Origin of the sequence: Serratia sp. 506_PEND (genome assembly GCF_001076875.1) — a bacterium.
Lineage (GTDB): Bacteria > Pseudomonadota > Gammaproteobacteria > Enterobacterales > Enterobacteriaceae > Serratia > Serratia marcescens.
The window spans coordinates 1-41,860 of record NZ_JVEL01000035.1 but is presented as its reverse complement, the minus strand read 5'-3'; the positions used below and the strand labels follow the sequence as shown (position 1 = coordinate 41,860).

General features: G+C 61.7%; 35 protein-coding genes, 1 other RNA gene and 1 pseudogene. 11 read left to right on the top strand and 26 right to left on the bottom strand.

The window, feature by feature from the left end:
* Nucleotides 1-147: 147 nt before the first annotated feature.
* The 3 genes from ADK28_RS00940 to gltB form a co-directional block, all read right to left on the bottom strand.
* Nucleotides 148-627, bottom strand: a complete 480-nt coding sequence (locus ADK28_RS00940) for a hypothetical protein (RefSeq protein WP_048794651.1) — start codon at nucleotides 625-627, stop codon at nucleotides 148-150.
* A 165-nt stretch (nucleotides 628-792) separates the two neighbouring features.
* Nucleotides 793-2,211: a glutamate synthase small subunit gene (locus tag ADK28_RS00935; RefSeq protein ID WP_016930196.1), complete on the bottom strand. Its 1,419-nt coding sequence runs from the start codon at nucleotides 2,209-2,211 to the stop codon at nucleotides 793-795.
* A gap of 14 nt (nucleotides 2,212-2,225) precedes the next feature.
* Complete coding sequence (gene gltB, locus ADK28_RS00930; protein WP_048794650.1) at nucleotides 2,226-6,686, bottom strand: glutamate synthase large subunit; 4,461 nt, start codon at nucleotides 6,684-6,686, stop codon at nucleotides 2,226-2,228.
* A gap of 691 nt (nucleotides 6,687-7,377) precedes the next feature.
* Between gltB and ADK28_RS00925 the strand changes: the two are divergent.
* The 4 genes and pseudogenes from ADK28_RS00925 to mtgA all read left to right on the top strand — a co-directional run bounded on the left by ADK28_RS00925 (nucleotide 7,378) and on the right by mtgA (nucleotide 12,367).
* Nucleotides 7,378-8,316 (top strand): annotated as a pseudogene (locus tag ADK28_RS00925) (TIGR01212 family radical SAM protein).
* 92 nt (nucleotides 8,317-8,408) lie between these two features.
* Nucleotides 8,409-10,748, top strand: coding sequence for an aerobic respiration two-component sensor histidine kinase ArcB (arcB, locus tag ADK28_RS00920; RefSeq protein ID WP_016930193.1), 2,340 nt, complete (start codon nucleotides 8,409-8,411; stop codon nucleotides 10,746-10,748).
* Nucleotides 10,749-10,985: 237 nt separating this feature from the next.
* Nucleotides 10,986-11,639 (top strand): isoprenoid biosynthesis glyoxalase ElbB, encoded by a 654-nt coding sequence (elbB, locus tag ADK28_RS00915; protein WP_048794649.1) that lies wholly within the window; start codon nucleotides 10,986-10,988, stop codon nucleotides 11,637-11,639.
* Nucleotides 11,636-12,367 (top strand): monofunctional biosynthetic peptidoglycan transglycosylase, encoded by a 732-nt coding sequence (gene mtgA, locus ADK28_RS00910; RefSeq protein WP_004937100.1) that lies wholly within the window; start codon nucleotides 11,636-11,638, stop codon nucleotides 12,365-12,367. Before elbB ends, mtgA begins: the two co-directional genes overlap by 4 nt.
* A gap of 39 nt (nucleotides 12,368-12,406) precedes the next feature.
* On the opposite strand, the gene dolP is transcribed toward mtgA, so the two are convergent.
* From dolP to ADK28_RS00890, 4 genes are read right to left on the bottom strand one after another with little or no spacing between them, the layout of a single operon-like run.
* Nucleotides 12,407-12,982 (bottom strand): division/outer membrane stress-associated lipid-binding lipoprotein, encoded by a 576-nt coding sequence (gene dolP, locus ADK28_RS00905; protein ID WP_004937101.1) that lies wholly within the window; start codon nucleotides 12,980-12,982, stop codon nucleotides 12,407-12,409.
* Nucleotides 12,983-12,991: 9 nt separating this feature from the next.
* Complete coding sequence (gene diaA / locus ADK28_RS00900) at nucleotides 12,992-13,582, bottom strand: DnaA initiator-associating protein DiaA (protein WP_004937103.1); 591 nt, start codon at nucleotides 13,580-13,582, stop codon at nucleotides 12,992-12,994.
* A 51-nt stretch (nucleotides 13,583-13,633) separates the two neighbouring features.
* Nucleotides 13,634-13,987 carry a YraN family protein gene (locus ADK28_RS00895; RefSeq protein WP_015379164.1) on the bottom strand — a complete coding sequence of 118 codons (354 nt, stop codon included), beginning with the start codon at nucleotides 13,985-13,987 and terminating at the stop codon, nucleotides 13,634-13,636.
* The gene (locus tag ADK28_RS00890; protein WP_048794648.1) at nucleotides 13,984-16,023 is read right to left on the bottom strand and encodes a penicillin-binding protein activator; all 2,040 of its coding nucleotides are present in this window, start codon (nucleotides 16,021-16,023) and stop codon (nucleotides 13,984-13,986) included. The genes ADK28_RS00895 and ADK28_RS00890 overlap by 4 nt, the downstream gene beginning before the upstream one ends.
* A 62-nt stretch (nucleotides 16,024-16,085) precedes the next feature.
* On the opposite strand from ADK28_RS00890, the gene rsmI reads away from it, so the two are divergent.
* Both rsmI and rnpB read left to right on the top strand, forming a co-directional pair.
* Complete coding sequence (rsmI, locus tag ADK28_RS00885) at nucleotides 16,086-16,949, top strand: 16S rRNA (cytidine(1402)-2'-O)-methyltransferase (protein ID WP_048794647.1); 864 nt, start codon at nucleotides 16,086-16,088, stop codon at nucleotides 16,947-16,949.
* Between the two features lie 41 nt (nucleotides 16,950-16,990).
* Nucleotides 16,991-17,368: RNase P RNA component class A (rnpB, locus tag ADK28_RS29215), an RNA gene on the top strand.
* Between the two features lie 57 nt (nucleotides 17,369-17,425).
* Here rnpB and ADK28_RS00880 read toward each other — a convergent pair.
* Nucleotides 17,426-18,127 (bottom strand): pirin family protein, encoded by a 702-nt coding sequence (locus ADK28_RS00880; RefSeq protein ID WP_048794646.1) that lies wholly within the window; start codon nucleotides 18,125-18,127, stop codon nucleotides 17,426-17,428.
* A 107-nt stretch (nucleotides 18,128-18,234) separates the two neighbouring features.
* Between ADK28_RS00880 and ADK28_RS00875 the strand changes: the two genes are divergently transcribed.
* Nucleotides 18,235-19,131 carry a LysR family transcriptional regulator gene (locus ADK28_RS00875; RefSeq protein WP_004937113.1) on the top strand — a complete coding sequence of 299 codons (897 nt, stop codon included), beginning with the start codon at nucleotides 18,235-18,237 and terminating at the stop codon, nucleotides 19,129-19,131.
* A gap of 51 nt (nucleotides 19,132-19,182) precedes the next feature.
* On the opposite strand, the gene ADK28_RS00870 is transcribed toward ADK28_RS00875, so the two are convergent.
* The 11 genes from ADK28_RS00870 to ADK28_RS00820 all read right to left on the bottom strand — a co-directional run bounded on the left by ADK28_RS00870 (nucleotide 19,183) and on the right by ADK28_RS00820 (nucleotide 26,717).
* Nucleotides 19,183-20,169: a glutathione S-transferase family protein gene (locus ADK28_RS00870; protein ID WP_004937116.1), complete on the bottom strand. Its 987-nt coding sequence runs from the start codon at nucleotides 20,167-20,169 to the stop codon at nucleotides 19,183-19,185.
* 70 nt (nucleotides 20,170-20,239) lie between these two features.
* Entirely contained in the window at nucleotides 20,240-20,635 is a 396-nt protein-coding gene (locus tag ADK28_RS00865) for a DoxX family protein (protein WP_016930186.1), read from the bottom strand.
* A 295-nt stretch (nucleotides 20,636-20,930) separates the two neighbouring features.
* On the bottom strand, nucleotides 20,931-21,218 hold the full coding sequence (locus tag ADK28_RS00860) for a YqjK-like family protein (RefSeq protein WP_016930185.1): 288 nt from the start codon (nucleotides 21,216-21,218) through the stop codon (nucleotides 20,931-20,933).
* Nucleotides 21,215-21,616: a phage holin family protein gene (locus ADK28_RS00855; protein WP_015379160.1), complete on the bottom strand. Its 402-nt coding sequence runs from the start codon at nucleotides 21,614-21,616 to the stop codon at nucleotides 21,215-21,217. The genes ADK28_RS00860 and ADK28_RS00855 overlap by 4 nt, the downstream gene beginning before the upstream one ends.
* A gap of 2 nt (nucleotides 21,617-21,618) precedes the next feature.
* Nucleotides 21,619-21,924: a DUF883 family protein gene (locus ADK28_RS00850; protein WP_004937125.1), complete on the bottom strand. Its 306-nt coding sequence runs from the start codon at nucleotides 21,922-21,924 to the stop codon at nucleotides 21,619-21,621.
* A 163-nt stretch (nucleotides 21,925-22,087) separates the two neighbouring features.
* A complete protein-coding gene (locus ADK28_RS00845; RefSeq protein ID WP_048794645.1) occupies nucleotides 22,088-22,459 on the bottom strand; it encodes a DUF1090 domain-containing protein in 372 nt (123 codons plus the stop codon).
* Nucleotides 22,460-22,701: 242 nt separating this feature from the next.
* Nucleotides 22,702-23,076: an EnvZ/OmpR regulon moderator MzrA gene (gene mzrA, locus ADK28_RS00840; RefSeq protein WP_004937130.1), complete on the bottom strand. Its 375-nt coding sequence runs from the start codon at nucleotides 23,074-23,076 to the stop codon at nucleotides 22,702-22,704.
* A complete protein-coding gene (locus tag ADK28_RS00835; RefSeq protein WP_004937132.1) occupies nucleotides 23,073-23,753 on the bottom strand; it encodes a DedA family protein in 681 nt (226 codons plus the stop codon). The genes mzrA and ADK28_RS00835 overlap by 4 nt, the downstream gene beginning before the upstream one ends.
* Before the next feature lie 136 nt (nucleotides 23,754-23,889).
* A complete protein-coding gene (locus tag ADK28_RS00830) occupies nucleotides 23,890-24,336 on the bottom strand; it encodes a hypothetical protein (protein ID WP_004937135.1) in 447 nt (148 codons plus the stop codon).
* A gap of 186 nt (nucleotides 24,337-24,522) precedes the next feature.
* Nucleotides 24,523-25,299 carry a transcriptional regulator ExuR gene (gene exuR / locus ADK28_RS00825; RefSeq protein WP_004937137.1) on the bottom strand — a complete coding sequence of 259 codons (777 nt, stop codon included), beginning with the start codon at nucleotides 25,297-25,299 and terminating at the stop codon, nucleotides 24,523-24,525.
* Nucleotides 25,300-25,418: 119 nt separating this feature from the next.
* Nucleotides 25,419-26,717: an MFS transporter gene (locus ADK28_RS00820; protein WP_015379157.1), complete on the bottom strand. Its 1,299-nt coding sequence runs from the start codon at nucleotides 26,715-26,717 to the stop codon at nucleotides 25,419-25,421.
* A 284-nt stretch (nucleotides 26,718-27,001) separates the two neighbouring features.
* Here ADK28_RS00820 and uxaC point away from each other — a divergent pair, with 284 nt between their 5' ends.
* Both uxaC and ADK28_RS00810 read left to right on the top strand, forming a co-directional pair.
* Entirely contained in the window at nucleotides 27,002-28,414 is a 1,413-nt protein-coding gene (gene uxaC / locus ADK28_RS00815) for a glucuronate isomerase (RefSeq protein WP_048794644.1), read from the top strand.
* Between the two features lie 20 nt (nucleotides 28,415-28,434).
* Nucleotides 28,435-29,922, top strand: coding sequence for a UxaA family hydrolase (locus ADK28_RS00810; protein WP_048794643.1), 1,488 nt, complete (start codon nucleotides 28,435-28,437; stop codon nucleotides 29,920-29,922).
* A 53-nt stretch (nucleotides 29,923-29,975) separates the two neighbouring features.
* On the opposite strand, the gene sstT is transcribed toward ADK28_RS00810, so the two are convergent.
* The 5 genes from sstT to ADK28_RS00785 all read right to left on the bottom strand — a co-directional run bounded on the left by sstT (nucleotide 29,976) and on the right by ADK28_RS00785 (nucleotide 34,964).
* Nucleotides 29,976-31,211 (bottom strand): serine/threonine transporter SstT, encoded by a 1,236-nt coding sequence (gene sstT / locus ADK28_RS00805; protein ID WP_033639315.1) that lies wholly within the window; start codon nucleotides 31,209-31,211, stop codon nucleotides 29,976-29,978.
* 262 nt (nucleotides 31,212-31,473) lie between these two features.
* A complete protein-coding gene (locus ADK28_RS00800; protein ID WP_048794642.1) occupies nucleotides 31,474-32,442 on the bottom strand; it encodes a TerC family protein in 969 nt (322 codons plus the stop codon).
* Nucleotides 32,443-32,694: 252 nt separating this feature from the next.
* Complete coding sequence (locus ADK28_RS00795; protein WP_048794641.1) at nucleotides 32,695-33,426, bottom strand: glutamine amidotransferase; 732 nt, start codon at nucleotides 33,424-33,426, stop codon at nucleotides 32,695-32,697.
* A 1-nt stretch (nucleotide 33,427) separates the two neighbouring features.
* Nucleotides 33,428-34,408 carry a Gfo/Idh/MocA family protein gene (locus ADK28_RS00790; RefSeq protein WP_025304343.1) on the bottom strand — a complete coding sequence of 327 codons (981 nt, stop codon included), beginning with the start codon at nucleotides 34,406-34,408 and terminating at the stop codon, nucleotides 33,428-33,430.
* Nucleotides 34,409-34,457: 49 nt separating this feature from the next.
* Complete coding sequence (locus tag ADK28_RS00785) at nucleotides 34,458-34,964, bottom strand: M48 family metallopeptidase (protein WP_004937154.1); 507 nt, start codon at nucleotides 34,962-34,964, stop codon at nucleotides 34,458-34,460.
* Nucleotides 34,965-35,113: 149 nt separating this feature from the next.
* Between ADK28_RS00785 and rlmG the strand changes: the two genes are divergently transcribed.
* The gene (gene rlmG, locus ADK28_RS00780; protein WP_048794640.1) at nucleotides 35,114-36,253 is read left to right on the top strand and encodes a 23S rRNA (guanine(1835)-N(2))-methyltransferase RlmG; all 1,140 of its coding nucleotides are present in this window, start codon (nucleotides 35,114-35,116) and stop codon (nucleotides 36,251-36,253) included.
* A gap of 34 nt (nucleotides 36,254-36,287) precedes the next feature.
* On the opposite strand, the gene ADK28_RS00775 is transcribed toward rlmG, so the two are convergent.
* On the bottom strand, nucleotides 36,288-38,309 hold the full coding sequence (locus tag ADK28_RS00775; protein ID WP_048794639.1) for an FAD-dependent oxidoreductase: 2,022 nt from the start codon (nucleotides 38,307-38,309) through the stop codon (nucleotides 36,288-36,290).
* Nucleotides 38,310-38,733: 424 nt separating this feature from the next.
* Between ADK28_RS00775 and ADK28_RS00770 the strand changes: the two genes are divergently transcribed.
* Entirely contained in the window at nucleotides 38,734-40,353 is a 1,620-nt protein-coding gene (locus tag ADK28_RS00770; RefSeq protein WP_048794638.1) for an ABC-F family ATP-binding cassette domain-containing protein, read from the top strand.
* A gap of 22 nt (nucleotides 40,354-40,375) precedes the next feature.
* On the opposite strand, the gene ADK28_RS00765 is transcribed toward ADK28_RS00770, so the two are convergent.
* Nucleotides 40,376-41,848 carry a PLP-dependent aminotransferase family protein gene (locus tag ADK28_RS00765; protein WP_048794637.1) on the bottom strand — a complete coding sequence of 491 codons (1,473 nt, stop codon included), beginning with the start codon at nucleotides 41,846-41,848 and terminating at the stop codon, nucleotides 40,376-40,378.
* Nucleotides 41,849-41,860 lie beyond the last annotated feature (12 nt).

The window sequence follows — 41,860 nt, the reverse complement described above, 5'->3', positions numbered from 1 at the left end:
GCCAAGGTTGCCCCGAACCGTGCAGAAATGATTGTCACCCCACACGCCGCGCGGTGGCCGCCCGGCGCTGCGCGTGGTGAAATAACCCCGTGAGAACAAACGAAAAAGCACCCCATGGGGGTGCTTTTTTTTGCCCGGCAGACGCGCTCAGCCTTTCAACGCGGCAATGCAGGCGTCGCGCGGCGCGCTGAGATCGCCTACGCGCACGGTAGATAGGGCGTGGGCTGCACGCTCACGGAAACTGGTGATGGCGGTGTCGCCTTGCACCTCCGGCGGCGCGGTGCAAATGTCATTGAGCGGCAGATCGTTGCCTTTGTTGAGCGCCTGCAACACCGCCGCCGGATTGTAGATCAGGGCCGCGGAGAGGGCCGATTTGATGCCGGCGGTAAAGCCGGCATTGCCGCCGCCGGCCAACTTGGGCGCCAGGGCAATCCAGCTGTCGTCCCCCAGCCGGATGCTGTTTTCCACGGCGCCGAACTGCCCGGCCTTGCCCAACTGCACCACGACCGGCCGTGCGCCGCGCGCTTCGATATTGTAACCAACCTCCTGCGAATCCAGCGCCATGGCTGAAGCGCTGAAACTGACGGCCAGCAGCGCGCCGGCCAACAGGGAAATGGAGCATTTCATGTTCGCTATCCTTATCTCGGTGTCAGGCGCAGCCGCGCCCCGCAATGGTGCTAACTCAATACTATAGCGCGTTGAGGCGGTGGGGAGAGGGGAGGTTGTTACAAAGCGTGGCAGGCTAAAAAAAGAGGCCCGGCAATATGCCGAGCCTCTGATGGTACGGAAGGTTTACACTTCCAGGTAGTTCATGATGCCGTCTGCCGCTTTACGGCCTTCGGCGATCGCCGTCACTACCAGGTCAGATCCGCGCACTGCGTCACCACCGGCGAAGATTTTCGGGTTGCTGGTCTGGAACGCGTTGTCGCTGCCTTCCGGCGCCAGGATGCGGCCCTGTTTATCGAGCTGCACATCGTGTGCCGCCAGCCAGTCCATGCGGTGCGGGCGGAAGCCGAACGCCATCACCACCGCGTCCGCGTCGATCACGTGTTCGGAACCTGGCACCTGCTCCGCCGTCTGACGGCCATTGGCATCCGGCGCGCCCAGCTGAGTGCGCACCATTTTCACTCCGGCCACGCGGCCGGCGCTGTTCAGTTCGATGCTCAGCGGCTGCAGGTTGAACTGGAAGTCCACCCCTTCTTCCCGGGCGTTCTTCACTTCGCGTTTGGAGCCCGGCATGTTGGCTTCGTCGCGGCGGTAGGCGCAGATGACCTGCGTTGCGCCCTGACGCACCGAGGTGCGCACGCAGTCCATGGCGGTATCGCCGCCGCCCAGCACCACCACCCGTTTGCCTTCCATGCTGACGTAAGGCTCGTGCTGATCGGTTTCATACCCCATCAGCTGCTTGGTGTTGGCGATCAGGAACGGCAGTGCGTCGTACACGCCCTGCGCTTCCTCATTCTCCAGGCCGCCGCGCATCGACTGATAGGTGCCGACGCCGAGGAACACCGCATCGTACTCGCTCAGCAAGGTCTCCATGCTGACATCTTTGCCCACTTCGGTGTTCAACTGGAACTCGATGCCCATCTCGCTGAAGATGCCGCGGCGCTTGACCATCACTTCCTTTTCCAGCTTGAAAGCCGGGATGCCGAAGGTCAGCAGGCCGCCGATCTCTGGATGACGGTCATACACCACCGCTTTGACGCCGTTGCGGGTCAGCACGTCGGCGCAGGCCAGCCCGGCAGGGCCGGCACCGACGATCGCCACGCGCTTGCCGGTCGGCTGCACGTGCGACATGTCCGGCTTCCAGCCCATTTCGATGGCCTTATCGCTGATGTAGCGCTCGATATTGCCGATGGTGACCGCGCCGAACTCGTCGTTCAGGGTGCAGGAGCCTTCGCACAGGCGATCCTGCGGGCATACGCGGCCGCACACTTCCGGCAGGCTGTTGGTCTGATGCGCCAGGTCGGCCGCTTCCATGATGCGGCCTTCGTTGGCCAGTTTCAGCCAGTTCGGGATGTAGTTGTGCACCGGGCACTTCCACTCGCAATACGGGTTGCCGCAGGACAGACAGCGGTCCGCCTGGGCCTTGGCCTGGGTTTCCGAAAACGGTTCGTAGATCTCGACGAACTCGATTTTGCGGATCTTCAGCGGTTTCTTTGGCGGATCAACACGCTGCAGGTCGATAAATTGGTAAACGTTCTGGCTCATTAATGACCTACCTCTTACTGCGCCTGCACCCGCAGCTCGGCTGCGGAACGGCTACGGTGACCCAACAGCGCTTTGACATCGCTGGACTTCGGTTTGACCAAGGCGAACTTCGGCGCCCACTCCGGCCAGTTGGCCAGGATCTCTTCCGCGCGGGAAGAGCCGGTCGCCTGCACGTGTTCGGTGATCAGGCCGCGCAGGTGCTCCTCATGGATCGCCAGCTGATCGACATCCAGCACTTCCACCAGCTCCGGGTTTACGCGCTTGCGGAACTCGCCGTCTTCGTCCAGCACGTAGGCGAAGCCGCCGGTCATGCCGGCACCGAAGTTGATGCCGGTTTTACCCAGCACGCAGACGATGCCGCCGGTCATGTATTCGCAGCCGTTGTCGCCGATGCCTTCCACCACGGTGATGGCGCCGGAGTTGCGCACCGCGAAGCGTTCGCCCGCGCGGCCGGCGGCGAACAGCTTGCCGCCGGTGGCGCCGTACAGGCAGGTGTTGCCGACGATGCTGGCTTCATGGCTGCGGAAGGCGGAGCCGATCGGCGGACGCACCGCGATGCTGCCGCCGGCCATGCCTTTGCCGACATAGTCGTTGGCGTCGCCGGTCAGGGTCAACTCGACGCCGCCGGCGTTCCAGACGCCGAAGCTCTGCCCGGCGGTGCCGGAGAAGTGCGCCTTGATCGGATCGGCTGCCATCCCCTGATCGCCGTGTACGTTGGCGATCGCGCCGGACAGCATGGCGCCCACGGAGCGGTCGGTGTTGCGAATGTCGAAGTAGAAGGTTTTACCCTGCTTCGCTTCGATGTACGGTTCCGCCTGCGCCAGCAACTCTTTGTTCAGCAGACCCTTGTCGAACGCCGGGTTGCTGCTTTCGGTACAGTACACCGCTTTGCCCTGATGCGGCGTGGCGGTTGTCAGCAACGGCGACAGATCCAGCTTGTTCTGCTTGGCGGAAATGCCGTCCAGCTCGGTCAGGAACTCGGTGCGGCCGATCAGATCCACCAGTTGGCTCACGCCCAGTTGAGCCATGATCTCGCGGGTTTCACGCGCGATAAACTGGAAGTAATTCGTCACGCGTTCCGGCAGGCCGTGGTAGTGATCGCGGCGCAGCTTGTCGTCCTGAGTCGCGACGCCGGTCGCGCAGTTGTTGAGGTGGCAGATGCGCAGGTATTTGCAGCCCAGCGCCACCATCGGCCCGGTGCCGAAGCCGAAGCTTTCCGCGCCCAGGATCGCCGCTTTGACGATGTCCACGCCGGTTTTCAGACCGCCGTCCACCTGCAGGCGGATCTTGTGGCGCAGGCCGTTGGCCACCAGCGCCTGCTGGGTTTCCACCAGGCCCAGTTCCCATGGGCAGCCGGCATATTTTACCGAGGACAGCGGGCTGGCGCCGGTGCCGCCGTCGTAACCGGCGATGGTGATCAGATCGGCATAGGCTTTCGCCACCCCGGTGGCGATGGTGCCGACGCCCGGCTCGGACACCAGTTTCACCGAGATCACCGCCTTCGGGTTGACCTGCTTCAGATCGAAGATCAGCTGCGCCAGATCTTCGATCGAGTAGATGTCGTGGTGCGGCGGCGGGGAGATCAACGTCACGCCCGGCACCGAGTAACGCAGTCTGGCGATGTACGGGGTGACTTTATCGCCCGGCAGCTGGCCGCCTTCGCCCGGCTTGGCGCCTTGCGCCACCTTAATCTGGATCACGTCGGCGTTCACCAGGTAGGCCGGCGTTACGCCGAAGCGGCCGGAGGCCACCTGTTTGATGCGCGACACCTTGTTGGTGCGGTAGCGCGCCGGATCTTCGCCGCCTTCGCCGGAGTTGGAGAAGCCGCCGAGGCCGTTCATGGCGATCGCCAGTGACTCGTGCGCTTCCGGGCTCAGCGCGCCGATCGACATCGCCGCCGTGTCGAAGCGTTTGAACAGCGATTCCGCCGGCTCGACCTGATCGACCGGGATCGGTTCGCCTTTCGGCGTGATGGCCAGCAGATCGCGCAGCATGGCGACCGGCCGCTCGTTCACCAGCTTGGCGTAGGCCTGGTAGTCGCTGTACTCGCCGCTGTGCACCGCTTTTTGCAGCGAGTTCACCACGTCCGGGTTGTAGGCGTGGTATTCGCCGCCGTGCACGAACTTCAGCAGGCCGCCTTGCTCCAGCGGCTTGCGTTTCAGCCAGGCGCGCTTGGAAAGGTTCTGCAGATCCTGCTGGAAGTCGCTGAAGCTGGCGCCGCCGATGCGGCTGACCACGCCCTGGAAGCACAGATCCGCCAGATCGCGGTGCAGGCCGACCGCTTCGAACAGCTTGGAACAGCGGTAAGAGGCGATGGTCGAGATGCCCATCTTGGACATGATCTTGTACAGGCCTTTGTTGATGCCGTTGCGGTAGTTCAGCATCACGTCGCGGTATTTCTTGTCGATCGCCTGGCTGTCCACCAGTTTGGCCAGGGTTTCATAGGCCAGATACGGGTAGATGGCGGTCGCGCCGAAGCCGAGCAGCACGGCGAAGTGGTGCGGATCGCGGGCGCTGGCGGTTTCAACGATCAGGTTGGCGTCGCAGCGCAGGCTTTTCTCCACCAGCCGGGTCTGCACGGCGCCAACGGCCATCGGGGCCGGTACCGGCAGGCGGCCGGGCGCGATGGCGCGGTCGGACAGCACCAACAGCACCGCGCCTTCGCGCACCTTGCGTTCCGCTTCGTCGCACAGGGCGCGAATGGTTTGCTCCAGATCCTGCTGCTGCGGATCGAAGGTCAGATCGAGCGTCTCGGCGCGATAGTATTCGCCTTCCAGCGTGGTGAGCTGTTTGAAATCGGAGTACAGCAGGATCGGCGATTTGAAGCTCAGGCGGTGCGCCTGGCCTTCGGCTTCGCAGAACACGTTCATTTCACGGCCGATACTGGTGGCCAGCGACATGACGTGCGCTTCGCGCAGCGGATCGATCGGCGGGTTGGTGACCTGCGCGAACTGCTGGCGGAAGTAGTCGTAAACGATGCGCGGCCGGCTGGAGAGCACGGCGAACGGGGTATCGTCGCCCATTGAGCCGGTGGCTTCCTGGCCAATCTCGCCCAGCACGCGGATCACCTGATCCAGCTCTTCGCTGCTGTAGCCGAACTGTTTCTGGTAGGTTTCGAGCTGCGCGTCGTCGAGCTCGCGGCTGCCGACCTGATCGTCCGGCAGATCTTCGAACGGCACCAGGCGTTTGACGTTTTTCTCCATCCACTCTTTATACGGGTGGCGGCTTTTCAGATCGTTGTCGGTTTCCGCCGAGTGCAGAATGCGGCCGCTGCGGGTGTCGATCACCATCAGCTCGCCGGGGCCGACGCGGCCTTTTTCCACCACTTCATCCGGCTGGTAATCCCAGATGCCGACTTCGGAGGCGCAGGTGATCAGCTTGTCTTTGGTGATCACGTAGCGCGCCGGGCGCAGGCCGTTGCGATCGAGGTTACAGGCGGCGTAGCGGCCGTCGGACATCACGATGCCGGCCGGGCCGTCCCACGGCTCCATGTGCATCGAGTTGAAGTCGAAGAAGGCGCGCAGATCGCCGTCCATGTCGGGGTTGTTCTGCCAGGCCGGCGGCACCAGCAGGCGCATGGCGCGGATGAGATCCATCCCGCCCGCCAGCAGCAGCTCCAGCATGTTGTCCAGCGAGCTGGAGTCGGAGCCGGTTTCGTTGACGAACGGCGCGGCGGCCTGCAGATCCGGGATCAGCGGCGTTTGGAATTTATAGGTACGGGCGCGCGCCCACTGGCGGTTGCCGGTGATGGTGTTGATTTCGCCGTTGTGTGCCAGGTAGCGGAACGGCTGAGCCAGCGGCCAGCGCGGGACGGTGTTGGTGGAGAAGCGCTGGTGGAACAGGCAAATGGCCGACTCCAGGCGCAGGTCCGCCAGATCGAGATAGAAGCGCGGCAGATCCGCAGGCATGCACAGGCCTTTATAGATCGTCACCAGGTTGGAGAAGCTGCAGACGTAGAAGCTGTCATCCTGCACCCGTTTCTCGATGCGGCGGCGCGCCACGAACAGGCGGCGCTCCATATCGCGCGGGCGCCAGCCGGCCGGGGCGTTAACGAAGATTTGCTCAATGCGCGGCAGGGAGGAGAGGGCGATTTCACCCAGCACGTCCGGGTTGGTCGGCACTTCACGCCAGCCGACGATCGACAGCGTTTCGTTTTGCAGCTCTTCTTCCACGATGCGGCGGCTGAGGCGCGCTTCCTCTTCATTCTGGCTGAGGAACATCATGCCGACGGCGTAGTTTTTGGCCAAACGCCAGCCGCGCTCTTCCGCCACCATGCGGAAGAAGCGATCGGGTTTTTGCAGCAACAGGCCGCAGCCGTCGCCGGTCTTGCCGTCGGCCAGGATCGCGCCGCGGTGCTGCATGCGGGCCAGCGCGTGAATGGCGGTGCGCACCACCTTGTGGCTAGGTTCGCCTTCTATATGGGCGATCAGGCCGAAACCACAGTTGTCCCTCTCTTGGGATTTATCGTACAACATATCGTGAACCTCCCCAGGCTCTGCGTGACTCTCACAACCTACTGCGAGGGGGCTTCCCAATTTCAGGCAGAAGTCCAATCAGCAAGTTAACCCCGCCAATCTGCTTTTCCGCCCTCCATCAATGGCCTCTCGTGACGGTCTCACAAGTGGTATAGGACTTGTTTTAAGAGGGAGTCTTCAATTACTGCATAAATATGACGAGACGTTTGCCCGTCCAGAAAGCTTCCAGCGGACTTCCAACTTAGCGAGAAAGAATTCGCAGGTCAAATGTGGGCTTAAGATAGATTCTTATCGAATTAGTGATGTTTATTTATTTGAAAAATAAGTGTTTTAATGCATTTTTGCACTATCGTGGGGCAACGTCGATCCCCGCAGAAGTGTGAGCTGTCTCACTATAGTGCAACCCCTTAATCTCTGCACCATGCTAGTGCGGGGGTTAATGCCAGAATTTTATTCTATAAGATATTGCTTGGCTGATGTTTATGACTATTTTTCACCGTGTTGTCATATTGCCGTTAACGGTTGCGTGACGATTAGAATAATTCATCAGAATTATAGTGAATTGATTTGCATTTATGATGAATAGTTATGCCTGGTGACGCCTTGCGGGGAAAGCGTTGATCTCTGTCATCGCGGGAAAAACCGTTTCTTATTAGCATCGCGGCTTTGAACACAGAGAACCACCAAGATTATGCAGTTGCCGCAATTAGTCAATATGTTTGGCGCGGATCTCCAGCGCCGCTATGGCGAAAAGATCCATAAACTCACGCTGCACGGCGGATTCGGCTGCCCTAACCGCGACGGCACGTTGGGGCGCGGCGGCTGTACGTTCTGCAACGTCGCCTCGTTTGCCGATGAGGCGATGCAGCGCCAGAGCATCGGCGAACAGCTGGCGCAGCAGGCCGCGCGGGTCGATCGGGCGCGGCGCTATCTGGCCTATTTCCAGGCCTATACCAGCACCTATGCGGAGGTTGAACGGCTGGAGGCGATGTATCGGCAGGCGTTGGCGCAGAGCGCCATGGTCGGACTGTGCGTCGGCACCCGGCCGGACTGCGTGCCGGCCGCCGCGCTGGATCTGTTGACGGGATACCGCGAGCAAGGCTATGAGGTGTGGCTGGAGCTGGGGCTACAGACGGCGCATGATAAAACACTGAAGCGCATCAACCGCGGCCATGATTTTCGCTGTTATCAGCAGACTGCGCGGCTGGCCCGGCAGCGCGGGCTGAAGGTGTGCTGCCATCTGATCGTCGGGCTGCCGGGAGAAACCCAGCGCGATCATCTGCTTACGCTGCAGCGGGTGACGGAGACCGGCGTCGACGGCATCAAGCTGCATCCGCTGCACGTTGTCACCGGCAGTATCCTGGCGCGGGCGTGACAGGCCGGGCGGTTGCCCGAACTGGCGCTGGAGGATTACGCCGCCAGCGCCGGGGAGATGATCCGCCATACGCCGGGCGAGGTGGTGTACCACCGTCTTTCCGCCAGCGCCCGGCGGCCGACGCTGCTGGCGCCGCTGTGGTGCGAAAACCGCTGGAGCGGCATGCAGGCGGTCGGCGCTTATCTGCAACGGCACGGCGGGCAGGGCAGCGCGCTGGATGAAAAACGGCGCTACCGGCCCGGCATGCCGCTCTGAAGTGCAATCTTTGCCACACTTCGGCGTTTGCCGCCTTATCTCACCGCTGTTTTACGGTATGATTCAAAAGATTGTGTCTGAAGGGAGCCGCTATGAAGCAAATCCGGGTGTTGGCCCAGTACTACGTTGATTTAATGGTGAAACTGGGGTTGGTGCGCTTCTCGCTGCTGCTGGCCTCGGCGCTGGTGGTGCTGGCGATGGTGGTGCAGATGGCGGTGACCATGCTGCTGCGCGGCGAAGTGGAAAGCATCGACGTGGTGCGTTCGATCTTCTTCGGCCTGTTGATCACCCCGTGGGCGGTCTATTTTCTCTCGGTGGTGGTGGAACAGTTGGAAGAGTCGCGCCAACGGCTGGCGAGGCTGGTGGACAAGCTCGAAGAGATGCGCCACCGCGATCTGGAGCTCAATCAGCAGCTCAAAGACAATATCAGCCAGCTGAATCAGGAGATCGCCGACCGTATCAAGGCGGAAGAAGAGCGCCTGCAGGTGATGGAAAAGCTGACGGAAGAGATGGAACAGCGCGAGCTGGCGCAGATTGAGCTGGGCCAGCAATCGGCGCTGTTGCGTTCCTTCCTCGATGCCTCGCCGGATTTGGTCTACTACCGCAACGAAGACAAAGAGTTTTCCGGCTGTAACCGCGCGATGGAACTGCTGACCGGCAAGAGCGAGAAACAGCTGATCGGCCTGACGCCGTTCGACGTCTACGGCCAGGAGATCGCCGAAAAGGTCATTGAGACCGACGAGAAGGTGTTCCGCCACAACGTTTCGCTAACCTACGAACAATGGCTGGTGTATCCCGACGGCCGCAAGGCCTGTTTCGAGCTGCGCAAGGTCCCGTTTTACGACCGGGTAGGCAAACGCCACGGGCTGATGGGCTTCGGACGCGATATTACCGAGCGTAAGCGCTACCAGGACGCGCTGGAGAACGCCAGCAGGGAGAAGACCACCTTTATCTCCACCATCAGCCACGAGCTGCGTACGCCGCTTAACGGCATCGTCGGCCTGAGCCGCATTCTGCTCGATACCGAGCTGAACGACGAGCAGCTGAAATACCTGAAGACCATCCACGTCAGCGCCATCACCCTCGGCAATATCTTCAACGACATTATCGAAATGGACAAGCTCGAGCGGCGCAAGGTGCAGCTCGACAACCAGCCGGTGGACTTCACCGGTTTTCTGGCGGATTTGGAGAACCTCTCGGGCCTGCTGGCGCAGCCGAAAGGGCTGCAGTTCGTCATGGAGCCGCAGACGCCGCTGCCGCAGCAGATCGTGACCGACGGCACCCGCCTGCGGCAGATCTTGTGGAATCTGATCGGCAACGCGGTGAAATTTACCCAGCAGGGGCAAATTGTGGTGCGCGTGCGGCGCGAGGCGCAGGAGAAACTGGTGTTCGAGGTGGAAGACTCGGGCATGGGCATCCCGCAGGACGAGCAGGACAAGATCTTCGCCATGTATTACCAGGTGAAAGATCAGCGCGGCGGCCGCCCGGCCACCGGCACCGGCATCGGGTTGGCGGTCTCCAAGCGGCTGGCGCAGAGCATGGGCGGCGACATTACCGTGCGCAGCGAACAAGGGCACGGTTCTTGCTTTACCTTAACCATCAAGGCGCCGGCGGTGCAGGAAGCCGTCAGCGCGGCGCCGGAAGAAGAGGCGCTGCCGTTGCCGGCGCTGCACATCCTGCTGGTGGAGGATATCGAACTGAACGTGATCGTGGCGCGCTCGGTGCTGGAGAAGCTGGGCAACAGCGTCGACGTGGCGATGAACGGCCACGATGCGCTGGCGATGTTCGATCCGGACGAGTTCGATCTGGTGCTGCTGGACATTCAACTGCCGGACATGACCGGGCTGGACATCGCCCGGGCGCTGCGCGAGCGCTATGCCGGGCAGGCGCTGCCGCCGTTGGTGGCCCTGACCGCCAACGTGCTGAAAGACAAAAAAGAGTATCTCGAGGCGGGCATGGACGATGTGCTGAGCAAGCCGCTGTCGGTGCCGGCGCTGACCAAGGTCATCAAACACTATTGGGATCATCAACCTTCTCACACTTCAAAGAAAACGGAGCACAAGGCGATGCAGATTAATGAGTCGTTACTCGATACCGCGATGCTGGAACAGTACATGGATCTGGTTGGCCCGCAGTTGATCCACCAAAGCCTGGAGATGTTCGAACAGATGATGCCGGGCTATCTGGCGGTGCTGGACTCCAACATGACGGCGCGCGATCAGAAAGGCATCACTGAGGAAGGGCATAAGATCAAGGGCGCCGCCGGTTCGGTCGGTCTGCGCCATCTGCAGCAGCTGGCGCAGCAGATTCAAACGCCGACGCTGCCGGCCTGGTGGGATAACGTGCAGGATTGGGTAGATGAGCTGAAACAAGAGTGGCGCAACGACGTGCAGGTACTGCGGGCTTGGGTTGAGAACGCTGAAAAAAAATGACCCCGACCTAAGCCGGGGTGCGCGAATATTGCGCCAACACCAGGGAAATTGTGAACCTGCGTATTGGTTTCAGTGTTCTGGTCGAGCAGGTTGTTGCGAATTCCTAAACATCATACAGCCAACAACATAGCAAATGTAAGCGCTCTTGTTAGAAGATTCATTAAAATGTGTGATGTAGATTAGTGTTTGTCAACTCCGAGCACGAACCAGTTGACAGCAGCGACAGGAGTAAGAGTGATGAAAAAGGTGGGTGTAGTCCTCAGCGGCAGCGGCGTTTATGACGGTACGGAGATCCATGAAGCGGTGCTGACGCTGCTGGCGTTGGATCGTGCCGGCGCCCAGGCGGTGTGCTTTGCGCCTGATAAACCACAACGCCATGTTATTAATCACTTATCTGGTGAGGAGACGGCGGAGTCGCGCAATGTTCTGATTGAATCGGCGCGCATTGCCCGCGGTGCGGTGCAGCCGCTGGCGCTGGCGGAGGCCGCGCAGCTGGATGCGCTGATCGTGCCCGGCGGCTTTGGCGCCGCCAAGAACCTCAGCAATTTCGCCGAAGCCGGCGCGGAATGTTGGGTCGATGAAGATTTGGCGCGCCTGACGCGCGAGATGCATAAGTCCAACAAACCAATTGGCCTGATGTGCATCGCGCCGGCGCTGTTGCCGAAACTGCTGGATCAACAAGCGCGGCTCACCATTGGCAACGATCCGGATCTGGGGGATGTGATTGACGCCATGGGCGGCGAACCGGTGATTTGCCCGGTGGACGACATCGTGGTGGATCGCGAACATAAGATCGTGACCACGCCGGCCTATATGCTGGCGCCGTCTATCGCGCAGGCGGCCCTGGGCATCGATAAGCTGGTGGCGCGGGTGCTGGAACTGGCTGAATGAGAAAATCGCTCGTCGGATGGCGGCGGCTGCGCCCGTGGTATTGGCTGAAGCGCGGCGTCATCGCGATTATCGGCCTGTGGGTGTTGGGCATTGTGCTCTTTGCCTTCCTGCCGGTGCCGTTTTCCGCCGTGATGGTGGAGCGACAGGTCAGCGCCTGGCTGAGCGGCGACTTCGGCTATGTCGCCCATTCGGACTGGGTGTCGATGGACGACATCTCGCCGCAAATGGCGCTGGCGGTGATGGCGGCGGAAGATCAGAAGTTTCCAGACCATTGGGGCTTCGACGTGGCGGCCATTGAAAAGGCGCTCAGCCACAACGAGAAGCGCCCGACGCGCATTCGCGGCGCGTCCACGCTGTCGCAGCAAACCGCCAAGAACCTGTTTTTGTGGGATGGCCGCAGCTGGCTGCGCAAAGGATTGGAGGCCGGGCTGACGTCGGGCATCGAATTGGTGTGGACCAAGCGGCGTATTCTGACGGTGTACCTGAACATCGTCGAGTTCGGCGATGGGGTGTTCGGCGTGGAAGAGGCTTCACAGCGCTTTTTCCATAAGCCGGCCAAACGTCTGAGCGCGGCCGAAGCGGCGCTGCTGGCGGCGGTATTGCCGAATCCGCATCGCTTCAGGGCCGATGCGCCGTCCGGCTATGTGGTGCAGCGTCAACAGTGGATCATGCGGCAGATGCGGCAACTGGGCGGGGAAGCGTTTTTACGCGAGAACAAGCTGGATTAAACGGGCGGGAACGGCACGGCGCCGCTCCCGCCAGGCGGATTATTTCACGTAGGTAAAGGCGGTGGTGACGTGCTTCACGCCGCTGACCTGGCTGGCGATCTGCGCCGCCGACTGCCCTTCCTGCTGCGTGACCAGGCCCAGCAAGAACACTTCGCCGTTTTCGGTGGTGACCTTCACGTTGGACGATTTCACCGTATCGCTGGTCAACAGCTGCGAACGCACCTTGGTGGTGATCCAGGTGTCGGAGGACGCGGTGCTCAGGCTGACCGGCGTGCCCTGACGGATTTCGTTATACACTTCGGTGGTGCCTTCCACGCCCATGGCGATCTGCTTGGCGCGCGCGGTGAGATCGGCGTTAGGCGACTGGCCGGTCAACAGCACCTTGCCCTGATAGGCGGTGGCGACCACCCGGGCATCTTTCTTCAACTGCTGGTCTTTGCTCAGGGCGCTTTCGACCCTGGCTTCCAGCGTGCCGTCATCCACCTGGGTCCCTACGCTGCGCGGGTCGGTGGCGGTTTTGGTCGCGACGGCCGCACTACCGACGACGACGCCGGCGATACAGCCTTGCAACAGCAGGGCGCTGGACAGCACTGCAAATGTGGCTTTTAGCTTCATCTCAGTTCCTTAATCGTCCTGGTGGGGGAATAACGTATTGTCTATCAGGTCGCACAGGCAGTTTACGGTCAGCATATGCATTTCCTGAATGCGCGAGCTGCGGTGCGACGGGATGCGGATTTCGACATCCTGCTGGCCGAGCAGCCCGGCCAGCTCGCCGCCGTCGTAGCCGGTGAGCGCGACGATGGTCATATCGCGCGTAACGGCCGCCTCGACCGCTTTCACAATATCACGGCTGTTGCCGCGGGTGGAAATCGCCAGCAGCACGTCGCCGGTGTGCCCGAGCGCACGCACCTGCTTGGCGTACACTTCGTCGTGCAGCCGATCGTTGCTGATTGCCGTCAGCACCACGTTGTCGGCGTTGAGAGCGATGGCCGGCAGGCTGGGGCGCTCGGTTTCAAAACGGTTGATCATGCTGGCGGCGAAGTGCTGCGCGTTGGCTGCCGAGGTGCCGTTGCCGCAGCACAGGATTTTGTTGCCGTTGAGTAAGGATTGAACCAGCGTCATCGCAGCGCGGGAAATGGCGTCCGGCAGTGCTTCCGCCGCCGCGATCTGGGTTTGGATGCTTTCGGTGAAACAGACTTTAATTCTATCCAGCACGTTGTATTAATCCACTAAGTCAAAGGGCCGGTCTGCGCCGTAAAACCCCGATTAATCCGCATTGAAGGCGTTGGGTATCCATTCTAACTGGCTACCGGTAATGGCCAAAACATCAAAACGGCAAGATGATGTGTCAAAACTGGCTCCGCGCCCCGCCAGCCAGACGGCGGCGGCGTGCAGCAACCGCTGTTGTTTGCGAAAGGTGACGCTGGCGGCCGCGCCGCCGAAGGCGTCGTTGCGGCGGTAGCGCACTTCGACGAACACCCAGGTGGTGCCGTCGCGCATGATGAGGTCGAGCTCACCGCCGCGCACCGCGACATTGGCGGCACAGAAGGTGAGCCCGGCGTGTTCCAGGTGACGGCGGGCCAGTAGCTCATAGCCCGCCCCTGAGGCGCGTGGGTTCAAGAGACTGGAACGACCGTGCCCTGACGGTATTGCAGCCAAGGCAGCTTACGGTTGATCACGCAGTTCGGCGACGCGCTCAGCGTGCCGGTGGTGCCGGAAACCTGGAAGCCCGGCAGCTGGCGCATTTCAGCAAAGTGGTTGGCCAATGTCCAGGCATCCATCCCCATTGCATACAGGCGCACCAGCGAGTAGTCGTTGCGGAAACGCGCGCTGGCCTGCTGCAACAGCTGAGGGTTTGAGCCGGCAAGCAGCGGGATGTCGCTGAACTGCAAGCCTTCCATTTCCAGACGGAAGTCCGGGCCGGCGCCGGCCTGGTAGCTGCGCGAACTGGCGTACATCGCCGGCTTGCCGCGCGAGCTGGTGGCCATGTCGATCATCGGTTTGATCAGCGTCAGCTGAGACTGCGTGGCGACGATATACACCGCGTCGACGCTGCCGCCGGTGGCGGCGGGCACGTCGCTCGGCGGCGCAGGAATGGTCAGCCCGGCGATGGTGACGCTCTGCGGCGCCGGGGCGCTCGACATCGGCGTGCCGGTCATGCGGATGCCGCCGCTGTTCACCATCTGGCGCAGTTCACCGGCGGAGCCGATGTCCTGACGCAGCACGGTTTGCCCGCCTTGCTTCTGCCATTCCTGGTTAAAGGCCCTGGCGACGCGATCGCCGAAGGCGCCGCGCGGCACCAGCAGCAGCGGTTGACGCTTCTGCTGTTCCCAGATGTGGCGGGCGGCGTCGCGCGCTTCATCTTCCGGCGACAGGGCGAAGTAACAGATGTTCAGGTTGTCTTTCGGCGTTTCCGGTTGGTTGAGCGCCAGCACGTTCAGCGTGGTGGTGCTGGCGGACAACTGATCGACGTTCTCTTTCAGCAGCGGCCCGACCACCAGAGTGGCGCCATCCTGCTGCGCCTGGCTCAGCAAGGCGGCCAGCGGCTGGCTGGTGGTATCGTACACTTTGACCTGCGCGTTGGCGGCCTGCGGCGGCGTTATCGGCGCGCTGGACGGCGCAGCGGGTTGCGCGGCGGTCACGGCGGGCTGGCTCTCTTGCGCCGAAGGGCTGACAGCGCCGTTGGCGTTGATGTCACCCGTAGTGGCCTGATCGGCCGGCGCCGTTGGGGCCGATGCGCTGGCCGGTTGCGCGGCTTGAGGCTGCGGCGCCGGCATGGAGCCGCCGTTTTTCGCCGCTTCGAAGCCTTGCTGGATGGCGTCGGCGAACACTTTCGCCTGGCCGTTCAACGGCAGCAGCAGGGCGATTTTCGAGGTGGAGGCCTGGGTGAAGTTCAGCACCTGGTTCAGGCGAGCCGGCAGCGTTTTGGCCGCCGGGTTCTTCGGATAACGGTTCTGCCAGTCTTTGATGCCGGCCTTCAGCAGATCGGGATCCTGCTTGTTGTCCTGATAGACGCGCAGCAGATCCAGCCAGCCTTGCAGCACGTTCTCGTCGGCGTTGATCACCAGGCTGTTCATCTCCTGCGGCGGCAGCTGCAGCAGGGCCTGCCAGGTTTGATCCAGGTTGTCTTGGTGCGCCTTGCCGGTCAATAACGGCTCCTGAGCAATATAGGCGCGGATCAGCGGCAGCGACGCTTTGCCCTGGTTGGCGGCGATCTGCGCCTGGTAGTAGCGCACCTTCTGATTCGGCGACAGCGCACCGCTGTCCAGGTGGCCCAGCGTGCTGCGGGCGCTGACGTAGCTCTTGTTGGCGATCTGCAGTTCGGCAGTCAGCAACTGGCGTTCAGTCTGCTGTGCGCCGCTGAGGTTTTTCGGCAACTGATTCAACTGGTCGCCGGCCTGCGGCAGTTTTCCTTCACGCAGCAAGGCGCGAATAGCAAGTAATTGCCAGTCAGCCTTGTTATCATCGCTGCTTTGCTGCAACTGCTGCAGGTAGTAATCGGAGCTGGCGCTCGCTTCGTCCTGTATATTGGCGGGCGGCGTTTGCGGGGCCCGACTTGGACAGCCTGCCAGGAAAAGGGCGGCCGCGATGACTGCGGTAAGTCGGACAGGCTTGGAACGCCCTGCTTTGGTACGAACGAATGTTGAGGAAAGCATACTGTATCCAGTGATGTTTTTTTCAAGATGCTCAATATTAAATCGGCAACCCGGATGAAACAATGAATCAACACCAACAATCAGTCATTTCTGCATCAACGCTGTATGTGGTGCCCACCCCCATCGGCAATCTGGGCGATATCACCCACCGTGCGTTAGAGGTACTGAAAAGCGTTGATCTGATCGCGGCGGAAGACACGCGCCATACCGGATTGCTGCTGCAACACTTCGCGATTAACGCGCGTCTGTTCGCGCTGCACGATCACAACGAACAGCAAAAGGCCGATCGGCTGCTGGCGAAACTGCAGGAAGGCCAGAGCATCGCGCTGGTGTCCGACGCCGGCACGCCGCTGATCAACGATCCCGGTTATCACCTGGTGCGCCGCTGCCGCGAGGCCGGCATTCGCGTGGTGCCGCTGCCGGGCGCCTGCGCCGCCACTACCGCGCTGTGCGCCGCGGGCGTCGCTTCCGACCGTTTCTGCTACGAAGGCTTCCTGCCAGCGAAAACCAAGGGGCGCAAGGATACGCTGATGGCGCTGGCGGAGGAACCGCGCACGCTGATTTTCTACGAATCCACCCACCGCCTGCTGGAAAGCCTGCAGGACATGGTCACCGTCTGGGGCCCGCAGCGCTATGTGGTGCTGGCGCGCGAGCTGACCAAAACCTGGGAATCCATCCACGGCGCGCCGGTGGGCGAGCTGCTGGCGTGGGTGCAGGAAGATGAAGTGCGCCGCCGCGGCGAGATGGTGCTGATCGTCGAAGGCCACAAGGCGCAGGAGGATGCGCTGCCGCTCGAGGCGCTGCGCACGCTGGCGCTGCTGCAAAAAGAGCTGCCGCTGAAAAAGGCGGCGGCGCTGGCGGCGGAAATCCACGGCGTGAAGAAAAATGCGCTGTATAAGCACGCGCTGGAGCAACAACAGCCGTAAAGCGGTTGACCTGCCGCCGCCGCGACGCTACTATCCGCGCCGGAGTTGACCAGACAGTCGCCGCTTCATTGCCGTCCTCTTCGGGGAGACAGATGGAGGGGAGGAAAGTCCGGGCTCCATAGGGCAGGGTGCCAGGTAACGCCTGGGAGGCGCAAGCCTACGACTAGTGCAACAGAGAGCAAACCGCCGATGGCCCGCGCAAGCGGGATCAGGTAAGGGTGAAAGGGTGCGGTAAGAGCGCACCGCGCGGCTGGCAACAGTTCGTGGCACGGTAAACTCCACCCGGAGCAAGGCCAAATAGGGGTTCACATGGTACGGCCCGTACTGAACCCGGGTAGGCTGCTTGAGCCAGTGAGCGATTGCTGGCCTAGAGGAATGACTGTCCACGACAGAACCCGGCTTACCGGTCAACTCCCTCGACAAAAGAAAACCCCGCGCAACGCCAGTTGCGCGGGGTTTTTCGTTTTTCGGTCGGCTTACACCGGCAGGTCAATCAGCAGCGCGCGCAGCGGCGTCTCGGCGCGGATCGTCAGGCGATTCTCCTCACGCACGAAGGCGCCGTCGCCGCAGGTCAGACGCTGTTCCTCGTGGCGCTCGCCGGTGGCGGCGATGGTGCCGTGAATCGACTGCAAATAGGCGCGCGGCCCGTTAATCGTCAGCGTTTGTTCTTCGCCCGGCTGCAGATCGAGATGGTGGATCCAAACCTGCTGGCGCAGCTGCAGGCTGCCCTGCGCGCCGTCCGGCGAGGCCAGCAGCAGGTTGCCTGCCGCCGGCAGCGCCAGGCGCTGCACTCGCTCGTTGTTGCGTTCCGGGCAGGCGTCCAGCCACAGCTGCAGGCGGGTCAGCGGCGTATCGCTGCTGACGTTCTGTTCGCTGTAACTCAGGCCCGGCTGGGTGGCCAACAGCAGCGCTTCACCGGCTTTGGCGCGCGCGGTGTTGCCGTCGCTGTCGCGGTATTCCGCCTCGCCCTGCAGGATCAGGTTCAGGATATCCACGCTGGGATAGGTGCGCGGCTGGAACGACGCGCCCGGTGCCAGCACCTCCTGATTCAACACCCGCAGCGACGCGTAGCCCATCAGTTTGGGATCGAAGTAGTGACCAAAGGAAAAGGTGTAGCGAGCCTGCAGCCAACCAAAGTCAGCTTGCCCGCATTGTTGTGCTGTTCTGCATGTAATCATGGCAATCGGCTCTCTAAATTCATTATCCAAATGGTAAGCATCTGGACGTCGGATTGTTAGCCAGTTAATCTGGTCGGCATATTCAAATTTCCTGACAGAGGGATGTGATGGCCAGAGATCGGGCGCTCACGCTTGAGGCGCTGAGAGTGATGGATGCGATCGACCGGCGTGGCAGTTTCGCCGCGGCCGCCGACGAATTGGGCCGGGTGCCGTCGGCGCTCAGCTACACCATGCAAAAATTGGAAGAAGAATTGGACGTGGTGCTGTTCGACCGTTCGGGCCACCGCACCAAGTTCACCAACGTCGGGCGCATGTTGCTGGAGCGCGGGCGGGTGCTGCTGGAGGCGGCCGATAAGCTGACCACCGACGCCGAGGCGCTGGCGCGCGGTTGGGAAACCCACCTGACCATCGTCAGTGAAGCGCTGTCGCCGCCGAGCCTGCTGTTCCCGCTGGTGGACAAGCTGGCGCTGAAGGCCAATACCCAGGTGTCGATTTTCACCGAAGTGCTGGCGGGCGCCTGGGAGCGGCTGGAACAGGGACGCGCCGACATTGTGATCGCGCCGGACATGCATTTTCGCGCGTCGTCGGAGATCAACACCCGCAAACTGTACAAGGTCATGAGCGTTTATGTCGCCGCGCCGGATCATCCTATCCACCAGGAGCCGGAACCGTTGTCCGAGGTGACCCGCGTGAAATACCGCGGCATCGCGGTGGCGGATACCGCTCGCGAGCGCCCGGTGTTGACCGTACAGCTGCTGGACAAGCAACAGCGCCTGACGGTGAGCACCATTGAAGACAAACGTCTGGCGCTGCTGGCCGGGTTGGGGGTGGCGACCATGCCGTATCCGATGGTGGAGAAAGATATCGAAGCCGGCCGGCTGCGCGTGGTGGGGCCGGAATACAGCCGCGAAGCCGACATCATCATGGCCTGGCGGCGCGACAGCATGGGGGAGGCGAAGGCCTGGTTCCTGCGCGAAATTCCGCGCCTGTTCGCGCAACGTTAACGTCGGTTGGATGACATCCCCTTGCCGGGCGGCAAGGGGATTTTTTTCGCCTTAACCGAAGCGCTGGTCGCGGCCGTGCGGCTCGTCCAGATCCTGCGCCGGCCCGATGGAAATGATGCCGTGCGGGTTGATGGTGGCATGGCTGCGGTAGTAGTGGTTGCGAATGTGCGGCAGGCTGACCGTCTCGGCGATGCCCGGCATCTGATAGATGTCGCGCAGGAAGCCGTACAGGTTCAGATAGTCGCTGATGCGGTGTTTGTCGCACTTGAAGTGGGTGACGTACACCGGATCGAAACGCACCAGCGTGGTCCACAGACGCAGGTCGGCTTCGGTCAGCCGATCGCCGGTCAGGTAGCGATGTTGCCCCAGGATCTGCTCAAGGCGCTCCAGCGCGTTGAATACCCCGTTGACCGCTTCGTCATAGGCTTCCTGGCTGGTGGCGAAACCGGCCTTGTACACGCCGTTGTTCACTTGATCGTAAATCCAGCCGTTCAGCTCATCGATCTTGCCGCGCAGATCGGTCGGGTAGTAGTCCCCAGCCCGAGCGCCGACGCCGTCAAACGCGCTGTTGAACATGCGGATGATGTCGGCGGATTCGTTGCTGACGATGGTTTGCCGCTGTTTATCCCACAGCACCGGCACGGTCACGCGCCCGCTGTAGTGCGGGTCTGCCCGCAGGTAGATCTGGTACAGGAAGTCGGCGTGATACAGCGGATCGCCGGTGGTTTCAGGAAAATCCTGGCCGAAGGTCCAGCCGTTTTCCAGCATCAGCGGGTGCACCACCGAGACCGGAATGATCTGCTCCAGCCCTTTCAATTTGCGCATCAGCAGCGTGCGGTGCGCCCAGGGGCAGGCGAGAGAAACGTACAGGTGATAACGGCCCGCTTCGGCCTGGAAGCCGCCCGCGCCGTGTTCGCCGGGCTGACCGTCGGCGGTCACCCAATTGCGAAACTGAGCGGTTGAACGTTTGAAACGGCCGCCGGTAGATTTCGTGTCATACCAGATGTCTTGCCAAACGCCATCGACGAGTTGTCCCATGGGAATCTCCTTGGTGTCCGAGTGAAAAACGACAGGGCCCGGCATGCCGGGCCCTGAATGACAGTTTAGATTACCATTTCTTGTTCAGAAGACGGTCGATGCTGAAGCCGCCCGGCCCTGCGACCGCCAATACGATGAAGCCGCCGGCGATGGTCAGGTTTTTCATGAACATCAGCTGGTTTACGCCTTCCGCAAAATCAGTGTGGAACAGCAGCGCGGTCAGGATGGTGAAACCGGCAGTGAACAGCGCCACGGTGCGGGTCAGGAAGCCGAACAGGATCGCCAGACCGCCGCCAAACTCCAGCAGAATGGTCAGCGGCAGCAAGAAGCCAGGCACGCCCATCGATTGCATGTACTGTTGAGTTCCGGCGTAAGCGTCACCCATTTTGCCGTAGCCTGCCACGATAAACAGGATTGGCATCAGGATACGAGCAACCAGCAAACCTGCATCTTCTAATTTTTTCATCATCTACTCCAAAGTGTTTTTGTGTGCCTGTTCGGCGGTAGTCATATCAACGGGCGGCGTAGCGGGTCTCTGACCCTGTCCGCTCCGTATCGTATTGATGGAGTGAATGTTAAGCGGGAAGTGCTCAGGTTGTTAGCAAGTAAAACTGTCGTAATTTTTCAAAAAATCTGAATCTTTAGCGTGCTAATAAAATACCGCCGATCAGCAGGTTGCCCGGCCCCGGGGTTAGACGCGTTGTATCAAGGCAGAAAATGCGGGCAGAGCAACAGGAGGTTTGAAGGAAAGGCTAAGCGACTTACTTGGAGGAAAACGTCTTTTTAAACAGTCGAATAGCGCTCCAGGCGCCGAAAGCACGACGCGACCAGCGGATCATCTTGCTGGGGTGGCGGATGCCGTACAGCGCCATGACGCTGGAACCGAGTACCAGATAGCGGCGCAGGCCAAACACTGTCTGCCAGCCGCGGTCAATGCGTTCGGTCTTTTCCAGCCACAAAGACTTGTGTTCGGCCAGATCCAGACGCTGTTGCTGGATCTGGCGAATCAGCCTCTCTTTTTTCCATTCCAGGTAGCGGCGGCGGCTCATGGTTCGCGCTCCAGTTCGGCGCGGTCGAGTTCCAACTGCTTGCGCGTGGCGCCCAGCAGCGTGGTGCGACGAGCCTTGACCAGCGTCCAGATGGTGCCGACCACGGCCAGGAACAGCAGCACGCCAGTGGTGGCGCCCAGCGCCACCAGCCGGTAGACCGGATCGATGGCCCAGAAGATCAGGATCAGCAGGCTCATCAAACCGAAGGCGGTGAACAGCAGTGTCATACCGGCCATGATCAGCAGCTGAATGAGGTTGGCTTTCTCCTCTTCCAGCTCGACCACCGCCAGCCGGACACGGGTTTCCACCATGCCGACCAGGATCGTGATGATGCGCTGACCGATATCCAGGACCCCTTTGGCGGGGCCCTGCGCGCGAACTTGCGGTTGTTCAGCCATGATTAACGACGCGCGAGCAGCACGCCCAACACCACGCCGACCGCCGCGCCGATACCGATGCCGGTCCACGGGTTGTCGCGCACGTAGTCGTCGGCCTGGCCGGCGATCTGTTTGGTTTGCGAAGCCAGCTTGTCACCGGCGTCGCTCAGGCGAGCGCGGGTCTCTTTCAGCGCGCCTTCCGCTTTCGAACGCAGCTTCTCCAACTCGGCTTTCGGCTTGTCGGTGGAGGAGTTCAGCACTTCCTCCAGCGTATCGGCTAAGGACTTCAGTTCAGCGCGTAAGTTTTCTGCATTTGAATCATGTGCCATGTGATTATTCCTTAACGTTTATTTCGACAGACTTTTAACATAGCGGATTTTTTCGCCGGAGCAAAGGGGTGATGGTCAGCAGATAACACCAGACATCAATTCCATATGCTTAAGAAATCCCGTGCGATGGGGCTCTCATCGACAAATCCGCTGGTATAAAAAATTATTCCGCCTGGGCGCGTTTCAGCTCAGCCTGCGCTTCCGTCAGCTTTTGCTGTTTCTTGGCGACCTTGTCCAGCTTGCCGGTTTGCTGCGCTTCTTTCAGCTCCTGCCGGCGCTCGTCGACCTTGCGCTGTTTCTCTGCGATGTTTTTCTGGCGTTCGGCCTGCAGGCCGGCTTCGGTGCAGTGGGTCTGCACTTCGCTCAGCGCTTTTTTCAGCCCTTCCACGCGGCGGGTGTTGCCGTGTTGGGTGGCGTAGTCAATTTGCTGCTGGATGTCTTGCGCTTTGGCGGCGCAGCCGCCCTCAGCGGCCGAAGCGAGCGCCGGCAGCGTGCAGAGTGGCAACAGCAGTAACAGTGAGTGGCGTAATTTCATCTTTCAGTTCCTTTTCATGAGATGCCTGAACAGGCATCCGCTTTCCTGGCTGCCGAAGGCGGCAGCACGAGAGGAGGGCGTTCATCGCCGGCTGAAGTTACCCTTCAGCATAGTCATGAAACCGGCGAGCCCCCAAAGAATCAGCCGTGACCCAGTACTGACTGATTAATTCTTGAGCTAATCGATGCGAATGAAAATGAAGATAATGGCAATGAAAGGAAACCCCTTCATATGAAGGGGGATTATCCCAGATTGAGCGGGGAACGCGCAAATTCGCGCACCCAATGCGACGGCACGGGGGACTCGCTCAATGCGATGTGGTAACCGGGCGGCAGAATGGTTTGCAACGCTTCGCGCGCCAGCAATTGCTGCTCCGGCGAATCCAGACGGATGACCAGGCCATCGCCTTCCGGCGTAATGCTTTTGATGCGGATGCCGCGTTCATCCAGGCGCTGGTAGACATAAAAGCCGTCGGGCAGCGACAGCCCTTGCTGGCTGGCGCGGATGCGCAGCTCGCTCTCGGTGCGCACCATACAGGGCACCAACAGCGTCGCCAACGCCAGCAGGGCGAGCGCGATCATCAGGACGTATTGCCAGCGCGGGCGCTTTGCTGTCACGCCCCTTTCCCCGGGTTCTGGCTGTTGGCGCGCTTCTTGCGCCACAACACGATCAACGAGCCGACCAGCCCGACCACCAGCAATACCAGCGGCAACATCATCAGGCAGAACATCAGCTGATCTTCATACTTGCGGAACACCGGAGTTTTCCCCAGGGCGAAGCCCAGCGTCGTCAAGATCAAGACCCACAGCAGGCCGCTCATCCAGTTGAAGAACTGGAAGCGTGCGTTGCTCAGGCCGGACAGGCCGGCGATGGTTGGCAGCAGGGTGCGCACGAAGGCCAGGAAGCGGCCGACCAGCAGGGCGGAAAGGCCGTGGCGGTGGAACAGGTTGTGAGCGCGTTGATGGTAGTGAGCCGGCAGATGCGAAAGCCAGCCTTGCACCGTTCGCGTATTACCGAGCCACCGGCCTTGTATATAACTGACCCAGCACCCCAGGCTGGCGGCGACGGTCAGGATAACGATGGTCAATGGGAAGCCCATAGTGCCTTTGGCGATCAGCACGCCGACCAGGATCAGCAGGCTGTCACCCGGCAGGAAAGCGGCCGGCAGCAGGCCGTTCTCCAAAAACAGGATCATGAACAGCAGGATGTAGAGGGTCCACACCAACGAAGGGTTCGCCAGCGTCTCAAAATCCTGCTGCCATAAGGCATGTATCAGTTCTTTAATGATGTCCATCCGGTGTTCCTAAAACGTCATTGTTTATTTTTATCTCAGCGGCGGAGCGGGCGTGAGCTGAAAGCGCGCGGCGATCCTAAGTGCTGATAACGATGAAACGGCGTTGCTTTAAGGTTTCTAAGCGGTGCGACACCGGTCATAGGTGGTAAGTCAGCGTGCCACGGTACTGCATGTTGCTTTCTTTCCAACCGGCCTGGCGACTCTGTTGCCTGGAAGCGTCCAGCATCCAGTCGACCTGGGCAAGCCGGTTGGGGGCCGGGGTGTCCTGGCGGGGGAAGCGAATTCGGTAACCCGGCTCTGCAGCCAGGGTATAGACCGGCGCCGGCAGGGAGGATGCGAGCAGCGAACCGGAGAAAGAGTGCGCTCTGGGCAGCAGCAGCGGCAACTTGCCGGGGGCTTTGCGGCGCGCTTCGGCCGGCGCCCGATACACATGATCATAGGGGGAAAGCGCCGGCTCCGCCAGCAGCGGCAGGCTGCTCAGCGCGCTGGGGGTTGGCTTGGGTGACGCCACGCATAGCTGTTGGCCGGAGACCGAACCGGTCCAGCAGAAAACAGCAATCAGCATGGCAAACAACCAGCGCATTTATTCGCGTCCCGCCCCCGCAGCAATGGGTAAAAAAGTGGGCTAACTCTACCAAAATAGCACGATTGGCAACAGGGAAATCTACGTTGCCGACGGTGAAATAGTACACGGCAAACGGCGGTTCCGGCATCGATTCAGCGGATTTTACATTACCTGACATAAGCCGACGGTTTTTGACCGCCGTGGCTATTTCGGCTCGTGGTTCACGCCATCCAGATGCACCACCGGATTCTCGGCGAACAGGTAGCGATCGGCGTTGTATTCGAAGTCATCGCTGGTGGCGTTGAACAGCATCTGTTTGGTGTTTTCCAGGTGCTGCCACATCGCCAGTTTGGCGGCGTAAGGATCTTTGCGCATCAGCGCCTTGAGGATCTGATCGTGATCGTCACACCAGCTGGCGATCGAGCGTTCGTCGATATGCTCGTGCAGCTTTTTCCAGTAAGGGTTGTTGACCCGCTGCACCCACATTTTTTCCACGATGGTGGCCATGGCGGTGTTCTGGGTGGCCAGCGCCACCTGCACGTGGAACTTCAGATCCCACTGCGAGTCGCGGAAGCGATCCTCTTTACGGGCGTGCTCCTGGATCTCCATCAACTGCACGATATCTTGTTTGGTCACCTGGGTGGCGGCGAATTCGGCGATGTTGCTTTCTATCAGCTGGCGCGCCTGCAGCAGCTCAAACGGGCCGGCGGTGGCGAACTCGATGCTGTCGCCCGGCACCACCAGGTGCTTTTGCTGGTTGGACACCACGTGGATCCCGGATCCTTTGCGCACGTCCACATAGCCTTCCACCTCCAGCATGATGATCGCTTCGCGCACCACGGTGCGGCTGACATTCATCTCTTCGGCGATGTATCGCTCGGCCGGCAGCTTGTCGCCGACCGGGTAGCGGCCGCTTTCGATGCGTTGCTTGAGCTCGGCGGCCAGTTGCTGATACAGGCGTCTGGTTTCGGTGAATTCCATAGTGAATGCTCTATACGGTGCGGTGGGAAGGGGCGCGTGGCCATCGGATTTGTTATACCACTTATTCGGCACCGCTGCCAGAGGAGCAAGAGGCCCGGCGCGGCGGCCGGGCGGCGGGATCAGCTGCGCGCCGGGGCAGGCTGCAGCGTGGCCGGTTGCGTTTCGGCGGCCGGGCGGTTTTGCAACACCGTCCAGATGACGATGGCGCCGAGAATGTCGAAGACCGACAGCGCGGCGAACAGCGGGCTGAAGCCGAGGGTGTCCGCCAGGGCGCCGACCACCAGGGCGAACAGCGTGCTGGCTGTCCAGGCCGCCATGCCGGTCAACCCGTTGGCGGTCGCCACCTCATTGCGGCCGAATACGTCGGAAGAGAGGGTAATCAACGCGCCGGACAGCGCCTGATGGGCGAAGCCGCCGACGCACAGTAGCGCGATAGCCGCGTAAGGGCTGGTGAACAGGCCGATCATGCCGGGGCCGATCATCAACACCGCTCCCATCGTTACCACCAGCTTGCGTGAGACGATCAGATTAACCTTGAAATACTTCTGGAACAGCGGCGGCAGGTAGCCGCCGACGATGCAGCCGAGATCGGCGAACAGCATCGGCATCCAGGCGAACATGGCAATCTCTTTCAGATTAAAACCGTAGGCCTTGAACATGAACAGCGGGATCCAGGCGTTGAAGGTGCCCCAGGCTGGTTCCGCCAGAAAGCGCGGCAGCGCGATGCCCCAGAACTGGCGGTTGCGCACGATCTGCCAGGCGGACATCTTTTTGGCGTTAGAGGTCTGGTGCTGCGCTTCCTGGCCTTCGAGGATGTAACGGCGCTCTTCCTGGCTCAGTTTCTTCTGATCTTTCGGGTGCTTGTAGAACAGCAGCCAACAAATGGCCCAGATCAGGCTCAGCACGCCGGTGATGATGAACGCCATTTCCCAGCTGTGCGCCACGATGGCCCATACCACCAGCGGCGGGGCGATCATGCCGCCGATCGATGAACCCACGTTGAAATAACCGACGGCGATCGAACGCTCTTTGGCCGGAAACCATTCGCTGCTGGCCTTCAGCCCGGCGGGGATCATCGCCGCCTCGGCCATGCCGACCGCGCCGCGCGCCAGCGCCAGGCCGCCCCAGCTGTTGGCCAGCGCGGTGCCCATGCAGAACAGCGCCCACAGAATGGCGAACATGGCGTAACCGACCTTGGTGCCCAGCACGTCCAGCACATAGCCCGCCACCGGTTGCATCACGGTGTAGCAGGCGGAATAGGCGGCGACGATATAGGAATACTGTTGGGTGGTGATGTGCAGCGTATCTTCCAGCGTCGGCGCCGCGACGGCGATGGCGTTGCGGGTCAGGTAGCCCAGCACGGTGCCGATGGTCACCAGTCCGATCATGTACCAGCGTAACCCTTTAATTTTACGCATCCGAAATGTCTCCCCGTTTGAAGGTGTGGCCGTCGATGCGGCTGGCGAGACAATAACCTGTCATACAGGTTTAAAAGTTGAGTGATATCACAAAAGGAATTATTCGCCTGAGCGATACTGTGGCCGGTGAAATAGGGCATTTTTGCCGGTAAATTGAGCGAAAAAGGGCGTAGAGAGAGGATGAACGGCAGACATCGGGAAAAATCTGCTGGACGCTAGTTAAAATTGGTGTGATAACTTTTGTGATTCGAACCCCGTGCCGCACGGCAAGTAAGGAGCCCGAGATGGCGACGTTTTTGAGCGAAGATTTCCTGCTGGACAACGAATTAGCCCGGCGCTTGTATCACGATTATGCGGCGCCGCAGCCGATTTTCGATTATCACTGCCATTTGCCGCCGCAGCAGATCGCGGAGAATACCCGCTTCAGCAACCTCTACGATATCTGGCTGCGGGGCGATCACTACAAATGGCGGGCGATGCGCACTAACGGCGTGGCGGAGCGGTTATGCACCGGCGATGCGGGCGATCGCGAGAAATTCGACGCCTGGGCCGCCACGGTGCCGCACACCATCGGCAACCCGCTCTATCACTGGACGCATCTGGAGCTGCGTCGGCCGTTCGGCATCACCGGCACGCTGCTGTCGCCGGCCACGGCGGATGAGATCTGGCAGCGCGGTAATGCGCTATTGGCGCAGGATGCGTTTCGCGCGCGCGGCATCATGCAGCAGATGAACGTGAAAATGGTCGGCACCACCGACGATCCGATCGACGATCTGCGCCACCATCGGGCGATCGCCGACGATCGTGGCTTCGATATCAAGGTATTGCCGAGCTGGCGGCCGGACAAGGCTTTCACCATCGATGCGCCCGGCTTCAACGACTATCTGCGGCAGTTGGAGGCGGCGGCGGACACCGCCATCGGCCGCTTCAGCACGCTGTGCGACGCGCTGTACAAGCGCATGGATCACTTCGCCGCCCACGGTTGCAAGGTGGCCGATCATGCGCTGGACGTGGTGGTGTTCGGCGAGGCCGATGAAGCGACGTTGGATGCGATCCTGCTGCGCCGCCTGAACGGCGAGCTGCCGACGCCGGAACAGAGCGCCCAGTTCAAAAGCGCGGTGCTGCTGTTCCTGGCCGGCGAATACCGGCGCCGCGGCTGGGTGCAGCAGTATCACATCGGCGCGCTGCGCAATAACAACAGCCGCATGCTGGCCGCCGTCGGGCCGGATATCGGCTTCGACTCGATCAACGATCGGCCGCTGGCGGAACCGCTGTCGCGGCTGCTGGATGCCCAGGCGCGGCAGGGGGGCCTGCCGAAAACCATTCTCTACTGCCTCAACCCGCGCGATAACGAAGTAATCGGCACCATGATCGGCAATTTCCAGGGGGAAGGCACGCCGGGCAAGATGCAGTTCGGCTCCGGCTGGTGGTTCAACGATCAGAAGGACGGCATGCAGCGCCAAATGACGCAGCTGGCGCAGCTCGGGCTGCTGAGCCGCTTCGTCGGCATGCTGACCGACAGTCGCAGCTTCCTGTCGTATACGCGCCATGAATACTTCCGCCGTATCCTTTGCCAGATGATCGGTCGTTGGGTGGCGGACGGCGAAGCGCCGGCGGATATCGCGCTGCTGGGCGAGATGGTGAAAAACATCTGCTTCGACAACGCCAAAGACTATTTCGCCATTGAACTGGCGTAGCCGTTATCCGGGACCGGTTTATGCAAAGTACGATAAAGATTCATGAGCAGGATAACGTGGCGGTGGCGCTGCGCGATCTGGCTGCCGGAGAGTGCGTTGAGCTGGAAGGCGCGGTCATCCAACTGGCGCAGCCGGTGGCGCGCGGGCACAAATTTGCGCTCGGCCCGATCGCCGAGGGCGAAGACATCATCAAATACGGCCAGCCGATCGGCCATGCGCTCGCGGCCATTGCGCCTGGGGAGCACATTCATTCGCAAAACGTCAAAACCAACCTGAGCGATCTGGACAGCTACCGTTACCAGCCGCAGTTCCCGACGTTGCCGCCGCAGGCGGCGGATCGCGAGGTGCAGCTGTACCGCCGGGCCGGCGGCGAAGTGGGGATCCGCAACGAGCTGTGGATCGTGCCGACCGTCGGCTGCGTCAACGGCATCGCCCGTCAGATCCAACAGCGCTTTTTGCAGCAAACGCAGGCGGACGGGATCGACGGCGTTCACCTGTTCAGCCATCCGTTCGGCTGCTCGCAGCTGGGGCAGGATCATGCCAATACTCGCATCATGCTGCAAAATCTGGCGCGCCATCCCAACGCCGGCGCGGTGCTGGTGATCGGGCTGGGTTGCGAGAACAATCAGGTGGATGCCTTTCGCGCTACGTTGGGGATAGAGGACGAGCGGCGGCTGCGCTTTATGGTGTGCCAACAACAGGACGACGAAGTGGAGGCCGGGCTGGCGCTGTTGCACGAGCTGTACCGGGAGATGCGCCACGATCGCCGCGAGCCGGGCCGCCTGAGCGAGCTGAAGTTCGGCCTGGAGTGCGGCGGTTCGGACGGATTGTCGGGTATCACCGCCAACCCGCTGCTGGGGCGGTTCTCCGATTATGCGATCGCCAACGGCGGCACCACGGTGCTGACCGAAGTGCCGGAGATGTTCGGCGCCGAGCGCATTCTGATGAGCCGCTGTCGCGATGGGGAGACCTTCGGCAAAACCGTCGACATGATCAACGATTTCAAACGCTATTTCATTGCCCATCAGCAGCCGATTTATGAGAATCCGTCGCCGGGCAACAAGGCCGGTGGCATCACCACGCTGGAGGAGAAGTCGCTTGGCTGCACCCAAAAGGCGGGGCTAAGCCAGGTGGTGGACGTGTTGAAATACGGCGAGCGGCTGCGCGTGCCGGGGCTGAATCTGCTCAGCGCGCCAGGCAACGATGCGGTGGCGACCAGCGCGCTGGCCGGCGCCGGCTGTCATATGGTGCTGTTCAGCACCGGGCGCGGCACGCCGTACGGCGGCTTTGTGCCGACGGTGAAGCTGGCGACCAACAGCGAGCTGGCGGCGAAGAAACCGCACTGGATCGATTTCGACGCCGGCGGCCTGGTTCACGGCATGGCGATGGAGACGTTGCTCAGCCGCTTCATCGACCTGATTGTCGAGATCGCCAACGGGCGTCCGGCGCGTAATGAAACCAACGACTTCCGCGAGCTGGCGATATTTAAAAGCGGGGTGACGCTGTAAGGCTGATAAAAAAGGCGCTCGAGGGAGCGCCTTTTTGATGAGGCAAGGCGGGGTTAACGCACCTTCAGCGGGTCTTCGTTCGCCAGCCGCTGGTCTTCCGCCTGGCAGGCCGCGGCGGTGAACAGCACGTCGGTGGAGGAGTTGAGGGCGGTTTCCGCCGAATCCTGCAGCACGCCGATGATAAAGCCGACCGCCACCACCTGCATCGCCACGTCGTTCGGAATGCCGAACATGTTGCACGCCAGCGGGATCAGCAGCAGCGAGCCGCCGGCCACGCCGGAGGCGCCGCAGGCGCAGAGGGCGGCCACCACGCTCAGCAACAGGGCGGTCGGGACGTCTACCGCGATGCCCAGCGTGTTTACCGCCGCCAGCGTCAGCACGGTGATGGTGATCGCCGCGCCGGCCATGTTGATGGTGGCGCCCAGCGGGATGGAAACCGAGTAGGTGTCCTCATTCAGGTTCAGCTTTTTGCACAGCTCCATGTTCACCGGGATGTTGGCGGCGGAGCTGCGGGTGAAGAAGGCGGTCACGCCGCTCTCGCGCAGGCAGGCGAACACCAGCGGATACGGGTTGCGGCGGATCTTCCAGTACACGATCAGCGGGTTGAGCACCAGCGCTACCAGCAGCATGCAGCCGATTAACACCATCAGCAGTTGCGCATAGCCCCACAGCGCGCCGAAGCCGGTTTCCGCCAGCGTAGAGGCCACCAGGCCGAAGATGCCGAGCGGCGCACAGCGGATCACCGCGCGCACCACCAGCGTGACCGCATGGGACATGTCGTTGATCAGCCCCTTGGTGGTTTCGGAAGCGTGGCGCAGCGCCAGCCCCAGCCCGACGGCCCACGCCAGAATGCCGATGTAGTTGGCGTTAATCAGCGCATGGAATGGGTTGGCCACCACGCTCATCAACAGGCCCTTCATCACCTCCACAATGCCGCCCGGCGGGGTAATGTCGGTCGCGCCGGTGGTCAGCGCCAGCGTGGAAGGGAAGATAAAGCTGACGACGACCGCTACCAGCGCTGCGGCGAAGGTGCCCAGCAGGTAGAGGAACAGGATCGGGCGAATGTTGGTTTTCTGCCCCTGTTTATGGTTGGCGATCGAGGCCATCACCAGAATCAGCACCAGCACCGGCGCCACCGCTTTCAGCGCGCCGACGAACAGGGAACCGAGCAGGCCGACCGCCGCCGCGGCCGCCGGCGAAACCAGCGCCACCAGAATGCCGGCCACCAGGCCGGCCATGATTTGTTTGACCAGGCTGCCCTGCGTGATCTTTTGTAGTAGTTTTTGCATAGTGCTTTCTTCCTGATGTTATCTGGCCGCCGCGGCGGGAACGACGCCGGGCAGCTTTATATGATTCTGTAACTAAGTGTGTTTGCCGAATCAGTATTCAGCAATCGAATGAGGTTGGAAAGAGGCGAGGGTGAAATTCTGAGCGCGGATCAACACTTGATAACATACTGGTTACATTTGTGTGATCGCAATAACGTTTGGCGTTTTGGGGGAATTGCCAAACAATCGCGGGGCGGCTAGCGCCCCGGATAACAGATTATGGTTATTTCTTCGCCAGGCGATCGTTGCGGCGATTGATCCAGGCGTTGATCAGCAAGGTGAGCGTCAGGATGCCCGCCACCACGCCGAGCGATATGCCGATCGGGATGTGGAAGAAGTCGATTATCAGCATCTTGATACCGATAAACACCAGGATCACCGACAGGCCGTATTTCAGCATCGAGAAACGTTCCGCCACGTTGGCCAGCAGGAAGTACATGGCGCGCAGGCCCATGATGGCGAACAGGTTAGAGGTCAGCACGATGAACGGATCGGTGGTCACGGCGAAGATCGCCGGAATGCTGTCCACCGCGAAAATCACGTCGCTCAGTTCCACCAGGATCAGCACCAGCACCAGCGGGGTGGCGAACAGGATGCCGTTGCGGCGCACGAAGAAACGCTCGCCTTCCAGGCTGTCGGTCATGCGCAAGCGGCTGCGCAGCCATTTCACCAGCGGTTTGTCGCCGATCGCCGAGTCATCTTCCTTCGCCAGCGCCATTTTAATACCGGTGAACAACAGGAAAGCGCCGAACAGATACAGCAGCCACTGGAACTGGCTGACCAGCCAGCTGCCGGCGAAGATCATGATGGTGCGCAGCACGATTGCGCCCAGTACGCCGTAGATCAGCACCCGCCGTTGCAGGTTGGCCGGCACGGCGAAGTAGCTGAACAGCATCAGCCAGACGAACACATTATCTACCGCCAGCGCTTTTTCGATCAGGTAACCGGTCAGGAAGGCCAGCGCCTGGGTATCGGCGACGGCGCGCCCGGCGGTTTCATTCAGGTAGTACCAGAAACCGAAGTTGAACAGCAGGGAGAGGCTGACCCACACCAGCGACCAACTGGCTGCCTGCTTCATAGTCATGGTGTGCGTGCCTTTACGGCCCTGCAACAGGAGATCGATTGCGAGCATCACGACTATGACGGCGGCGAAGCTGCCCCATAACCACGGTGTGCCAACGGAATTCATCATCAGAGGTATCCTTCAAAAACAAAAACGGCCAACGTCGGAAGACGCCAGCCGCTCTGTGAACGCTGCAAGCAAACCTCGCCTTCCGGCAAGGTCTCACTTACAACGTTGATGAAGGTGGTTACACCTTTGACATCAGGTTGCCCGGTAACCGGATGCTTGCGCATCGTAATGACGATTGACCGGCAATGAAGTTACTCCCCTTTGCAGAGCAGAAAGTAATGCAAAATGTGTCGGCGGTCAACGTGAATCGCGTTAGCCGGCCAACGCTTTTTGCGCGCCTAGGCTGACGACGAATCCCTGCAGCAGCAGGCGGCTGAACGGCGTGTCGCTAACCTGTTGTTGTTGCTGGTGGTAGCGGGCTTGCTGCTCGGGATGCCGCTCGCCGAGCCACTGCAGATACTGGCTCATCACCGCGCCGTTGAATTCCGGGTGGAACTGGGTGGTCAGGGCATGATCGCCATAGCGCAGGATCTGGTGCGCGTCCTGCTGCGAACGCGCCAGCGTCTGCGCGCCGGCGGGCGGCGTGAGCACGCTCTGCGAGTGGATCAGGTTGGCTTTGAAGCGCGGCGGCAGCAGGGTGAGCCGCCGATCGTCGGCCGCGGCGGGCAGCAGTTCGATCTCCAGCGTGCCGACTTCCATGCCCTGCGGGTGGTAACCCACTTCGCCGCCGAGCGCGTAGGCCAACAGCTGATGGCCGTAGCAGACGCCGAACAGCGGCAGTTTGATCGCCATCGCCTGGCGCAGCCACTCGGCGGCCTCCTCGCTCCACGGCAGCCGTTCGGTCACCATCGCCGGCGAGCCGGTGATGACCACGCCGCAATAGGCGGCCGGCGGCAACGGCCGTTCGCCGGCGGGCAGATGCACGATGTGCGCGCGTTCGGCGTCGATATTCCCCTGTTGCAGGAACATGCCTTCAAAGTTTGCCAATTCCTGACGAATGGCCTGCGGCGCGTCGCCGGTTTGCATCACGAGCAGCGGTTTCATCTCATTCTCCGTCGGCGGGGAAGACGACGCCGGTCTGGCGGCGGATATCGGTCAGCAGGCGGGCGACGATCAGCGAATTCTCCAGCCCCGGATGTTCCACCTGACGCTTCTCAACCAACTCGGCGAAGGCCAGCGCCTCATACAGCATGGTGTTGATGTGCTGCGGCTGGCTCAGATCCTGGCGGTTGCCGCCGCGCGGCGTCAGCGCCACGCCCTGGCACTCGGAGATTTTGTCGATAATCAGCGTGCCTTCTTCTCCCTGGATCTCGCTGGGGATCGCCGAGTCGCTGACCTTGGAATGGGAAAGCGTGACGTCGAAATCGCCGTAGTTCAGGCAGACGGTGCCGTGGGCGTCCACACCGGTATCGAGCAGCGTGGCGCTGGCGAGCACCGACTGCGGCGCGCCGAACAGCGCCACCGCGCTGGCCAGGCAGTAGTAGCCGATGTCCATGATCGAGCCGTTGGAGAACTGCGGATTAAACGTGTTGGGGTTCTCGCCGGCCAGGTAGCGCGGGTAGCGCGAAGAGTATTGGCAATAGTTGATGAAGGCTTTGCGCAGCCGGCCGATTTTCGGCAATGCCTGTTGCAGCGCCAGAAAATTCGGCAGATAGGCGCTTTTGAACGCCTCGAACAGCACCACCTGGTTTTCCCGCGCGCAGGCTACCAACTGTTCCGCTTCGCGCTGGTTGGAGGCCAGCGGTTTTTCGCAGATCACATGCTTTTTATGGCGCAGGAACAGCAGCGATTGCGGGCAGTGCAGGGAATTGGGGCTGGCGATATACACCGCGTCTATGGCGTCGGACTGGGCCATCGCCTCGAGAGAGTCGAAAAACTGCGTGACCTGATAGTTGGCGCCAAACGCCTGCGCCTGTTCCAGCGAGCGTGAATACACGGCGCTCAACTTGAGTTTGCCGCTTTCATGGGCGGCATCGATAAAACGTTCCGTAATCCAGTTGGTGCCGACGACGGCAAAGCGAATCATGGCGAGCTCCGGTCCAGCCTAAAACCGCAGATTATCACGCCCTCACTCGCTATGCATACAGCTCGCCGAACAGCGAAAGGTGCGTCAGATACAGCCGGGTATCGAACTCCAACTGGTGGTAATCCGGCTCCATATGGCAGCACAGGCTGTAGAACGCCTTGTTATGATCTTTCTCTTTCAGATGCGCCAGCTCATGCACCACGATCATGCGCAGGAACGGCTCGGGCGCGACCTTGAACACCGTCGCCACGCGGATTTCCGCCTTGGCCTTCAGCTTGCCGCCCTGCACGCGCGAGATGGCGGTGTGCAGGCCCAGCGCATGTTTCATGACGTGGATCTTGCTGTCGTAGGCCACCTTGCTCAGCGGCTGGGCGTTGCGCAGATACTGGTTTTTCAGATCGACGGTAAACTGATACAGCGATTTGTCGGTGGTGCAGTCGTGCACCTGCGGATAGCGCTGCAGCAGCACGTCCCCCAGCCGATTCTGATGGATCAGTTGCTGCACCTGGCTTTGCAGATGCGTTGGGTAGCCTTGCAGGTAGGTCAATTCAGACATTCTTGTTCCGTATCAACGGCCATTCAGCCGGTCATTCTATGCTGTTTTTTCGCTCAAATCCTGACATACGCAATTTATCCGAAAAAACATTTTACTGACGGGCGTTTTTAGGGGATAAACAGCCCAAATTTTATCAGTCAGGAGGGGCAATGAGCCAACTCGATCTGGGAACACAGCAACTTGAGCTGGAGCGTTATCCCCAACAGGAAGAATCCACCCAACTGCAGGCGTGGGAAGCGGCGGACGAATATCTGCTGCAACAGCTTGAAAACGTAGATATCGGCGGCCGCCCGGTGCTGATTTTCAACGATAACTTCGGCACCCTGGCCTGTGCGTTGCACGCGCATCGCCCTTACAGCGTCAGCGATTCGTACATGAGCCAGCTGGCGACGCGCCACAACCTCAAGCTCAACGGTCTGGATCCCGAGCAGATCACGCTGCTGGACAGCCTGGCCGAGCTGCCGGCGGCGCCGGCGGTGGTGCTGATTCGCGTGCCGAAAGCGCTGGCGCTGCTGGAACAGCAGCTGCGCGCGCTGCGCCACGTCGTGACCGAAGACACGCTGATCGTTGCCGGCGCCAAAGCGCGCGACGTGCACACCTCGACGATGCAGCTGTTTGAAAAAGTGCTGGGCCCAACGCGCACCAGCCTGGCGTGGAAGAAGGCGCGCCTGATCTTCTGCCAGGCGGCGGACATCGTTCCGCCGGCGGCAGCGGAAACCACCAACTGGACGCTGGACGGCACCGATTGGCTGATCCACAACCACGCCAACGTCTTCTCGCGCGGCAGCCTGGATATCGGCGCGCGCCTGTTTATGGAGCATCTGCCGCGCGGCCTGAACGGCCATATCGTCGATCTGGGCTGCGGCAACGGCGTGATTGGTTTGACGGCGCTGGCGCAAAACCCGGAAGCGCAGGTGACCTTTGTCGATGAATCTTACATGGCGGTGGCCTCCAGCGAGCTGAACGTGGAGCACAACCTGCCGCAAGAGCTGGATCGCTGTCAGTTTGAGGTGAACAACGCGCTGGCGGGCATCGAGCGCGAAAGCGTGCAGGCGGTGCTCTGCAACCCGCCGTTCCACCAGCAACACGCCATTACCGATCACACCGCCTGGCAGATGTTCTGCGACGCCAAGCGCTGCCTGCAGGTGGGCGGCGAATTGCGCATCGTCGGCAACCGTCACCTCGACTACCATCAGAAACTCAAGCGCCTGTTCGGCAACTGCACGCTGGTGGCCTCGAACAAGAAGTTCGTGATCCTTCGAGCGGTGAAATCCGGCGCGCGTCGCTGAGCGTGAATAACAAGGGGCGCCGGGCGCCCCTTTTTTACAGCGCCATCGCCAACCGCGTGCCCTGATCGATCGCGCGGCGGGCGTCCAGCTCGACGGCCACGTCGGCGCCGCCGATCAGGTGCACGGTTTTCCCCATCGCCAGCAGCGGCTGCTGCAGTTCGCGGCGCGGTTCCTGCCCGGCGCAAATGACCACCGTGTCCACCGGCAGGCAGCTGTCTTGCTCGGCGCGGGTGATGTGCAGCCCTTCGTCGTCGATCAGCCGATAGCTGACGCTGTTGAGCATCTTCACGCCGCGCATCGCCAGGCTGGCGCGGTGGATCCAACCGGTGGTTTTCCCCAGGCCTTCGCCCACTTTGCTGGTTTTGCGTTGCAACAGGTAGATCTGCCGGGCGGCGCGCGGCGCCTGCGGCCCTTGCTCCGCCAGCCCGCCGCGCTGCTCAAGGCGCCCGTCGATGCCCCATTCGCGGTTGAATTCCGCCTGATCCAGGCTGCTGGACACGCCGTGCTGGCTGAGGTACTCGGCGGTATCGAAGCCGATGCCGCCGGCGCCGACGATCGCCACCCGCTGGCCGACCGGTTTTTTATCGCGCAGCACGTCCAGATAGCTCAGCACCTTGGCGTGCCCGATGCCGGGAATATCCGGGGTGCGCGGCACGATGCCGCAGGCGAGGATCACCTCATCGAATTCGCTTAAATCCGCCGCTTCGACCTTGACGCCCAGCCTGACCGTCACTTCACGCAGCGCCAGCTGGCGGCGGAAGTAACGCAGGGTTTCATGGAATTCTTCCTTGCCGGGGATCTGCTTGGCGATGTTGAACTGGCCGCCGATCTGCTCGGCGGCGTCGAACAGCGTCACCCGATGGCCGCGGCTGGCGGCGGTGGTGGCAAACGCCAGCCCGGCGGGGCCGGCGCCGACCACCGCCAGTTTTTTCGGCTTTTCCGCCATCGTCAGCGGCATTTCGGTTTCACGGCAGGCGCGCGGGTTGACCAGACAGGAAGTCAGCTTGCCTTCAAAGATCTGATCGAGGCAGGCCTGGTTGCAACCGATGCAGGTATTGATCTCGTCGGCGCGCCCCTCGGCGGCTTTCTGCACAAAGGCGGCGTCGGCGAGAAACGGACGCGCCATCGACACCATGTCGGCGCAGCCGTCCGCCAGCACCTGCTCGGCCACCGCCGGATCGTTGATGCGGTTGGTGGTGATCAGCGGGATGCTGACCTTGCCCATCAGCTTGCGGGTCACCCAGCTGAATCCGGCGCGCGGCACCATGGTGGCGATGGTCGGAATACGCGCTTCGTGCCAGCCGATGCCGGTATTGATGATCGTGGCGCCCGCCTGTTCGATCGCCAGCGCCAGCTGCTCGATCTCCTCCCAACTGGAGCCGTCTTCCACCAGATCAAGCATCGACAGCCGGTAGATCAGAATGAATTCCGGGCCCACGGCCTGGCGTACCGCCCTGACGGTCTCGACGGCGAACCGCATGCGGTTGGTGAAGCTGCCGCCCCATTGGTCGTCGCGCTGGTTGGTGCGCGTCGTCAAGAATTGGTTGATCAGGTAGCCTTCGGAACCCATCACCTCAACGCCGTCATAGCCGGCCTGCTGCGCCAGCGCCGCGCAGCGGGCGAAGTCGGCGATGGTCTGTGCGATCTCCGCTTCACTCAGGGCGCTCGGCGTAAACGGGTTGATTGGCGCCTGCAGCGCGGAAGGGGCTACCAGCTTGGGTTGATAGCTGTAGCGGCCGGTGTGCAGGATCTGCAGCGCAATTTTGCCGCCCGCCCGGTGGACGGCCTCGGTTACCGGGCGGTGGTGGGGCAATTGCGCCTCGCTGTTGAGGATCGAACCGCCGCGAAACACCACGCCCTGTTCGTTCGGGGCAATGCCGCCGGTGACGATCAGCGCCACGCCGGCGGCGGCGCGCTCGGCATAGAACGCGGCCAGGCGCTGCGGGCCGTCGGGCAGCTCTTCCAGGCCGGTATGCATCGATCCCATCAGCACCCGGTTTTTCAGGGTGGTGAAGCCGAGATCCAGCGGCGCCAGCAGGTGAGGGTAATTGCTCATTGCACTCTCCATCGTTCATCCCCCGCCTCTTTCAACCTGCAGCGTTGTTGCCTGCGTTCGCTCGCCCCAGTCACTTACTTGAGTAAGCTCCTGGGAACGCCCGAACTTGCCGCCTGGCTGCAGGTTGAAAGCGATTGGGGATGAGCATCTGTTATTATTATGTGAACACAAGTGGTCGGATGAGATAAATCTAGCCGTTGTCGCGCCGCTTGGGAATCTGCGTTGCGCCGAATGTGATAGATGTCATGAATCTCAGACTCTGTTTGCATAACGAACAAAAGATCGGTTAGCCTTTACGCGTTGCAAAATCCTTCTCTCTGCGGAGCCATTACCGAAAATGAACACCCACACCTGTTGATATCGTGTCCCACGCTGTGCGCTCTCGCGCCCTGTGGGGATGTTTTGATCTCATTCAGGAGTGCTTATGGCTCATTCAGCGCAGTCCCCTTATTTCGTTTTACATCAACTGATCTGCCAATTTGCTGACGGCGAAACGCTGTTCGGTCCGCTGGATCTCGCTTTTGATCGGCAGCGCTGCGGCCTGGTGGGGCGCAACGGCGTCGGCAAAACCCAGCTGCTGCGCCTGATCGCCGGGCTGGATCAACCGGGCAACGGGCACGTCGAATCTCATGCCACAGTAGCTTACGTTGCACAGCAACCGGAGATCGCGCCGCACACCACGCTGGCCCAGCTGTTGGGCTATGGCGAGGCGTTCGCCGCGCTGGCGCGTCTCGAGCAGGGGCGGCCGCTGGCGGACGATATCGATCGTCTGGAAGGGCGCTGGGATCTCCACGATCGCCTGCAAAACGCCTTTGCCGCTGCCGGGCTGCCGGCCTTCGATCCGTTGCGATCCGCCAGTTCGCTGAGCGGCGGCGAGCGGATGCGCGCGGCCCTGTGCGGCGCCTTGCTGGGCGAGGCGGATTTTCTGCTGCTGGATGAACCGACCAACCACCTCGACAACGCCGGGCGCGCCTGGCTGTATCAACAGCTGGATCAGTGGCGGGGCGGGTTGCTGATCGCCAGCCATGACCGGCAGCTGCTGGCGCGCATGGAGCGCATCGTCGAACTGACGCCCGGCGCGCTGCGCAGCTACGGCGGCAACTATGATGACTACCGGCGCCAGCGCGATACGGAGCAGCAGGCGGCGCGCGCCGATCTGGAGCATGCGCGCGAGGAGCGCCGCCGCACCCGCGCTCGCCAACAGAAAGAGCACGACATGAGCCAGCGGCGCTCGGCACAAACGCTGCGCGTCGTCGATACGCTGAATATCGCCTCTTTCGAACGGGTGGCCTACAAGTCGGCGGCGAAGGAGAGCCTCGGCACGCTGCGCAAACAGCATCAGGATCGGCGCGACAGCCTCGATGCGGCAGTGCGCGAAGCCTATCAGCGGGTAGAAGAGGAACAGCCGGTGTTGCTGGCGCTGCCCGGCAGTGAAGTGAACGCAAACAAGCAGGTGCTGGTGCTCGAGCGGCTGCAGTTGCCGTTCGTCAGCGCGCCGCCGCTGGATTTGCGGATCGACGGTCCGATGCGCGTGGCGTTGACCGGCCCCAACGGCTGCGGCAAATCCACCTTGCTGAAGACCGTTCTCGGTCAGTTGGCGGCGCTTTCCGGCCATTGTCATTGCCCGCTGTCGACGGCCTACCTCGATCAAACCCTGTCGCAGCTCGATCCGGGCCTGTCAGTAATGGAACATCTGGGGCTGCAGGATTCGCCGTTGGCGGAAGGGGCGTTGCGCACCCGGCTGGCGCAGCTGCAGCTTGGCGCGGATCGCATCGCGTTGCCGCTGGGCTCGCTGAGCGGCGGAGAACGGCTGAAGGCGGCGCTGGCCTGTGCGCTCTGGCGGCGACAACCGGCGCAGCTGCTGTTGCTCGACGAGCCGACCAACCACCTGGATCTGGCGTCGTCGCTGGCGATCGAAACCGCGCTGGCGGATTTCCCCGGCGCGATGCTGGTGGTGTCGCACGACGAAGACTTCCTGCAGGCGCTGCGGCCGACGCACCGCCTGTACCGACAGGCGGACGGCTGGCGGTTTCAGACCTGGTGAGGCAGGCGGGCGGCGCTCTGACTTAGTGCGGGGCGTTGATGCACGCCAGCAGTTGGGTGAAGGCGGCGGCCATTTGCTCTTCCGGCACGCAGGCAAAGCCCATCAGCAGGCCGCGCCGGCGGTTGGGCAGCATGTAGTAGCGCGACAGTGGCCTCACCAGCACCCCTTGCGCGCCGGCGGCGGCGGCGATCGCCACGTCGTCGGCCTCGTCCGGCAGGTTGAGGATCAGGTGCAATCCGGCGTTGCTGTTGAACTCGCTGAGCGCCTGTTTGCCGAGGTGCCGTTCGATCAATCCGGTCAGGAAGGCGCGCCGCCGGGCGTACAGCAGCCGCATGCGACGGATATGCGCCGTATAGTGCCCCGCCTGAATAAACTCCGCCAACGCGCTCTGGATCAGCAGGTGCCCGCCGCGGTACAGCTCGGCGTGGGCGGTTTTCAGCGCCTGCACCAGCGGCGGCGGCAATACCACATAGCCGAGACGCAGCGCCGGGTAGAGCGTTTTGCTGAAGGTGCCGATGTAGATCACCGGCGCATCGGCTTCCAGCCCCTGCAGCGCCGGGATCGGTTGGCCGGAAAAGCGGAATTCGCTGTCGTAATCGTCTTCGACGATCCAGCCGCCGGCGTTCCGCGCCAGCGCCAGCAGCCGTTGGCGGCGCGCCAGGCTCATCACCGAGCCGAGCGGATATTGGTGCGACGGGGTGACGAAAATCAGGCGGGGCGGCGTCGTTGGCTGCTCCGGCGGCACCAGCCCGGCCTCGTCCACCGCCAGCGGGCAGATGTTCAGCGCATTGATGCGCAGGATATTGCGGATCCCCCAATAGCCCGGCTCTTCGATCCAGGCGTCATCCCCCGGATTGCACAACATGCGCGTCACCAGATCGATCGCCTGATGGATGCCTTCAGTGATCAGGATCTGTTCCGGCGAGCAGCGCACCGAGCGCGCCACCCGTAAATACTCCACCAACGCATGCTGCAGCTCCGGGCTGCCGCCCTGATTGCTGTAGGTCAGCCGCTGCGGCGTCGGGCGGCGGCTGAGGCGCGCCTGGATCTTGCTGAACAGCTGATGAGGAAAGGCGTTGACGTCGGGGACGCCGGGAATGAACGCCCCCCACTGTTTGGGGCTGGCGCTGGCGTGGTGCAGCAGCGTGGCGCCGCGCTCCGACAGTTCGACGCGCCGCGGTTGCCCGCTGCCGTCCGCCGGAGCGCCGCCGGTGGACAGGCAGCTGTCCGGCACCGTGTCGGCGACGAAGGTGCCGCTGCCGGCGCGCGCCGACACGTAGCCCTCCGCCAGCAGTTGTTCATAAACGGTTAACACGGTGTTGCGTGACAGGCTGAGCTCCTGTGCCAGATCGCGCGAGGCGGGCAGGCGGCTGGAGGGCGGCAGGCTGCCGTCGAGAATGCTGGTGCGGATCGCGTTGTAAAGCCGCTTGTGCAGCTTGTCATCGGGCTGTTCGCCGAGGCGCTGCAGCAACAGATCACCACTCAATGAGCGCAATTGGATCCCTCA

Excerpts from the sequence above, each read along its gene's own strand:
- ADK28_RS00845 (WP_048794645.1), bottom strand. The coding sequence starts at position 22,459 with ATGAAATTACGCCACTCACTGTTACTGCTGTTGCCACTCTGCACGCTG.
- ADK28_RS00800 (WP_048794642.1), bottom strand. The coding sequence starts at position 32,442 with ATGATGAATTCCGTTGGCACACCGTGGTTATGGGGCAGCTTCGCCGCC.
- ADK28_RS00890 (WP_048794648.1), bottom strand. The coding sequence starts at position 16,023 with ATGCTTTCCTCAACATTCGTTCGTACCAAAGCAGGGCGTTCCAAGCCT.
- rlmG (WP_048794640.1), top strand. The coding sequence starts at position 35,114 with ATGAGCCAACTCGATCTGGGAACACAGCAACTTGAGCTGGAGCGTTAT.
- ADK28_RS00870 (WP_004937116.1), bottom strand. The coding sequence starts at position 20,169 with ATGGGACAACTCGTCGATGGCGTTTGGCAAGACATCTGGTATGACACG.
- arcB (WP_016930193.1), top strand. The coding sequence starts at position 8,409 with ATGAAGCAAATCCGGGTGTTGGCCCAGTACTACGTTGATTTAATGGTG.
- ADK28_RS00835 (WP_004937132.1), bottom strand. The coding sequence starts at position 23,753 with ATGGACATCATTAAAGAACTGATACATGCCTTATGGCAGCAGGATTTT.
- ADK28_RS00790 (WP_025304343.1), bottom strand. The coding sequence starts at position 34,408 with ATGATTCGCTTTGCCGTCGTCGGCACCAACTGGATTACGGAACGTTTT.
- exuR (WP_004937137.1), bottom strand. The coding sequence starts at position 25,299 with ATGGAATTCACCGAAACCAGACGCCTGTATCAGCAACTGGCCGCCGAG.
- ADK28_RS00850 (WP_004937125.1), bottom strand. The coding sequence starts at position 21,924 with ATGGCACATGATTCAAATGCAGAAAACTTACGCGCTGAACTGAAGTCC.
- dolP (WP_004937101.1), bottom strand. The coding sequence starts at position 12,982 with ATGAAGCTAAAAGCCACATTTGCAGTGCTGTCCAGCGCCCTGCTGTTG.
- sstT (WP_033639315.1), bottom strand. The coding sequence starts at position 31,211 with ATGCAAAAACTACTACAAAAGATCACGCAGGGCAGCCTGGTCAAACAA.
- ADK28_RS00810 (WP_048794643.1), top strand. The coding sequence starts at position 28,435 with ATGCAAAGTACGATAAAGATTCATGAGCAGGATAACGTGGCGGTGGCG.
- ADK28_RS00785 (WP_004937154.1), bottom strand. The coding sequence starts at position 34,964 with ATGTCTGAATTGACCTACCTGCAAGGCTACCCAACGCATCTGCAAAGC.
- elbB (WP_048794649.1), top strand. The coding sequence starts at position 10,986 with ATGAAAAAGGTGGGTGTAGTCCTCAGCGGCAGCGGCGTTTATGACGGT.
- ADK28_RS00935 (WP_016930196.1), bottom strand. The coding sequence starts at position 2,211 with ATGAGCCAGAACGTTTACCAATTTATCGACCTGCAGCGTGTTGATCCG.
- ADK28_RS00820 (WP_015379157.1), bottom strand. The coding sequence starts at position 26,717 with ATGCGTAAAATTAAAGGGTTACGCTGGTACATGATCGGACTGGTGACC.
- ADK28_RS00940 (WP_048794651.1), bottom strand. The coding sequence starts at position 627 with ATGAAATGCTCCATTTCCCTGTTGGCCGGCGCGCTGCTGGCCGTCAGT.
- gltB (WP_048794650.1), bottom strand. The coding sequence starts at position 6,686 with ATGTTGTACGATAAATCCCAAGAGAGGGACAACTGTGGTTTCGGCCTG.
- ADK28_RS00795 (WP_048794641.1), bottom strand. The coding sequence starts at position 33,426 with ATGAAACCGCTGCTCGTGATGCAAACCGGCGACGCGCCGCAGGCCATT.
- ADK28_RS00775 (WP_048794639.1), bottom strand. The coding sequence starts at position 38,309 with ATGAGCAATTACCCTCACCTGCTGGCGCCGCTGGATCTCGGCTTCACC.
- ADK28_RS00875 (WP_004937113.1), top strand. The coding sequence starts at position 18,235 with ATGGCCAGAGATCGGGCGCTCACGCTTGAGGCGCTGAGAGTGATGGAT.
- ADK28_RS00865 (WP_016930186.1), bottom strand. The coding sequence starts at position 20,635 with ATGAAAAAATTAGAAGATGCAGGTTTGCTGGTTGCTCGTATCCTGATG.
- uxaC (WP_048794644.1), top strand. The coding sequence starts at position 27,002 with ATGGCGACGTTTTTGAGCGAAGATTTCCTGCTGGACAACGAATTAGCC.
- ADK28_RS00880 (WP_048794646.1), bottom strand. The coding sequence starts at position 18,127 with ATGATTACATGCAGAACAGCACAACAATGCGGGCAAGCTGACTTTGGT.
- ADK28_RS00860 (WP_016930185.1), bottom strand. The coding sequence starts at position 21,218 with ATGAGCCGCCGCCGCTACCTGGAATGGAAAAAAGAGAGGCTGATTCGC.
- ADK28_RS00830 (WP_004937135.1), bottom strand. The coding sequence starts at position 24,336 with ATGCGCTGGTTGTTTGCCATGCTGATTGCTGTTTTCTGCTGGACCGGT.
- mtgA (WP_004937100.1), top strand. The coding sequence starts at position 11,636 with ATGAGAAAATCGCTCGTCGGATGGCGGCGGCTGCGCCCGTGGTATTGG.
- ADK28_RS00855 (WP_015379160.1), bottom strand. The coding sequence starts at position 21,616 with ATGGCTGAACAACCGCAAGTTCGCGCGCAGGGCCCCGCCAAAGGGGTC.
- ADK28_RS00770 (WP_048794638.1), top strand. The coding sequence starts at position 38,734 with ATGGCTCATTCAGCGCAGTCCCCTTATTTCGTTTTACATCAACTGATC.
- rsmI (WP_048794647.1), top strand. The coding sequence starts at position 16,086 with ATGAATCAACACCAACAATCAGTCATTTCTGCATCAACGCTGTATGTG.